Raw genomic sequence first — 57,060 nt, 5'->3', positions numbered from 1 at the left:
GGCGTTCTTCCGCCATTGCGCGGTGGAGTGCAAGGCCTGTAACTCCGAAGGCTTGTAGCTCCGAAGGCTTGTAACTCGTTGGAATCAGTGGGCCAGCGTGTTTGTGATCGGACACGCGCACCGCTAGATTGGCCTGTCATGACCGAGACCGCCGCTTCCGACTTCCGCCCTTCGCAACGACACATCCGCCTGGACACCATCCTGCGGCTGCGCTGGCTCGCCGTGCTGGGCCAGCTCGCTGCAATCTTCGTCGTGGCGCAGGGGCTGGAGTTCGATGTCGCCATTGTGCCCTGCGTCAGCATCATCGCCCTGTCGGCTGCGCTCAATCTGGCTCTGCAAACCGTGGCCAACCCGATGCAGCGGCTGAAGCCGCTTCACGCGGCCGGGCTATTGGCATTGAACATCGTGGAACTGGCAGGATTGCTGTTCTTCACCGGCGGATTGCAGAACCCGTTCTCGTTCCTGTTTCTCGCACCGGTCCTGATTTCTGCCACCGCGCTGCCAGCCCGGCTCACTTTCGCTCTCGGCCTGCTGGCCGTGGCGTGTGCCTCGATCCTGTTCTTCTTTCATTTCCCGCTGCCATGGGACTCCGAGGATCCCGTGGTGCTGCCGCCGATCTATCTGTTCGGCGTCTGGCTTTCGATCGTGCTCGCGATCGGCGTCACCAGCCTCTACTCGTTTCAGGTCACCGAGGAGGCGCGCAAGCTCGCCGACGCCCTCGCCGCGACCGAGCTGGTGCTGACGCACGAGCAGCATCTGACCCAGCTCGACGGATTGGCCGCGGCCGCCGCGCACGAGCTCGGCACGCCGCTTGCGACCATCTTCCTGATCTCGCGCGAACTGGAAAAGACCGTGACGGACCCGGTTTTTGCCGCCGATCTGAAGACACTGCGCGAGCAGACGCAACGCTGCCGCGACATTCTGAGCAAAATCACCCAGCTCTCCTCCACCGGCGCACCGTTCGACCGCATGAAGCTGTCGGAACTGATCGAAGAGGTGGTGGCACCGCACCGCGATTTCGGCATCGACATCAAGGTGCGGATCGCAGTGGCGGCTGCAGCCGAGCCGGTCGGATCGCGCAATCCGGCGGTGCTCTATGGCGTCGGCAACATCATCGAGAACGCGGTCGATTTCGCCAACTCCACCGTGGAGGTGAACGCGTGGTGGAACAATGAGACCATCGAGATCGTGATCTCCGACGACGGCCCCGGCATTCCGCCCGATCTCATGAACCGGATCGGCGAGCCTTATTTGTCGCGGCGGCGCACCCAGGATGCCGGCGGCGGGCTGGGGCTCGGCGTGTTCATCGCCCGCACGCTGCTTGAGCGCACCGGTGCCAAGGTCTCGTTTACCAATCGGATCTTCCCGGACCACGGTGCAGTGGTGCAGATCGCGTGGCCGCGGGAACGTTTTGAGACTATCGAGAGCTTCGAGGAAACAATAGGATAGGGCGCGACCTTGCGTCGCACGTAAGGGCCGATCGACTATTGGCGGCCTCGTATTGTGGGCCTTGGCACCGCCCGATTGCGAGGCCATATGTAGGTGCGCAGGAGAGAGGACAAAACCTTGAACGCCATCGCCGAACTGAACGAACAGGCCGACCGCTCGCTTCTCATCGTGGAGGACGACAAGCCGTTCCTGGAGCGCCTGTCGCGCGCCATGGAGACACGCGGCTTTGCGGTGACGTCATGCGACACGGTCTCCGATGGTCTCGCGCAGATCGGCAAGTCCGCACCGGCCTTCGCCGTCGTCGATCTTCGCCTCGGTGACGGCAACGGTCTCGACGTCGTCTCCGCGCTGAAGAAGAAGCGCCCCGAAGCCCGCGCCATCGTGCTGACCGGCTATGGCAACATCGCCACCGCCGTCACCGCGGTGAAGATGGGCGCGATCGATTATCTCTCGAAGCCCGCGGATGCCGACGACGTCGCCGCTGCATTGCTCTCGACCAGCACGGACAAATCCGAGTTGCCGGCGAACCCGATGTCGGCCGACCGCGTGCGCTGGGAGCACATCCAGCGCATCTACGAAATGTGCAACCGCAACGTCTCGGAGACGGCGCGGAGGCTCAACATGCACCGGCGGACGCTGCAGCGGATTCTGGCCAAGCGCGCCCCGCGCTGACGTCTCGTAGGGTGGGCAAAGGCGCAAAGCGCCGTGCCCACCATCTCTACTTCAATCTTGATTGGCTTGAATGGTGGGCACGCTTTGCCCACCCTACGGCAGTCGTGCCCCGGACGCTGCGCAGCACGAAGTGGTGCGCTGCAGAGCCGGGGCCCATACCTCAGCTTGAACCACATATGGGTCCCGGATCTGCGCCGCAACGCCAAGCGGCGTTGCAGCTTGTCCGGGACACGAGACCATTCTACTCCCAGAAATCCGCATGCCCCTGCGGATCGACCAGGCGGTTGATCCGCAAGCCGGCCGCCATGCCAAACCGCACCGTCATCTGCTTGCGCGTGGCGGCTGCGATCTTGTGCTCGGGCGCTTCGCAATGCATGTGCGCGCCATAGGCGTCGGCGATGATCAGGCCGGTGCCTTCGGGGAAAATCTCGCACGGCAGGTCCTGCGTGAAGGCGAAGAACAGCCGGTCGCAATGGGCGCGGTATTCGTGCCATTTCTGATCGGCACGCAGATCTTCCACCGACGATTTGATCTCGACGATCCAGATCTCGCCGCGCTCGTTCAGCGCCACGAGATCAGCGCGCCGGCCCGACGGCAGCGGTAACTCGCTGATGCAAGTGAACCCAAGCGAGCGTAACAGCCGCGCCGTGCCGCGCGCGATCGCGAGCGCCGTCTCGGATTGACGGCGGTCCGGCGGCGGCACGAGGGCGATGTTGCGGGCGTTGTCCATGGGGGGAGTGTAGCCGATTCCATTCTCGGTGGGGGGGGGGGGGGGGGGGGGGGGGGGGGGGGGGGGGGCGCCCCCCCCCCCCCCCCACACCGAGGCGCGGAACCTCCCGTCCCCCTCGCACTTATCACGCAACCGCCGACGGTCGCGGGCGGACCGAAGAGGGCTGGCCCGATATGATCGACGATCTCTGGTACAAGAACGCCATCATCTATTGCCTGTCCGTCGGCACCTACATGGATGCCGACGGCGACGGTGTCGGCGATTTCAAGGGGCTGTTACGGCGGCTCGATTATCTGCACGGGCTCGGCATCACCACGATCTGGCTGATGCCGTTCCAGACTTCGCCGGGCCGCGATGACGGTTACGACATCGCCGACTATTACAGCGTCGATTCCCGCTACGGCACGCTCGGCGATTTCGTCGAGTTTGCCCATGGCTGCAAGCAGCGCGGCATCCGAATCATCATCGATCTCGTCGTCAACCACACCTCCGACCAGCATCACTGGTTCAAGGAGGCGCGGCGCGACAAGAGTTCGCCCTATCGCGACTGGTATGTCTGGTCCGACAAGAGGCCGGCCAACGCCAACAAGGGCATGGTGTTTCCCGGCGTTCAGAAATCGACCTGGACGCGCGACAAGGACGCCGGCGCCTGGTTCTTCCACCGCTTCTACGATTTCCAGCCCGATCTCAACACCTCGAATCCGCACGTGCAGGCGGAGATCCTGAAGATCATGGGATTCTGGATCCAGCTCGGCGTCTCCGGCTTTCGCATGGACGCCGTGCCTTTCGTGATCGCCACCAAGGGCGCGAAGGTGACCAAGCCGGTCGAGCAATATGACATGCTGCGCGCTTACCGCGAATTCCTGCAATGGCGGGAAGGCGACGCCATCATCCTGGCCGAAGCCAATGTGCTGCCGGAAACGGACATGGAGTATTTCGGCAAGGATGCCGACCGCATGCACATGATGTTCAATTTTCACGTCAACCAGCATCTGTTCTATGCGCTCGCTTCCGGCGACTCGCGACCGCTGGCCGAGGCGCTGAAAGCGACGAAGTCGCGACCGGCTTCGGCGCAATGGGGCCTGTTCCTGCGCAATCACGACGAGCTGGACCTGGGACGGCTGACCAAGGCGCAGCGCGACACCGTGTTCAAATCGTTCGGCCCCGACAAGGACATGCAGCTTTACGATCGCGGCATTCGGCGACGGCTTGCGCCGATGCTGGGCGGCGACCGCAGGCGGCTGGAGCTTGCCTACAGCCTGATGTGTACGCTGCCGGGAACTCCCGTGATCCGCTATGGCGACGAGATCGCGATGGGCGACAATCTGGCGCTGCCCGAGCGCAAATGCGCGCGCACGCCGATGCAATGGTCGACCGAGCCGCAGGGCGGCTTCACCAAGAGCGACAAGCCGGCGAACCCCGTCATCGACAAGGGTCCTTACGGCTACGAGCACGTCAACGTCGCCAAACAGCGGCGCGATCCGAATTCGATGCTGAACTGGACCGAGCGCATCGTCCGCATGCGCAAGGAGGTGCCGGAGATCGGCTGGGGCGACTTTGCGATCATCGCGACGCGCGATCCCGCCGTCTTCATCATGCGCTATGACTGGCGCAACAATTCGGTGCTGTTCGTGCATAACCTCGACGAGAAGCCGCGTGAGACGGCGTTTTCGGCAGGGCTGCCTGATGATGCCGGCGAGCACCTGATCAATCTGCTCGCGGAGGACCACAGCCACGCCGACAAGCGCGGCCAGCATCGCGTCGTGCTCGAGCCCTATGGCTATCGCTGGTACCGGGTCGGCGGGCTGGATTATCTGCTGAAGCGGAGTGATATCGACGGGACTACGACACGGGGGAAGAACCGTGGACGTTAGCCGCCACCACCACGCCCTCATTCCCTCGCAGATCCAGCACGCCTTCCAGCTGCTCCCCCTCGCGATCCAGAAATGTCGAGAGCAATATCTCGCTGCCGAATCGGATCGCGCTGGTGGTGACCGCGATCGGTTCAGGCCCGAGATTCAGCACGACGATGACCGCCCTGCCCTCGGCCCCACGGCGATAGATCAGGAGATCGCCTTGCGCGGCGATCGGATGATAATCGCCTGACACCAGCGGCGGACATGCCTTCCGCAACGCGATCAGGCGCTTGTACAGGCTGAGGATCGAGCGCGTGTCGGCGTCGAGATTGACGACGTTCTCGTGGATATGATCCTCCGGCAGCGGCAGCCACGGCTTGACGTCCGAGAAGCCGCCGAAGCCTGAAGAGTCCCACTGCATCGGCGTGCGGCAGCCGTCGCGGCCCACCCCGATGCCGGGGACGTTCTTCTCGAAGGGATCGCGGACATCCGCAGGCGCGATCGCGAGCTGATGCATGCCGATCTCGTCACCGTAATAGAGCGTCGGCGTGCCGCGCAAGGTCAGGAGTAGCATGGCCGCGACGCGGGCCTGCTCCGGCCCGACCCGGCTGGCGACGCGCGGGCGATCGTGATTGCCGAGCACCCAGTTCGGCCACGCGCCCGTCGGCAGCGCCTTCTCGTAGTCGTCGATGATCTTCTCGATCGAGCGCGCGCTCCAGAAGGTCGAGAGCAGCGCGAAATTGAACGGCATCTGCGCGCCGGTGAGGTCGTTGCCGTAATAGGCCATGAGGCGATGCAGCGGCAGATAGACCTCGCCGATCAGCACGCGGGCCGGATAGGCATCGATGACGCGCCGCATCTCGGCGATGACGTCGAACACCTCCGGCTGGTCGGTGGAATATTGGGTGAGGATACTCTCGTTCGGCGGCCGGCCCTCGACATAATGCGGGTTCGGCGGATTGTCGCGAAACTCGGAATCCTTGATCAGGTGCCAGATCACGTCGACGCGAAAGCCGTCGACGCCCTTCTCCAGCCAGAACCGCATCACGTCGTAGATCGCGGCGCGGACCTCCGGATTGCGCCAGTTGAGGTCCGGCTGCTGGGCGAGGAAGGCATGGTAGTAATATTCACCGGTCGCGGCATCGATTTGCCATGCGCTGCCGCCGAACTCGGACAGCCAGTTGTTCGGCACGCTGCCATCGGGGGCCGGATCACGCCAGATGTACCAGTCTCGCTTCGGGTTGTCGCGCGAGGAGCGGCTTTCGATGAACCAGGGATGCTGGTCGGAGGTGTGGTTCGGCACGAGATCGAGGATCAGCTTCAGGTCATTGTCATGCGCGGCCGCGAGCAGCGCATCGAAATCCGCCATCGTGCCGAACAGCGGATCGATGCCGGTATAGTCGGAGATGTCATAGCCGAAATCGGCCATTGGCGAGGGGAAGATCGGCGACAGCCAGATCGCGTCGACGCCGAGCGATTTCACATAAGGCAGCCGCCGAAAAATGCCGGCGAGATCCCCGACGCCGTCGCTGTCACCGTCCTGAAACGAGCGCGGATAGATCTGATAGAAGATGCCGTCGCGCCACCAGTTCTCGCCGCCCTGCGCCATGTCGGAAAACCCACCCGGAAATCTGTGCCTCGCGCGAGAGAACGCGGAAGCAACGCCCCGGTTCAAACAGCCACGCAAATTGGGACGGCCGTGTGATGGCGGGCGTACCTGTTCCCCGGCGCCGCTCGCGACTATTTTTGCTTGGCGGCGCAGCAAAAATCGGCATTGTGAGCCCCATGACCGAGCAAAATGACACCCAACAATCCAAGGCCGGCGCGATCATCGTCCCGGTGACACTGTTCGAGCAGAACTGCACCATCATCTGGGACGAGCCCGGCAAGAAGGCCGTGGTGATCGACCCCGGCGGCGACGTGCCGAAGATCCTTGAGGCGATCAAGCAGACCGGCGTCACCGTCGAGAAAATCTGGCTGACCCATGGCCATATCGACCATGTCGGCGGCGCGGCCGAGTTGCGCGATGCGCTGAAGGTGCCGATCGAGGGCCCGCATGCCGCGGACAAATTCCTCCTCGACAACGTCGTCGAGAGCGGCGCGCGCTTCGGCATGACGGGGGTGCGCAATTTCGAGCCGGACCGCTGGCTCGACGAGGGCGACAGCGTATCGATCGGCGGATTGACGTTCGACATTTTCCATTGCCCGGGCCATTCACCCGGCAGCGTGGTGTTCTTCAACGGGGATCTGCGCTTTGCCCATGTCGGCGACGTCCTGTTCGCCGGCTCGGTCGGGCGCACCGACCTGCCCGGCGGCAGTCACGCCACGCTGATCAACTCGATCATGACAAAACTGCTGCCGCTCGGCGACGACGTCGGCTTCATCTGCGGTCACGGCGCCGGCTCGAGCATCGGCCAGGAGCGAATGACCAATCCGTTCATCACCGGCGAGATGTAGGTTTTATTGCTTGCGCATGATCTGATCGGAAAACCGCTTCACACCTGACGTGACGGCAACGCCGATCGAGATGATCGATCACACGGGGTAGATTTGGTCGAGATCGACGCGGGAGCGTCGCCACAAACCCAGCTGTCGTCCCGGACAAGCGTAAGCCCAGATCCGGGACCCATAACCACAGGAAGCCGTGGTTACGGGGACTCGGAGTTGCGACTTCGCGCCCAACTTTGTCCTGTGGTTATGGGTCCCGGATCGGCGCGCGCTTCAGGCGCGCTTGTCCGGGACGACAGTTGGGGTCGGGACTACTTCATCAGGCCGGCAGCGGTCAGCGCGCGCGTGATGATCTGGCCGAGATCGAAGCCGCGGGATTCCTCGCGCTTCGGCTCGGCCTGTTCGTCGGCGACCGCGGCGCGGATCGAGCGGGCGAGATGCGGGGCGGGCGAGCGCGCGGGCGCTGGCTTTGCCTCCGCCGTCTTCCTGGCCGCATCCGGAATCCATCCGGTCAGACCAAAGAACTTCGCGATGTGATAGGACGATGAAATGCCGGCCTCGATCAGGAACGCGCCTTCGAGGCCGTAGCGCTGGTCGTTATCGGCGAGCCCCAGCGGGGTGCCGTGGGCCATGCCGGTGATGGCATAGGATTCGACCAGCGTCTCGCCGTCCTTATTCCACCAGGCCTGGCGCGGGTAGCCGTCGACATTGGTCTCGGCCATCGGCGTCATCGGCAGATCGTGCAAATCGAGCCACTGCTTGATGATCTCGTTGGCATTGCCGGGATTGACGGTGCGGTCGGCGCTGCCGTGCCACACCGAAATCTTCGGCCAGGGCCCGCGATGATTGGAAGCCCGCCGCACGAAATCGCCGAGCTCACGCTCGGGCCGCGCCGGGGAATGAAACATGCCGTCCAGCGCCTCGCGCAGATTCGACGCGATGCCGTAGGGAAGGCCTGCGATGATCGCGCCGGCAGAGAACACCTCCGGATAAGTCGCGAGCATCACCGAGGCCATGCCGCCGCCGGCGGACAGGCCGGTGATGAAGACGCGCCTGGGATCGATGCGGTGGGCCTGAACCATATGCGCGATCATCTCGCGGATCGATCGCGCCTCGCCGCTGTCCCGCGCGGTATCTTCGGGATTGAACCAGTTGAAGCAGGTGTTGCCGTTGTTGCTGCGCTGTTGCTCGGGCATCATCAGCGCAAAGCCATAGTGACGTGCGAGCGTCGACCAGCCGGCGCCGAGGTCGTAGCTCGCTGCCGTCTGGCCGCAGCCGTGCAGGACGACGACGAGCGCGCGCGGCTTCTGCAATTGCGCCGGCACGAACGCGAACATGCGAAGACTGCCGGGATTGTCGCCGAAGCCGGTGACTTCCTCCAACGGACTGGAGGCATCGGCGCTCGCGCCAAAGTCGGGCAAGCGCAGACCATCCATCCTTGGCAGATGTCTCAAGAGGTCGACATTACGGGCTAACGACACGGCAAATTCCTGGTGGGCGTCTTTCAACGTTTACCCAGACCAGATAGTTGCTGCAGTGCAAAATGAAAAGACCGTGTGCTGTCGACATCAGGGAAACCACGCGGAATCCCCGCAAAAATCCGCAGGAATCCGCACGTATTAACCGCAGTGCCTCAACTTCGTGCAGATGCGCGGCGCATCCACGTCAGGAATGCGGCGCAGATCATGATTAACGCCGCGAACAGCGCGAGTGAGGCGAGAAAACCTGCGCGCGGTGATTGCAACGCGTCGACCGCGAAGAACACTGCGCCGATTGCGGCCACTCCGGCCGCATTTCCGATCTGCGCAATGGTGCCGTACATGCCCGACGCCGCGCCGGCCGCGACGGGTTTGACTGTCGAGAGCACCGCGCCCGAGAGCGGCGCCATCACCAGCCCCTGGCCGTAGCCGAAGACGATCATGATGAGCGCGAGCGCGACCGGCGTCGGCGCGTCGATCAAGACTGCGAGAAGCGCGAGCGCGGCGAGGCCCGCGATCTGCAGCGCGCAGCCTTCGATCAGCACTTTGGTGCCGCGATGCCTTGCGCGCGCGCCGCTGTGGCGCGAGGCCGCCACGAAAGCGAGCGCGAGCGGAAGGAAGGCAAGGCCGGCGGCGAGCGGCGGAATCTTCAGGCCGCCCTGCATGAACAGCGTCATCACCAGATAGAACGAGAGATTGGCGACGAAGAAAAAGAGGGCCGCACCGAGCCCGCGCAGGAAAGCGGCGTCCGCCAGCAGCGTCAGATCAATCAGCGGCATGCCCGCGCGCGCAACAACGTGCTCGAGCTTGAGGAATCCTGCGAGGATCGCACCGCCGCCCAGCATCACCGCCCACAGCCACGGCGCCCAGCCGACATCGTGGCCGAACAGCAGCGGGCCGATCAGGCACAGCAGCCCTGCGAACAGCACCAGGCTGCCCTTGATGTCGAGGCTGGTGCCGGCCCGACGCGGCGCCGACGGCATGATGCGCCATGCGGCCGCGGCGATGACGAGGCCGCAGGGCACGTTGACGAAAAACACCGAGCGCCAGCCGGTATGCGCAGGGTCGATCGTCACCAGCAGGCCACCGAGCAAAAAGCCCGCGGCGCCGGCAAGCCCGAGCACGATGCCGTAGATGCCGAAGGCGCGGCTGCGCTGTTCGTCGGTGAAGAGCAGATGCAGCGTGGCCAACACCTGCGGCACCATCAGCGCGGCGGTCGCGCCCTGCGCCAGCCGGGCGACGATCAGTTCCGTGCCTGAAAGCGCCAGCCCGCACCACAGCGAGGTCGCGGTGAATCCGAGCACGCCGGCCAGGAAGACGTTCTTCGTGCCATGGATGTCGCCGAGGCGGCCGCCGGTGACGACCAGGGTGGCATAGGCGATCAGATAGATCGCGATGACGGATTCGATCTGTGCCGGCGTCGCATGCAGGTCGACCGCAATGGTGGGAATCGCGACGTTCACGATGAAGGCGTCGACGCCGAACATGAACTGCGCGGCGACGACGATCGCCAGCACCCACCAGCGGCGGGTCGAATCGACAGGCTTCGTGACGGCTTGATGCATTTTCGCGCGAGCGTTCGGAGATTTATCTGCGCCCGATGCTCGCAGATCGGCGTCATCCCCGCGATTACCTCAGAGGTAGGACTTCGAGGTGCTCGAACACAGCCGCGGTAGCGACTCAACGCATGCCTGCATTCCGCTGCACGGGACATCGCGCGATTGCGTTCGCGGCATCGCCCACGTAGCCTCACGCCTACCTAACAAACAGAAAATGACAGCCGGAGAGAACGCCATGGCGCGCCTGAAATTCGGAGCCTTTCTTGCCCCGCATCACCCGATCGGCGAGCATCCGATGCTTCAGTTCCGGCGCGATCTCGACCTGGTCGAGCAGCTCGACGCGCTCGGCTATGACGAGTTCTGGTGCGGCGAGCATCACTCCTCCGGCTGGGAGATGATCGCCTCGCCCGAGATGTTTCTGGCCGCCGCCGGCGAACGCACCAAGCGGATCAAGCTCGGCACCGGCGTGGTGTCGCTGCCCTATCACCATCCCTTCAACGTGGCCCAGCGCATGGTGCAGCTCGACCACATGACCGGCGGCCGCGCCATCTTCGGCTCCGGCCCCGGCGCGCTGGCGTCGGACGCGCACACGCTCGGCATCGACCCGATGACGCAGCGCGACCGCCAGGACGAGGCGATCGCCGTGATCCGCCGGCTGTTCAACGGCGAGCGCGTCACCGCCAAGAGCGACTGGTTCACCATGAACGACGCCGCGCTGCAGATCCTGCCGCTGCAGGAGGAGATGCCGTTCGTGGTGGCCTCGCAGATATCGCCGTCGGGCATGACGCTCGCCGGCAAATACGGCATCGGCATCATTTCGCTGGGCTCGATGACGACGCAGGGCCTGATGTCGCTGCAGCAGCAGTGGCAATTCGCCGAGGACGCCGCCAGGAAGCACGGCACCACGGTCAACCGCGCCGACTGGCGCGTGCTCCTCACCTTCCACATCGCCGAAAGCCGCGAGCAGGCGCGCAAGGAAGCGGGAGCCGGGCTGATGCGCTGGCACAACGAATATAACGTCGGCACGCTGCAGCGGCCGGGCCTCACCGCGTTCGCCTCGCCCGACGAGGCCGTGGACAAGACCGCCTTCGTCGAAGGCGCGGCGTCCACCATCGGCACCCCCGACGATCTCGTCAAAACCATCAAGAACGTGATGGAAGTGTCCGGCGGCGTCGGCGCCATCATCGGCTTCGTGCACGACTGGGCCAATCCGGACGCCACGCGCCGGAGCTGGGACATGGTGGCGCGCTATGTCGTGCCGGAGATCAACGGCTACATCGACGGCCTGCGCAGGTCGCAAAAATTCGTGATCGAGAACCGCGCAATTTTCGAGCGCGCCAGTCAGGCCGTGATGGCCAAGATCATGCAGAACGAGAAAGCCGCCGAGGCGCTGAAGGTGACCGGTCCCGGTCGCGTCGCCATTCCCGCCGTCAACGCGCCGGATCTGCAGAAGGAAGCGGCCAAGCGGTAGCTTTCGGCGTTACGCGCGTAACGACGTTCACGAGCAGGACATCCCGGCCTGTGCTATGCTGACCTGGACAGCTCGGCGCGGGCCGTATGATTGCCGCGGTCGCGCGATTCCCGTCGGTCAGCCAACCGGAGCATTCGTCATGTCGATGCAGAATGTGGCCTCGCCTGCACTTGGGTACACCGCACCCAGGCGCAACGAGCTGACGCATATCCCCGGCGACGAAGGCTGGCCGATCGTCGGCATGACCCTCAAGGTGCTCGCCGACCCCAAGGGACATATCGAGCGGAACGGCGCCAAATACGGGCTCGTCTATCGCACCCACATTTTCGGCGAAACCAACATCGTGCTGCTCGGCCCGGAAGCGAATGAGCTGGTGCTGTTCGACCAGCAAAAGCTGTTTTCGTCGACCCATGGCTGGAGCAAGGTGCTCGGCCTGTTGTTTCCGCGCGGATTGATGCTGCTGGATTTCGACGAGCACCGGCTGCATCGCAAGGCGCTCTCGGTCGCCTTCAAATCGGGACCGATGAAGTCCTATCTCAGCGATCTCGACCGCGGCATTTCGGCACGGGTGGCGCAGTGGAAGGCAAATCCGGGCGAGATCCAGCTTTATCCGGCGATGAAGCAGCTCACGCTGGATCTGGCCGCGACGTCCTTTCTCGGCGCCGGCATCGGGCCCGAGGTCGACGAGATCAACCGCGCCTTCGTCGATATGGTCGCCGCTGCGGTCGCCCCGATCCGCCGTCCCCTGCCCGGCACGCAGATGGCGGCCGGCGTGAGGGGGCGCAAACGTATCATCGCCTATTTCCGCGAGCAGATCCCGCTGCGCCGCGGCAATCAAGGCGGCGACGATCTGTTCTCGCAGCTCTGCCGCGCCACCCATGAGGACGGCGCGCTCCTGTCCGACCAGGACGTCATCGACCACATGAGCTTCCTGATGATGGCGGCGCACGACACGCTGACATCCTCGCTAACGTCCTTTATCGGCGAGCTCGCTGCCAATCCGGACTGGCAGAGCAGGCTGCGCGCGGAAGTTCTCGCGCTCGGGCTCTCTCCGGGGGCGCCGAGCAGCTTCGATGATCTCGAAAAGATGCCGTTGACGGAGATGGCCTTCAAGGAAGCGCTGCGGATCAAGCCGCCGGTGCCCTCGATGCCGCGCCGCGCGATGCGCGATTTCACCTTCAAGGGCTACACCATCCCCGCCGGCACCGCGGTCGGCGTCAATCCGCTCTTTACGCACCATATGAAGGACATCTGGCCGGAGCCGGATCGCTTCGATCCCTTGCGCTTCACCGAGGAAGCCCAGCGCAACCGTCACCGCTTCGCCTGGGTGCCGTTCGGCGGCGGCGCACATATGTGCCTCGGCCTGCACTTCGCCTACATGCAGGCGAAATGCTTTGCCCGGCACTTCCTGCAGAACATCGAGGTGTCGCTGGAGCCCGGCTACAAGCCGGACTGGCAGATGTGGCCGATCCCCAAGCCAAAGGATGGGTTAAGGGTACGGGTGAAGGCGGTTTAGCCACGGCCGTCGTTGCGAGCGAAGCGAAGCGATCCAGAATCTTTCCGCAGAGGGATTCTGGATTGCTTCGTCGCATCAGCGCAAAATTGCTACGCAATTTTGTCGCGAGCTCCTCGCAATGACGGAAACCCGGTCTCGTCGGGTGGGCAAAGCGTAAGCGTGCCCGCCATACCTCCCCACATTTGAACATCGATGGTGGGCACGGCGCGCGAAGAGAGCGCCTTTGCCCACCCTGCGAAGCGCCTGCATCTGCACTTCGACGGTCACATCCGTCTGGCACAAACGCAGGAAGCGCCGAGCTGCTTCGCCAGCGCCTCGCCTTCCGGTATACGGCGGCCCACGATCACAATTTTGGCACCTTCGGCAACGAAGACTTCCGCGGTACGCAATCCGATCCCGCTCGTCGCACCCGTGATCACCGCAACCTTGCCGTCGAGCCTGCCCATGGAATGTCCCTGTTTTCGAATGATTTGAAGCCAAATGGCGGACACCGATCGATGACGTCACGACGACAATCGGCGCCGCAACAATCACTATTCCTGCCGGCTCCCGACAAGCCAAGCTTTGCTTGCGCATGCGAGATGCGTAACATCATGTCCCGTCTCTCGATTTTCGGACTTCTATCGCAACCGGGCTGCGCATGGGGAAGCTGATCGCCGAATTCCGCAAGGGCTGGCAAGGCGTGGCACCGCCGTCGCTCGGCCTGAGCATTGCGTTCGCGGTGGCCTGCCTGCTGGTTGCGACCTTGGCACGCTGGGGCCTCGCGCATGTCCGACCCGACGTCTACTTCACCCCGTACTTTCCGGCCGTGTTCTTTGCCGCCGCCTTCGGAGGCATTCGGATCGGCGTGGTGACGGCGCTGGTCGGCGGCGTGCTCGGCGTCGTCGTGAATTTCGGCGATGCGTTTGCCGATCGCGCGCGGTTCGCCCTGCTGACACTCTATTGGGGCGTCTCCGCGCTGACCATCTGGGGCGTCGAGCACTATCGCACGATGCTGGCGGAGCAGCGCCGGATCTCCAGGCGCCTGATCGAGGAGGAGGACTATCGCAAGATCCTGGTCGACGAGCTCCAGCACCGGCTGAAGAACAAGCTGTCGACGGTGCACGCCGTGCTGCACCAGGTGCTGCACGACCAGCCGCAGGTCTGGGCCCGGATCGACCCGCGGCTGCGGTCGCTAGCCGCGACCGACGACCTGATCTCGCGGATCGACAAGGCCGGCTGCGACATCCGCGACCTCCTGATTTCCGAGCTCGGCCCTTACGGCCACGTCCGCTTCACGCTCAACGGCGACCGGCTGTTCCTGGCGCCGAAGCTTGCGGTGACGCTGTCACTGATGTTTCACGAACTCGCCACCAACGCCGGAAAATACGGCGCGTTCTCCTCACCACGCGGATTGCTGCAGGTGTCATGGACCGTCAGTGACGATCGCCTGACCGTCACGTGGGACGAAACCGGGGGTCCAAGCATCGACAAAATCTCGGAGCCCGGCTTCGGCACCAACCTCTTGAAGTCGGCGCTCTCCGCCTTCGACGGCAAGACCGAGGTCTCGTATTTGAAGACCGGGCTGCATTGCATCATGCAATGTCGCATTCCCAAGAACGAGTGATGAGGATCACCTCTCCCTACGGCAGAGGTGTCGACGACGGCTTGCATCTGTCCAAACGAAAGAGAACAGCGCACGACCCTCGCGCTTTCGCAAGCGCCATTGACTTTCTGTTAATGACGATCGGCGGCGCACCTCGCAACGCCACAGGTTTCTCCCAAAACACCCCAGTATTTCTGCGGACCCCTTAACCAAACCTAAGAGGGAACTGCGCATGATCGCGTCCATTGCAAACGCGCGCTGAAACAACAAGATTCATGACTTCTATGAACGACAATGCATATAACGGCGCGAGTGAAGCCGAGCTCGGATTTCTCAAGGAAATCGTTAGAATGCTGCCTGCCGGCCTGACCGTGCAGGACGCGCAAGGCAAACTTCTCCTGGTTAACGATGTCGCGGCCGCCCAGCTCGGCATGGACGGCAGTCGTCCGTCGCCTGATCTCGCACAGCGCCGCGCGGCCTGCGAGCGCGCACTGAGGGCCGGGCAGCCGGTCACCTCCGAAGAAGCGCTCCAGGACGGCGCCGCGCGCCAGGTGCTGCTGACCACCCATCGGCCGGTCCAGCTCGCCGGCCGCGAGCTCTTGATCTCGTCCTCCGCCGACATCACCGAGCAGAAGAATTTCGAGGACCAGCTGTTTCGCTCGGCCTATTTCGACGAGCTGACCGGCCTGCCCTCGCGCCGCGTGATCGAGCATCGTGCCAACAGCCTGCTCGCGCAGGATCGCGCCGGTGAGCGCTTCGCCCTGGCCTTCCTCGACGTCGACAATTTCAAGCACATCAACGACTATTACGGTCACGCCGTTGGCGACGCGCTGCTGGTCGAGCTGTCGAAGCGGCTCGGCCGCGACTTGCGCGAATCCGACGTGCTGTCGCGCATCTCGGGCGACGAATTCCTGCTGTTGCTCTCGCCGATCCAGAGCCAGGACGAAGTCGCCGAATTCCTGAACGCGACATTGGAGCGGCTGACCGCGCCGTTCTTCATCGACAATTCGGAAGTGTTCGTCTCCACCTCCGTCGGCGTCAGCCTCCATCCCGATCATGGCCGCAGCTTCGAAACCCTGCGCCAGAACGCGGACATCGCGATGTACCGCATCAAGAACAACGGCAAGGGATCCGCCGCCTTCTTCGATGCCGGCATGGAGCGCGAGGCCCTGGCGCGGATGAAGATCGAGCAGTCGCTGCGGCTCGCCATTCTCGAAAAGCGCTTCTGCTGCGCGTTCCAGTCCAAGGTCGACATCCGCACGCAAGCGGTGATGGGTATCGAGGCCCTGGTGCGCCTGCGCGACGACGAGGGCGTGATCCAGGCGCCGGGCTCATTCATTAATCTGGCGACCGAGCTCGGGCTGATCGACGAGCTGACTCATCTCGTGCTGGCCGAGATCGTCAAGTCGATCGACCTGATCAACGACATGTTTGGCGCGGAAGCGACCATCAGCATCAACGTCGCCGCCAAGCAGGCCGGTAATCCCGAGTTCATGCGCACCTTCGCGCAGGCGCTGGACGACACCGGTTTTCCCCAACGCTTCATGATCGAGGTGACCGAAGACGCCTTCGTCGCCAAGAGTCATTTCCAGTCCGAAATCCTGCCGATGTTCCGCAAGCTTGGGGTCGGCATCTCCATCGACGATTTCGGCACCGGCTATTCATCGCTGTCGGCGCTGGCCGACATCACCGCCGACGAGATCAAGATCGACCGCTCCTTCATCACCGACATCCATAAGCGCCCGCGCAGCCAGGGCATTCTGCGCGCGATCGAGTCCTTAAGCGAAGCGCTCGGCATGACGGTGATCGCCGAAGGCCTCGAATCCTACGAGGAGCTCGCCTATCTCCAGGCCGCGACCAAGATCCGCTATGCGCAGGGCTATTATTTCGCCCGCCCGATCTTCCTGGAGGAGCTGAAGCTCGCCACGCCCGTCTCGAGCGAATCCCGCGCCAGCATCTCCGCCCGCCCGATGCAGCAGAACCGCCAGGGCTATTCGCGGGCGGGCGGGTACCGGCGGTAAGCCTCGCGCCTTGTGCCACACGAGCCCACCGCAGGCTCCGCCGGAAGGTGGAATTGCAATGTTTGCACATGTGTGCAAATCGCTGTGATCAAGGCAGTTCATTCAGGGAGGACCACCGTGCGTCGATCGCTCATTCTTACAGCAGCCATCATGGGCTTGGCCGCGGCCACCTCCGCACGCGCGGACGACCTCAAAGTCGCGCTGATCTACGGCAAGACCGGCCCACTGGAAGCCTATGCCAAGCAGACCGAGACCGGCCTGCAAATGGGCTTCGAATACGCCACCAAGGGCACCATGATGATCGACGGCCGCAAGATCGTCATCATCACCAAGGACGACCAGGGCAAGCCCGACCTTTCCAAGGCCGCGCTCGCGGAAGCCTATCAGGACGACAAGGCAGACATCGCGATCGGCACGACCTCGTCGGCGGCCGCGCTCGCCATTCTCCCCGTCGCCGAAGAGAACAAGAAGATCTTGATCGTCGAGCCGGCGGTCGCGGACCAGATTACCGGCGAGAAGTGGAATCGCTATATCTTCCGCACGGGGCGCAATTCGTCGCAGGACGCGATCTCGAACGCGGTCGCGATCGGCAAGCAGGGCGTCACCGTTGCCACGCTGGCGCAGGACAACGCCTTCGGCCGCGACGGCGTCGCCGCCTTCAGGGCAGCGCTGGCCAAGACCGGCGCGACACTCGCGACCGAGGAATATGCACCGGCCAACACGACCGACTTCACCGCCATCGCGCAGCGTCTGTTCGACGCGCTGAAGGACAAGCCGGGCCGCAAGATCATCTGGATCATCTGGGCAGGCGCCGGCAATCCGCCCTCCAAACTCCAGGACATGGACCCGAAGCGCTACGGCATCGAGCTCTCCACCGGCGGCAACATCCTGCCGGCGCTTGCGGCCTACAAGGGCATGCCGGGCATGGAAGGCGCGACCTATTACTACTACGACATCCCGAAGAACCCGGTGAACGACTGGCTCGTCGCCGAGCACCAGAAGCGTTTCAACGCGCCGCCGGACTTCTTCACCGCGGGCGGCTTTGCAGCCGCGATGTCCGTCGTCGCCGCCGTCACCAAGGCGAAGTCGACCGACACCGAGAAGCTGATCACCGCGATGGAAGGCCTGGAGTTCGACACGCCGAAAGGCAAGATGGTGTTCCGCAAGGAAGACCATCAGGCGCTACAGAGCATGTATCACTTCAAGGTCAAGGTCGATCCGAACGTCGCCTGGGCCGTGCTCGAGCCGGTGCGCGAGCTGAAGATCGAGGACATGGACGTTCCCGTTAAGAACAAGCGCTGAGTTGTCCTTCACCTCTCCCGCTTGCGGGAGAGGCCGGGAGAGGGCTCTCTCCTCTTGGGGGTTCTCTTGGGGGTTCTCGTCTGCGGAAACACCCTCTCCCCAACCCTCCCCCGCAAGCGGGGGAGGGGGCGCAGCGTGATCGCGGATATATTTTCATTTCATCATTCGCCGGGCTCCCATGACGCTCACCCTCGAGACCCGCGACCTCACCATCCGCTTCGGCGGCCATGTCGCAGTCAACGACGTCACCTGCACGTTCCGCCCGGGCGAGCTCACCGCCATCGTGGGGCCGAACGGCGCCGGCAAGACCACTTATTTCAACCTGATCTCGGGCCAGCTGCGTGCGTCCAGCGGCAGCATCTTGTTCGACGGCTCCGACATCACAGAGCATTCCGCGCCGCTGCGGACCCGTGCGGGTCTCGGACGCGCATTCCAGCTCACCAATCTATTCCCGAACTTGTCAGTGGAAGAAAACGTCCGCCTCGCGGTGCAGGCGGCCAGCGGCACCCATTACGACATGCTGCGGCCCTGGATGGTCCGCCGCGATTTGATCGCGCGCGCCGATGCCATCCTCGACCAGGTCGCGCTCGGCAATCGCCGCGGCGTCACCGCAACCGCGCTGTCGCATGGCGACCAGCGCAAGCTCGAGGTCGCGCTGATGATTGCGCTGGAGCCGAAGGTGTTCATGTTCGACGAGCCGACCGCCGGCATGAGCATCGACGAGGTGCCGGTCGTGCTAAACCTAATCGCGCAGCTCAAGCGGGACAAGAGCAAGATCATCCTGCTGGTCGAGCACAAGATGGACGTGGTGCGCTCGCTCGCCGACCGCATCATCGTGCTGCATAACGGCCAGCTCGTCGCCGACGGCCCGCCAGCCGAGGTGATCGCCTCGCCGATAGTGCAGGAGGCCTATCTCGGCATCGCACCCAGGAAAGCTACCGAGGGTGCGGCATGACCGATCTCTTGAAGCTCTCCGGGGTTCACACCCATATCGGCCGCTATCACATTCTCCAGGGCATCGACCTCGCCGTGCCGCAGGGAGAGGTCACGATGTTGCTCGGCCGCAACGGCGCCGGCAAGACCACCACGCTGCGCACCATCATGGGTCTGTGGCAGGCCTCCAGCGGCCAGATCAGCCTCGCCGGCGAGCGTATCGAAAGCCGCGCCACGCCTGACATCGCCCGGCTCGGCGTCGGCTATGTGCCCGAGAGCATGGCGGTGTTCTCCGACCTCACCGTGAAAGAAAATCTCGTCCTCGCCGCCCGCGACGGGCCGATGGACGACACCCAGCTCGAGTGGATCTTTGGCTTCTTCCCGGCGCTGCGAAGGTTCTGGTTGTCGCGCGCCGGCAGCCTCTCGGGCGGGCAGAAGCAGATGCTGTCGATCGCACGTGCGATCGTCGAGCCGCGCAAGCTCCTGCTGATCGATGAGCCGACCAAGGGGCTGGCGCCCGCCATCGTCATGGCGCTGATCGAGTGCCTGAAGGAGATCAAGCGCAAGGGCGCGACCATTCTCCTCGTCGAGCAGAACTTCTTTGCCGCCCGCGAACTCGGCGACAACGTGCTGGTGATGGACAACGGCACCATTGTCCACCGCGGCGAGATGGCTGCGTTGGCCTCTGACGTGCCGCTGCAGGAGCGGCTGCTCGGCCTGAGCCTGGAGACACATCAGTGACCGAACTCGCTGCAACCGATCCGCTGCCGAAGCCGAAGCGCGATATCGCGCCGATCCTGCTGCCCGTCGCGCTCGCGCTGGTCACGATCCCCCTGATCGGCTCGCCCTCAACCTGGCTGACGCTGACCGCGGCGAGCCTTGCCATGGGCATGATGATCTTCATCATGGCCTCGGGGCTGACACTGGTGTTCGGCCTGATGGACGTGCTGAATTTCGGCCACGGCGCCTTCATCGCGGTCGGCGCCTACATTGCAACGCTGGTGTTCGCGCCGTTCGCGGCCTCCGTGCAGGCCGATTCGCTGTGGGTCAATCTCGCGGTGCTGGCGCCCGCAGCGCTGCTGTCGATGGCGGTATCAGGTGCGCTCGGCCTGGTCGTCGAGCGCGTGCTGATCCTTCCTGTGTACGGCCAGCATCTGAAGCAGATCCTGATGACGACAGGCGGTCTCATTGTTGCGGAGCAGACGCTCTATGCGCTGTGGGGGCCGCAGATCATTCCGATGCCGCTGCCGACCTCGCTGCGCGGCTCCTTCATCCTCGGTGACGTCGCGATTGCCAAATACCGCGTGCTGGCGACGCTGATCGGGCTTGCCGTCTTCGTCGCGATCCAGCTCGTGCTCAATCGTACCAAGCTCGGCCTGCTGATCCGCGCCGGCGTCGAGAACCGCGAGATGGTCGAGGCGCTCGGTTACCGCATCCGCCGGCTATTCCTCGGCGTGTTCATGACGGGATCGGCGCTGGCCGGCCTCGGCGGCGTGATGTGGGCGCTCTATCGCGAGCAGGTCCACGCCTCCATGAGCGATGAGCTCACCGTCCTGATTTTCGTCGTCGTCATCATCGGCGGACTCGGCTCGATCGGCGGCTGCTTCATCGGCGCGATCCTGGTGGCGATGGTCGCCAATTACGGCGGCTTCCTGGTGCCAAAACTTGCCCTCGTCTCCAACATCCTGCTGATGGTTGCCATTCTGATGTGGCGGCCGCGCGGCCTCTATGCGGTGACCAGCCGATGATGATCCTGTCGGGCGATCCGCCGCGGAGCCGCGCGCTCACGCTTGTTCTCGTCGCCATCATCCTGGCGCTGGCGGCAACGCCGTTCCTGTTCCCCGGTGCGAAAGCGCTGAACGTCGCAGCCAAGATCTGCGTGTTCGCCGCGCTGGTGGCGTCCTACGACCTCCTGCTCGGCTATACCGGCTCGGTGTCGTTCGCCCACACGATGTTCTATGGCATCGGCAGCTACGCGATCGCCATCGCGCTATATGGCATGGGTCCGAACTGGGCCGCGGTCGCCACCGGTATCGTTGTCGGCCTGCCGCTGGCCGCGCTGCTCGCCCTCGCCATCGGCCTGTTCTCTCTGCGGGTCGCCGCGATCTTCTTTGCCATGATCACGCTCGCCGTCGCCTCCGCCTTCCAGGTGCTGGCCTCGCAGCTGTCCTGGCTCACCGGCGGCGAGGACGGACGCAGCTTCCAGCTGCCGGAGCTGCTCCGCCCCGGCACGGTGCTGGTCTCCAAAAGCCTGTTCGGCTTCGAGATCAACGGCCGCATCCTGACCTTCTACCTGGTGTTCGCAGTCTCGGCCCTGATGATCCTCGCGCTGCTGCGCGTGGTGAACTCGCCGTTCGGGCGCGTGCTCCAGGCGATCCGCGAGAACCGTTTCCGCGCCGAGGCGCTCGGCTTCCGCACGGTGTTCCATCTCACTTATGCCAACTGCCTTGCGGCGCTCGTCGCCGCCAGCGCCGGCATCCTGAACGGGCTGTGGCTGCGCTATGCGGGGCCGGACACCTCGCTGAGCTTCTCCATTATGCTCGACATTCTCTTGATGGTGGTGATCGGCGGCATGGGCACGATCTACGGCGCGATCATCGGCGCCACCATCTTCATCCTCGCGCAGAACTACCTGCAATCGCTGATGGGTGTCGCCTCCAAGGCGGCAAGCGAAGCCGGCCTGCCGCTGCTGCCGGGACTGCTGCATCCGGATCGCTGGCTGCTCTGGCTCGGTCTGCTGTTCATTGCCAGCGTCTATTTCTTCCCGACCGGCGTGGTCGGGCGACTGCGCAATGGCGGCGGCGACAAGAGCGCGGACGCCTCGCATTAAGCTTCGATTAACGATACAGCGCAGCGCGCCGTGGGGGCCACCTACAACCGTGGCGCGACGTCACGCGATTCCCGTGTCGGTGGATATCCGTATTAATCCGCAACCGGTTTAAGCCATGGGTAACCGGCTTTCCTAAGCATTGCGCCATCTGTCCGTAGTATTTCTCTTCCCCCAGGGGAGTGGGATGCGCCGGGTTTTTCGACAGATGGCAGCTGCGATGTTTCTGGCCGCGAAGAGCGGCTGGGACGCTGCCATGCGGCGCGGACCCGTGCTGTGGCTGACTCTCTCGGGCGCGTTGTTGGTCGCCGGCATCTTCGCGGTGACCGCGATGGCCGTCGGCGAGTTTCGGGAGAAGACGCTTACCAACCGCGAGCGCGAGCTGGAAAACACCGTGCAGCTGATCGCGCGGCATTTCGACCAGCAGTTTGAAGATTCCGACGTCGTCGCGGCCGACGTGATCGGGCAGATGCGCCTGCCGGAGATCACATCGCCGCAAATGTTCCGCGAGCGCATGTCGGGGCCTGAGGCCCACCGGATGCTCAGGGGCAAGATCGGCGCGGTCTCCTATCTCGGCGACATCGCGATCTATGATGCCGACGGCGAGCTAATCAGCTGGTCGCGAGCCCAGCCGCTCCCCAAGATCAACGTGTCTTCGCGCGCCTACTTCCAGACCTTCAAATCGAATCCGATGTCGGAGCCGGTGCTGCTGGAATCCGTGCGCAGCTTCCTGATCGGCAAATGGACCACGATCGTGGCGCGCCGGCTCGCTCTGCCGGACGGCACTTTCGTCGGCGCGCTGGTCCGGCGGATCGATCCCGACAGCTATCAACGTTATTTCGCCTCGGTCGCGCTGGCCGACGGCGCCGCCATCGCGCTGTTCGACCGCGAAGGCGTGATGCTGGCGCGCTACCCGCATGTCGAATCGATGATCGGGACCAGCTACAAGAGCGCGCCGCTGATGCAGAAGGTGCTGACCCGCAGCGGTCAGCACACGCTTCGCGTCAAGAGCCCGGTCGACGGCGAGGAGAAGCTCGGTTCGGCTGCGTCGCTGACGCATTTCCCGCTGGTCATCGTGGCCACCAATACCATGTCGTCCGCGCTTGCCGACTGGCGGCAGCAGACCGGCTTCATGGTCACCACCGCGACGCTTTCGGCGGCCGTGATCGCGCTGATCCTCTTCATGATCGTCCGCCAGATCAACCGGCAGAACCGTGAGGCCCAGCAGCGGCTGGAGGCGGAGCGACTGCGGCTCGACACCGCCCTCAACAATATGTCCCAGGGGCTGATCCTCTACGACGCCGCCGGATACATCGTCACCTGCAATCGCCGCTATGCCGACATGTTCGGCCTCTCCCACGAGATCATCAAGCCGGGCTGTCACATCACCGAAGCGATGTCCCATCGCAAGGAGCGCAACGCGTTCAGCGGCGACGTCGATGCGTTTTGCGCCGAGGTCATCAGGGACGTCGCCGAAGGCAAGGTCGCCACGAAAACGCATCAATTGCCCAACGGCCGCGCCTTTCAGGTCATCAATACACCGCTGGCGCAGGGCGGATGGGTCGCCACGATCGAGGAGATCACCGAGCGGCTCAACCTGGAGCAGGAGCGCGACCGCAACTACACGTTCCTCCGCGAGATTATCGATCACATCCCGTCGCAGATCACGGTGAAGGACGCCCGGACACGGCAATATCTGCTGATCAACCGCACCGCCGCAGAGCAATTCGGCCAGTCGCGCGAAGCCATCGTCGGCAAGACCCCCTTCGACATCTACCCGGATGAGACCGCCAGGGTCGTCACCGAGGACGACAGCAAGGCGCTGCAGACGACCGAGGGATTGTCCAAGGACGAACATGCCTGGACAAGCCAGACCATGGGTCTGCGCTACATCACCTCGACCCGGATCGGCATCCGCGACTCCTCCGGCGAGCCGCGCTACCTCATCAACGTCGTCGAGGATGTCACCGAGCGGCGGCGCGCCCATGACAAGATCGCGCATATGGCGCATTACGACGCGCTGACCGACCTGCCGAACCGCACGCTGTTCCGCGAGCAGATCGAGCGTGAGCTGGAGAAGGCCGCCGGCGGCGAACAGTTCGCGCTGCTCTATATCGACGTCGACGAGTTCAAGGGCATCAACGATTCACTCGGCCACCATGTCGGCGACGAGCTGTTGAAGGCGATCGCCGGGCGCATCCGCGCCTGCCTCAAGCCGGGCGATCTGATCGCGCGGCTCGGCGGCGACGAGTTTGCCGTGATCCAGACCGGGATCGAATCGTCCGCCGACGTGCTGTCGTTCGTGACGCGGATCCATGAAGCAATCCGCCGCCCCTATCACTGCTTCGGCCACCAGCTCTCCACCGACGCCAGCATCGGCATCGCGCTGGCGCCGCAGGACGGCGCCGATCTCGACCAGCTCATCAAGAATGCCGACCTCGCAATGTACGGCGCCAAGGCGGAAGGGCGGCGCACCTACCGCTTCTTCGTGCCGGAGATGGATGCGAGCGCCAAGGCCCGCCTTACCCTGGAGCAGGATCTGCGCCAGGCGTTGATCGACGGCGGCTTCGAGATCCACTACCAGCCGCTGGTCAATCTGGACTCGGGCGAGGTTTCCGGCTGCGAGGCGCTGCTGCGCTGGCGCCATCCCGAGCGCGGCATGGTCTCGCCGGCCGAATTCATTCCGATCGCCGAGGATACCGGCCTGATCAACGAGATCGGCGACTGGGTGCTGCGCACGGCCTGCAACGAGGCCGCGACCTGGCCCGCCCATGTGCGCGTCGCGGTCAACGTCTCGCCGGTGCAGCTCAAATGCGACACGCTGGCGCTGCGGATCGCGGGGGCACTCGCCGCCTCCGGGCTCGAGCCGCGGCGGCTCGAGCTCGAGATCACCGAGGCCGTGCTGATCCGCGACGACGAGGCAGCGCTCTCGATCCTGCACCAGCTTCGCTCGATCGGCGTGCGCATCGCGCTCGACGATTTCGGTACCGGCTATTCCTCGCTGAGCTATCTGAAGCGCTTCCCGTTCGACAAGATCAAGATCGACCGCTGCTTCGTGGCCGACATCGCCGACGCCGTCGGGTCACCCGTGATCGTGCAGGCAGTGGTGAACATCGCCTCCGCCAGCAACATGACCACGGTCGCCGAAGGCGTCGAGACCGAGGCCCAGCGCGAGATGCTGCGCGCGCTCGGCTGCACGGAGATGCAGGGCTATCTGTTCAGCAGGCCGAAGCCGGCGGCCGAAGTGCGCGAACTGTTCGGCCCGGGCGACGCCATGCCCGTGGCGGCGGTGGCCTGAGATGGCGAAGTCACCCAAGACCGTCGACGTGGCGGATTCCTACGCGGTCCGGCTGATGCAGCACCTCGTGGTGCCGACCTTCGTGATCGATCCGAAGCGCCGTGTCGTGATCTGGAACAGGGCGTGCGAGCGGCTGACCGGCGTTGCCGCCTCCGAGGTGATCGGCACCACGAAGCACTGGCAGGCCTTCTACGAGACCAAGCGCCCCTGCCTCGCCGATCTGGTCGCGCTCGACCGGCCCGAACAGCTGCCGGAGTTCTATTCGGAATATGCCGCGCGCGGCCACAACGGGCTCGGCTTCAGCGCCGAAAACTGGTGCGTGATGCCGAAGCTCGGCAGCCAGCTCTACCTCGCAATCGATGCCGGCCCCATCCATGACGAGGCCGGCAACCTGATTGCCGTGGTGGAGACGCTGCGCGACCTCACCGACCAGAAGCGCGCGGAGATGGCGCTGAAGGAGCTCGCCACCAAGGATGGCCTGACCGGGCTGTCGAACCGCCGCTCGTTCGATCAGGTGCTGATGACCGAATGGGAACGCGCGCAGCGGACGCAGAAGCCGTTGGCGCTGCTGTTCGTCGACGTCGATCATTTCAAGCTGTTCAACGACGAGCACGGCCACCAGTCCGGCGACGAATGCCTGCGCGAAGTCGCGCGCGTCGTCAGCCGCCACGCGGTGCGCCCGCTCGACCTCGCCAGCCGCTATGGCGGCGAGGAATTCGCATTGATCCTGCCCGACATGAGTTGCGACGATGCCTGCACCATCGCCGAGGAGATCCGCGGCGCCGTCATGGCGTTGCGGATCGCCCATGGCGCCGATGGGGCCGGCAACCACGTCACCCTCAGTGTCGGCGTCGCCAGTCACATCCCCGGCGAGGCCGACGGCGCCCCCGACCGGCTGCTGGGGGCGGCCGACCAGGCGCTCTATGCCGCCAAGCGGCTCGGCCGCAACCGTGTCGTCTGCTCCGAGCGGATCCTGGCCGAATTCGCAGGCCTCGGCCGGGATAGCGTCCCGGTTCCTGCCCCCGCCCCGCGCAAATCGGCCTGAAGCGCGACGATTGCGAAAACAAGCCCATGCACAGTAGACGGCGGCTGTTAAATCAATGGCTTAGCATGAGCGAAAATCCATCCGACGGTAGCCCGGCTGGAACACAGCGAAATCGGGGATTTTCCCCCCGCGCCGATAGACTACCTGGAATACGCGTCGCTCGATCAGAGCCCCGAACTTCGGAAAATCCGTTGACGCGTCGGGCAAAACACCGGCATGATGGCATCATCGCGATCCAAGGGACCGGTTGCCCACCCCTCGCCAATCGGCTACATGAGGCCTCGCTGCACCCGTAGCTCAGCTGGATAGAGCGTTGCCCTCCGAAGGCAAAGGTCACACGTTCGAATCGTGTCGGGTGCGCCATTTCCGCACCATTGCGATGCTGCCAATCATCGGCGCGATTGCTGCGCGTCCTGTGGCTTACGGAATCCTTGCCACAACGTCAGGCCGGTTTTGCTCGAGCCAAGCCACGGCGTCGGGTCCATCGACGACGCACTCGAAGGTTTCCCAGGTTGGATCCTCCAGGGATTCCGGCTGCAGTCGCTTCGCCGCATACTCAACGAGGTCGTGCAAGCGTTCATATCCTCGTCGGCGCTCGAGGGAATCCGCAATCGCTGTGCTGACCCATCCTCGTTGGGCCAAATCGATAATGCTCGGAGCGTCAGCCTCGCTGAACCAGGGTGTGGCATCGAACTCGATGCAGCGGACATTATCGGCGGTATGGCAAGTAGCATGGATCATTGGATTCCTCCGTTCGCCGGCTGACAATTGGGCATGATCTTTCCGGAAAACCGCTGCGCACTTTTCCGGATCATGCTCGATGTTTCACATCGCTGCCTCGCATGCCCTCAGGCTTTGACCAAATCCCCGAGCAAGTTCGCCGCCACCGTCAGCTTGGCGAGCGTCAGGCCGCTGGCAGCAATCTCCTCGACCGAGCGGCGGATGCGCGTCGCTCCGGGGTGAGCCGCGAGCCAGATCTCGACAGCCTGCTGGCCGGACTGGCCGGTTGCCAGCATGTCCGCGGCCAGTCTTCTTTCGGCGCTGGCGATCTGCTCAACGGCGCGATCGATGGCGATACGTTCGAAATAATCGTTGGCAGGCACGTTGCGCGCGGCCGCGATGATGCGGTCGAGACGGAAATCGGCTTCCGCAGCGTAAAAGGTCGCGGCGGCATCGCCGATCGGGCGGCTGGTGCGCTCAGCAACCGTCACGATATCGGGTGCCGAGACCAGCGCGTCGAGATCGGCGAGCTCGCCGGCAAGGCCGGACGGAACACCGGCGTCCGTCAGCTCCTGCCGCCGCTTGGTACGCACGGCCTGCAAGTCCGGCGGCAGGGTGGTGTCGAGTGAGGCGGAGATCTCGCGGAGGGCAGGGGCGAACCGGGCAATCATCGCGTTCAGGCCATCCTTGAAATCGCCGTTGCGCACGTACCAGACCATGCGGGAGAGCAGGAGCTCCTGGATCGCCGCGTAGAGGCTGAGCTGCAGCTGCCCGTCGATACGTGTGTCAAGCGCGTCGATCGCGTCATTGAGCCGCCTGAGCTCGTAGATCGCGTCCACCGCGACCTGCGCCATGACGATGGTCGAGATATCGGCGTCGGTCTCGTCGGTCAGGCGCACGATGCAGGCCGGGCCCCCGCGGTTGATCACGGCATTGACGAGACTGGTTGCGATGATCTCGCGTCGGAGGCGATGGAGCTCGACCGCGGTCGGGAACTTGTCGGGAAGCTCGCGCGGAAAGTAAAGGGACAGTCTGCGGGCGAGATAAGGATCGTCCGGCACGCTGGTGAGAAGCAGGTCGTCGTAGAGCGTCAGCTTGGCGTAGGCGAGCAATACGGCGAGCTCTGGCCTTGTCAGGGCTTGGCCGCGCCGTGCTCGCTCGGCGAGCGCTGCGTCATCAGGAAGGAACTCCACCGTGCGACTGAGCAGGCCGCGCTGCTCGAGCGACTGCATCAGGCGGGCGAGGAAGCCCGTCTCGGCGACGCCCTTGCGCTCGGCGAGCGAGAGCGCCAGCGTCTGCAGATAGTTGTTGCGCAGCACCAGCGCGCCGACCTCGTCGGTCATCGCAGCAAGCAGGCTGTTGCGGTCAGCGGGGCCGAGGCGTCCCTCGCGCTCGAGGCGCGCGAGCGCGATCTTGATATTGACCTCGACGTCGGACGTGTTCACGCCGGCCGAATTGTCGATGGCGTCGGTGTTGAGCTTGACGCCTTTTTGCGCCGCTTCGATGCGGCCGCGCTGGGTGACGCCGAGATTGGCGCCTTCGCCGATCACCCGGGCACGCACGTCGCCGCCAGTGATGCGGATCGGATCGTTGGCGCGGTCGCCGGCCTGATCGTCGCTTTCCGCCGCCGCGCGGATATAGGTGCCGATGCCGCCAAACCACAAGAGGTCCACGCGCGCCTTCAGGATCGCCGTCATCACCTCGAAAGGCGTGGCTTGCGGCTTGTCGAGATCGAGCAGGGTGCGCACTTCCGGCGCGAGCGGGATCGCCTTGAGCTGGCGCGAGAACACGCCGCCGCCTTGCGAGATCAGCGACTTGTCGTAGTCCTGCCAGCTCGACCGTGGCAGGTCGAACAGGCGCTTCCGCTCGGCGAGGCTGATCGTGGGATCCGGCGAGGGATCGATGAAGATGTCGCGGTGATCGAAGGCGGCCACAAGCTTTGTCGCCGGCGAGAGCAGCATGCCGTTGCCGAACACGTCGCCGGACATGTCGCCGACGCCGACCACGGTGAACGGCATGGTCTGGATGTCGGTGCCGAGCTCGCGGAAGTGGCGCTTGACCGCCTCCCAGGCGCCGCGCGCCGTGATCCCCATCTTCTTGTGGTCGTAGCCCTGGCTGCCGCCGGAGGCGAAGGCGTCGCCGAGCCAATGGTGCTTCTCGGCGGAGATCGTGTTGGCGATGTCGGAGAAGGTGGCGGTGCCCTTGTCGGCGGCGACGACGAGATAGGGGTCGTCGCCGTCATGCCGCACGGTCGAATCGGGTGGCACGACGATGTCGCCGTCGAGATTGTCGGTGAGTTCGAGCAGCGAGCGAACAAAGATGCGATAGGCTTCGGTGCCTTCCGCCATAAAGTGGTCGCGATTGGACGGCGACGGTAGGCGCTTGGGCACGAAGCCGCCTTTGGCGCCGACTGGTACGATCACGGCATTCTTGACCTGCTGCGCCTTCACGAGGCCCAGGATCTCGGTACGGAAATCCTGCGGCCGATCGGACCAGCGCAGGCCACCGCGCGCAACCTTGCCGAAGCGCAGGTGAATGCCTTCGAGACGAGGTGAATAGACGAAGATCTCGTAGAGAGGTCGTGGAGTTGGCAGGTCGTCGATTCGGCGCGCATCGAACTTGAAGGAGATCACCGGACGCGGATGTCCATCCTCGCCGATCTGCCACAGATTGGTGCGGATGGTCGCCTGCACCAGATTTGTGAAACGGCGCAGGATGCGGTCTTCGTCGAGCGAGGCAACGGATTTAAGCTGCTCCTCGATCTCGGCAAGCAGGGCCGTCTCGCCTGCCGAGCGCTCGGAATCAGTAACGGCGAGACGCGGATCGAGGCGGGTCTGGAACAGCGCGACGAGGCTGGCCGTGATCGCGGCGTTCTTGCGCAAGGTCTCCCACATATAATCCTGGGTGAAGGGAGCGCGGATCTGGTGCAAGTAGCGCGACAGCGCCCGGATGGTCGAGACTTCCCGCCAGCCCAGGGCCGTGCGCAGGATCAAGGCATTATACCCGTCGGATTCGGCGCGATCCGTGACCACCGCCATGATCGAGGCTTCCAGACGATGGCTGAATTCCGGACTGGTGTCGATCGGCCGGCCGTCGCTGGTCTCGATCGTCATATCGTGCAGCCAGACCGGCTCGGGTCTGTTACCGGGCACGATCTGATAAGTGCGTTCGTTGACCACGCGCAGGCCATGATTTTCGATCACCGGCACGCGATAGGACAGCGATAGCGGTGCGGCGTCGGAGAACACCTTCAGGGCAAAGCGCCTGGGATCGTCCTCGCCCTTGTCGCGGTGAACCGAAATCGTCACCGGGCGGGCCGGGGTCAGCCTTTCGATGGTCGCGATATCGGCGATCGCCTGCTCCGCAGTGAAAGCCTCGGTATAGCCGCCGCTAAAGGACTTGGCATAGCGGTTGGCGAGCATGCGCGCCCGCATGCCGTCGGTCGACGCGGCGAGCGCGGCCTTCAGCTTGTCGGCCCAGGTCGCGGCAATAGCGCTGATCCCGGCTTCGAGCGTGGCGCGCTCGACGACTGGCGTTTTGCCTTCATAGCGCCCGATGATGAAGTGGACGCGCGCAAGCGCGCCTTCAGGGAATGATACGTAGGAAGCTGACAGGGTCCCCTTGTAGACCTGCGACAGGAAGGTTCCGACGCGCGTGCGGACGTCGCTATCGTATTTGTCGCGCGGAATGAAGGTGAGGATGGATACGAAGCGATCGAACTTGTCTACCCGCGCCAGCGCCCGGACGCGCGGGCGCTCGTAGAGGAGCAGGACCTCGATGACGAAATTGTAGAGCGTGTCGACGTCGATCTGGAATAGCTCGTCACGCGGATAATCTTCGAGGATATGCATGAGCGCCTTGCCCGAATGGCCGTTCGGGTCGAAGCCGGCGCGCTGCAGCACCCGCGAAACCTTGTGGCGCACATAAGGGATCTGCCGCACCGAGCGGGTATAGGCGCCTGAGGTAAACAGGCCGACGACGCGCAATTCGCCCTCGAGCCGGCCGTCGGGCGCATAGAGCTTGATGCCCACATAATCCATCCGGATGCGGCGATGGACGCGGCTAGAGACATTGGCCTTGAAGACGGTCAGCAGGGTCGGTTCGCGCATGAACTGGCGAATTTCCGATGTCATCACCACCATTTCGTTGCCGCGGCGCAGGACCTTCACGTCCGGATCGCGCAAGATGCCGAGGCCTTCGCCGGTCGTAATGTCGTCCGACCCATCGCTGTCCGGCGAGAAGCGATATTCGCGCACGCCGAGGAAGGTGAAATTGTCCGCGCAGAGCCATTGCAGGAACTGGTTGGCTTCGGCGACCTCGTCGATCGGCAGCGGCGGAGGATTGGAAGAGAAAGTCTTGATCGCTTCCTCGACGCGGTCACGCATGACCCGCCAGTCGGCGACGCAGGCGCGGACGTCGTTCAACGTTCTGGTGAGGCCATCGACCAGCTTCTGGCGATCGGCATCCGCGTCCAGGCGGGTGATGTGGAGGTGAATCAGGCTTTCGCGCGCGCCCTTTACTCCCTCGGGCAGTGCTTCGCCGTAGAAGCGGAGCAGCTTGCCCTCGTCATCGCGCTCCACGGCGATGATCGGGTGAGCGACGAGGGTGACTTCGATGCCCTGCTCGGCGAGCTCCGCCATCGTGGAATCGAACAGGAAGGGCATGTTGTCGTTGAGAATCTCCAGCACGGAAATCTCGCGCCCATTCGGCAACGTCGGATTGGCAACGCGGATATCGGCGCTGCCGGCCGTGCGTCGCTGCACGTGCTCCCAGGCGTGCTCCGCCAGAAGGGCAAGCGAGGCGGCATCGTAATGGGCGAGATCCTCGATATTGCTGTAGCCGAACAAGGGCTCGGCAAAGGCCCGGGGGCTCTTGCCCGGCGGCACGCTGCCCGCTGCATCGCGGATCAGGGTTGCCCGGGCCCTGTCGTCACGCCACGCCATCATATCCTCCATTTGCCGCGCCGTCCGACCGCAGTCGCGGTCATCAGCCTGATTCTGGAGTGCACTCTTCGAGCGCCGCGATCGAGTGCGTACGTGAAATCTTCGGTCTCGAAGCTTCAACAGTTCGACGACAATACTACGATCCCGGAGCGAAAGGCGCACGCTGTCGTGAGGCGTGCTGAAAATTCCCTACCGCAGCGCGTGAGGCCGACGTCGGCGCCGATGGCCGCCGCATCCCCGGGCGTGAAAAAATCACAAGCAATTTCAACTGTATATGGGTTCGCGGTTTTGTTCTGAATGGTGCGCCACTTCATCCCACCGCAACGTCGACGTTCTGACCGGCATTGCGCCCGGCCGGCGTCGTGACCACCGGCGTCACCGGATCGTCACCCGGCGGGCCGATCAGGCAGGCGAACCGGCCCCGCCAGGTCGGCGATCGCCAGAGATCGCGCGCGAGCGCCGCCCATTCGTGAAACGCGATGACGACCGGATTGTTGGAGCGCAGCGGCTTCACCAGGCCGTAATTGCACGGCAGGTCGTCGCGTTCGGCGACGAAGGTGCCGAACATCCGGTCGAACACGATGAAGATGCCGCCGTAGTTGCGATCGAGATACTCCGCGTTGCAAGCATGGTGCACGCGATGATGCGAAGGCGTGTTGAGCACATATTCCAGCCAGCCGAGTTTCGGGATCCACTCCGCGTGCAGCCAGAACTGGTAGAGCAGATTGATGCCGGCTGCGATGAACACCGGTCCCGGTGCGAAGCCGAGCCAGATCATCGGCACGTAGAAGATTGCGGCACCGGTCAGCCTCCCGGTCCAGCCGAAGCGGTAGGACGCCGCGAGATTGAACTCGTTCGAGGAATGGTGGATCGCGTGCGTCGCCCAGAACCAGCGAACCCGGTGGCTGGCGCGATGGAACCAGTAGTAGCTGAAATCCTGGGCGATCACGAGCACGACCACCGACAGCACGCTGTTGAGCGGGATGGTGAACAGCCGGTGGCTCCAGGCCAGATCGACCAGCGGCTGCGCGATGCTGAGCGGCAGCAGCGTGTAGACGAGATATTGCCGGCCGAGCGCATCGACCAGCGAGGCGCAATAGGCACGCCAATTGTAGTCACGGCGCATCACCAGGGCCAGGACGAGCCCCTCCAGCGTCGCGATCACGATCACGGCGGGAAGGGAAAACTGCAGAACGGAAATCAATGGCTTCATCGCAACCTCGCATCCGCAGACGCATCGCCTGCAGGGCATGAGTTGCACGGGGGAAGCGCCGCGGCGCGCCGATTCCTGAACGAAGACTGGCCGATTCCTGCAAAGAGCCCGTCAAATCAGGAAACGGCTAGATTTCGGCCCCTGCCACACCGCCGGCACGAGCCCGCCGATACTCGGACGGCGTCAGGCCGGTATGCGACTTGAAGGCGCGATTGAAGGGCCCGATCGAGCCGAAGCCGGCGTCGAGCGCAATGGTCAGGATCGGCACTGCGGCTTGCGTGGGATCGCTCAGCGCGGCCTCGACCTCAGCCAGACGATAGCCGTTGACGAAGGCGCTGAAATTGCGATGGCCGAGCTGCCGGTTGATCAGATGGCGCAGCCGGTATTCCGGGATCTCGAGCTTCCGTGACAATGTTGCGATGCTCAGGTCCGGCTCGCGAAAGACCTTGTCGCGGTCGAGCAGGCGGCGCAGCGCCGCGAGTTCGGCTGCATCGGGTTCGGTTGCCGGCACTGCTGCCGGTGGATCACGCGAAATCACGGTCGGCTGGCTCGCCAGCGCAGGCGCGGGCACCAGCGGTGGTTCAGTCGAGGCCAGCGTGCCCAGCACGGCGAACAGGAATATCACCGCCGTCAAGCCGGCCGCGTTGGCGAGACTGAGCGATGACACGGACAGGCCGCCGGGCCAGAGCCAGTCCGATGCAATAATGAACAGGGCATAGAGCACGGTGACGACGGCATACCAGACGCGCAGCCGTCGCCGCTTCTCCACCAGATCGGCCGCGCGCCCAGACAGCACATGCCAGATGCCCAGCAGCAGAAGCGACACGGACAGAGCGGTGCGCGCTACATCGACGGACATCGGATGCCTGGACATGTCGATCCATGCGAGGCCCATCAATGCGAGCGCGCCGAGCGAATGGTACCAGCGCAGGCGAAATTCATCGACGAAGATGGCGCTCACTGCAATCCAGAATGCGGCCGGTATGCCGCCGCTGACGAGATGCACCGGAATGCGCAGAAGCAGAGCCAGCGCACCGAAGCCGGATGCCGATTCGACGACATAGGCCGCGATGCTCAAATTCAGCAGTGCGGAATAGCGGCTGACGGGATTGCGCGGTGCATCGCGCGCGGCAATCGCCACGCGAAAAAGAAGAATGACGACCGCTCCTCCTCGCAATGCGGCTTCCAGGGTCGACATGCGATTCAGCGGTCCGAATGAGAGCGTCTTTGGGAAAAGGACGGGAAGAGTATCGTATCAAACTCATCTATCTTGTTTCCAAATATTTCCAATCGTTCAACGGAAACATTGAGCAACCGGCGGATTGCGGCTCCAACGGCTCCGCGCCAGCTCCCGTGTCTACCACCGCCCGACCGGGCAAATCCAACCGCCAAGGTGAACCTGCGAACCCAGGACTGGATGCGACTTGGGCAATATCGACCCGAGCTCACCAAAAGCACGGATAGCAACCATGACCTCGATTTCGGCGCTCTCCACACATCACCACCAACACATATCGCCCCTGCAGCGACTGCAAGACGAGCTGCAATCGGAAGTCAGTTCCGGCACGATCAGTGCATCCGATCAGTCGGCGCTGTCCTCCGCGCTCGACGATATCGACTCCTCCCTGCAATCGGACGGGACAAGCGATCAACCCGGCAGCGGCAGCGGACCTGACGGCATCAAGTCGAGGATCGATAGTCTGATTCAGCAGGAGGTGTCGTCCGGCAAGCTCACCGACCAGCAGGCCACCGAGCTGCAAGGTATCTTCAAGTCTGCGTTCGCGCACGGACCAGGTGGAGCGGGCGGACCGCCACCGTTCAACGCGCCGCCTCCTGTCGGCGGCACCGACAGCTCGTCCAGCGGCACGAACACTTCGTCGAGTGGCAATTCGACGGCGGATCTGCTCGAGAAATTCCTGGATTCGCTGAAAGCCTCGCTCGCGGATTCGACCTACAGCGGGTCGGGATCGAACGGCACGTCCAATCCCTCCGACCCCTCGCTGTCCAATGTCCTTCTCAACGACCGGATCTGATATCGGCGACGCAACACGCGTCTGATCCGGCCATCCTTCGGCATCCCAAAGGGTGGCTCAGCTGCGATCCGGACGGGGGCCATACGCGGCCCTCGTCCTCGCGGTCTCAGTGCCTGACATGCTCGAACACCACGATCACGCCGGTCGGCTCGGGCTCGTGCGCCATCAGGCGCGTCAAATCCGCATCGCTCCAGTCGGCGAGGCTGACGACTTCACCGGTCTCGCGCTCCGCGCCGAGCGATGGCGTCGGCTCGAGGACTTTCAATCCCATCTCGTCGACGAAGAAGGTATGTTCCCCGAACATGCTGTTCAGCTGGGGCATGGCGGGATGCTCGTCGGGCAGCACCTGGGCGCCGAGCTGGTTGACGGTCTGCTTCACCTGGTCGGATGTGAGCTTCATGAGCTGCTCCGTTTCTGTCATGTCGGGTTTCATGGCTTGAACCAAGGTTTGGCCGGAGCGCGTGTTCCCTGCGCCTGTGTCGCCTGGCTCAAACTCCGAACGGGTGCTGCTCACAAATGTTCCAGCGAAATGAATTTCGTGATCGCATGTTGCATCTGCCGCGCCGACGGCGCGAGATCGCCACACGATGTCCACGATCTGATCGATGAGCGCTAGTGCTCGCTCCGGTTTTCGCCGACCGAGAGCGCGCAGATGCGTGACAGATGTATGTAGGGCAGCCCCGTCTCCTCCGCCCAGGCGTTGAACTGCGCCTGCACCTTGGCGAGATCGCCCTTCGACTTGACCTCTTCGGCGATGTCGAGGCCGGCATCGCGCAGGCAGGCGACGACATCCTTCGAGGTGACGAATCCGTCCCAGCCGACGAAGCGCAGCAGCATCTGGCCGGTGTTGCCGCCGAGCCTCGAGCCGCGCTTGGTCAGGAGATCGAGCAGGCCGATCTCGTTGGACGGCGGCCATTTCGCCAGAAACTTGCCGAAGCTGCCATGCTCCTTCGCGATCTCCTGCACGAAGGCGGCGTTGTCGCGCACCGACATGATCTTGGCGCCATTGCGCACGATCCGCGCATCGCGCAGCAGGGCTTCCCAGTAATCTTCGGGCTGGAAGCTGAGCTTGGCCGGCTGGAAGCGCAGGAAGGCATCTTCAAAGCCGCCCCACTTCGCATCGATCACGCTCCAGGCGAAGCCCGCGCAAAACACCCGCCTGGTCATCTCCGCGAGGATGCGATCGTCGCCAAGTTTTGCGAGCCCCTTCAGGTCGGGCTTGTCAGGCATCAGACTGTCGAGCGCCTTGGGCCCGCCTTTGCGCTTCTCGGCACGGGCACGAATGGTCTTGAAGGAGGTCATGCGATCACTCGCGTTGAAGGCGCGCCACGACACCAGAATTCGACGATCCGGTCCAGTCCTGCGACGCACCGGCACTTGCGCGCTCCCGCGCGTCACAGCATGCTTCCTTCCTGCCAGATTGGCAGAACCAGGCGGCCGTGCTGGTCCGCTTCTTGCTTTATAACAGTTTGGAATTCGCAGACATTTTCACACTCTCTCCGACGGATTCTCAATGCGCTGCCTGGTCGTGGCCGACCTGCACTACTCGTTGCCGCAGCTCGATTGGCTCGTCAGCGCGGCGCCGCAATTCGACCTTGTGATCTTCGCTGGCGACGCGCTGGACATCGGATCGACGGTGGATTTCCGCGCCCAGATCGTGGTGGTGAAGAAGTACCTTGCGCTGATCGCGGCGCAGACCAGGGTGATTCTCTGCTCCGGCAATCACGACCTCGACGAACGCAACGCCGAGGGCGAGAAGATCTCGCGCTGGATCTCGGAGGTGCGCGAGCTGGGTATCGCTTGCGACGGCGACAATCTCGCCATCGGCGACACGCTGTTCACAGTGTGCCCGTGGTGGGACGGACCGCTGGTCAAGCAGCGCATCGTCGACCAGCTGCGCGCCGCCTCGCTCAACCGTCCGCGGCGGTGGATATGGGCGCATCACGCGCCGCCGGCCAATTCGCCGACCAGTTGGGGCGGCAAGCGGTTCTTCGGCGACGTCGAGCTGGTGCAGTGGGCCATGCAGTATCAGCCGTCGATGGTGATCTCGGGCCATGTGCATCAATCCCCCTTCATCACGGACGGCTCGTGGTTCGACCGGCTGGGCCAGACGTGGGTGTTCAATGCCGGCCTGCAACCGGGACGACCGCCGACGCATATCGTGCTGGACCTGGATGAGAACAGGGCGTTCTGGCTGGCGGCGGGCGAGGCGCAGTGGATTGATCTCGGCGCGCCGTTAAAGCGACCGGCCGCCACGATCGAGAATCCACCTGACTGGCTTACATCCTTGGGTCGGATTGCCGATCCGAGCCTGGCGAGACCTCGAGCGGCGGCAGGTTGATCATGCTCTGCAGCACCTCGCCGACCATGGCGAGATGCGTGCCGTGACCGGCATATTGCCGCTTGAGATCGGCGAGATAGGTGTTGGCGGCATTGAGCCGCTGCGCCAGCATGCGCGCGATCAACAGCGTGACCTCCGGCTCCCGCTTGAGGAGCGAGGCAGCGTCCTCGAACTCGTAGACGACGGTGTCGGCGCAAGCCCGCACAGTCGCCGTGTGCGGCAGCCCCAGCAACACGGACATCTCGCCCAGCACCGCACCGGGCTCGGCAATGGTGGCGACCACCATCTCGCCCTTGAGCACCTCGAGCTTGCCGCTCATCAGCACATAGAGATGGCCGGAGGCGCCGCCTTCGGTCACCAGATGCGTGCCGGCCGCAATCTGCCGCTCAGTTCCACCGGTGCAATAATCCAGAACCGCGCGCATCGCCGCAAACTCCCGTCCTTAGAGACAGTAGAGCACGATCTGCAGGGAGATGCAGCGGTTTTTGAGCGTGCCGCGCGTCACGCCCGCGAGAGTGAAGGCACCTCCTCCGGCATAATGGCCTGGAGGCCGCCGAAGCGACGCTCGCGGCCATGGAAGGAGGCGAGCGCCGCGGCAAGATCGCCTGCATCGAATTCCGGCCACATCCGCTCGGTGAAATGCAGCTCGGCATAGGCGCCTTCCCAGAGCAGGAAGTCCGATAGTCGCTTTTCACCCGACGTGCGGATGATGAGATCGACGTCGCGCAAGCCGGCCTCGCCGGTCACCAGTTGCGAGAAGGCTTCGCGGGTGAGGCTGGTCAGCGCGGCCGCCTTCGCCGCAGCGTTCAGGATGGCGTCGCGCGCGGAATAGTCGACGGCGATGCGCAGATGCAGCGTGGTGGCGTGGGCAGTGGCGGCCTCCGCGCGCGCGATGGCGGTGGCGATGCCGTCCGGCAATCGGTCGCGACGGCCGATCACGTTGAGCCGCACGCCGTTCTTCACCAGGCTCTGCACCTCATTGGCGAGATAGAAGCGCAGCAGCGTCATCAGCGCGGCGACCTCGGCCTTCGGCCGGCGCCAATTGTCGGTCGAGAACGCATACAGCGTCAGCGTGCCGATGCCCTGCTTCGGCGCGGCCTCGACGATGCGGCGGATCGTCTCGACGCCGGCCTCGTGACCGCGCATGCGCGACAGGCCGCGCCGCGTCGCCCATCGTCCGTTGCCATCCATGATGATGCCGACATGAAGCTTCTCGTTAGGGGGCGTGACGTCACTTTGCATCGCAAAGCCTCCAGTCAAAAAAGGGGAGCGATCAGGTCGGAAGAATGCCGAGGCGGCCAAGCGGCGGTGCCTCGCGGCCGGCGGCCCTGGCAGCATCGCGCACCAGCCGCTCGAGCACGGCGAGATAGTCGAGGAAGCGGCGGCGGCCGGTCCTGGTCAGACGGCAGGTGGTGTGCGGGCGATTGCCCTCATAGCCCTTGGTCACCTCGACCAGACCGGCCTCCTGGAGCACGGCGAGGTGCCGGCTGAGATTGCCGTCGGTGAGGCCGCAGAGCTGCTTGAGATCGGCGAAGGCAAGCCCCTTCGGGTACGCCATCAGCGAGGTCAGAAGCCCGAGCCTCGCCTTCTCGTGGATCACACGGTCGAGCCCTTCATAGGAGAACGGCGCGCTGTCAGTCTTCGACATCATTCTCTCCGGACGCGACATACAGAATGGCCGCCATCACCGACTGGCCGATCACGAAAGGCAGTCCCATGGTCCATGGCGACAGCATGTGGGTCCGGCTCGCCAGCACCACCACCGCAAAGCCCGAGATGAAGTACCAGGCCCCGGCGAACGCCACGCTGCGCGGCAGCGAGCGGATGGAGGCGAAAATGCCGAGCGAGACCAGGATCTGCCACAGTCCCGGCAGGAGCCACAGCGTCTCGGCTGCGAACTTCCACATCACCACCGCGAGCAGGACGCCGGCGACGGCCGCGGGCAAGAACTGCTCGACCGCCTGATGAATCATGGCGTCGGCGAGGCCCGAATGATGACGGTGCGAGCGCGCGCGCATCTCGATCCAGATCATCGCCCCCGACAGCATAGCCGCAACGAACCAGCCGAGAAAGAAGCCGAGCGGCTCGCCGGTGGGATCGCCGAGCAGCCAGAATTGCAGGATCGCGGTGGCAAGCGCGATCGCGCCAGTCGCAGCCATCGTCGCCGGACCATAACCGCGGAACGCCGTCCCAGCCGCAATCTGGCTGCGAATCGCCACGATGTCCGCCAGCGCCTTGTCGAGATCGCGCATCGGCAACGCCAAAACTCCGCTCCACCCCTTGCGGCCGGAATCGCCCCGGTCACTTTGTATCGCAAAGTATACCGCGCTACAAAGCAAAGGCAAGCCGGAATGTCGCAAGCAGGAGGCATGGACCGGCCGGACAACTGCCGGTTGCGCAACGCCTGCCCGCGCGGATAAGATGGACCCAAACGCCGTCCCGGGGGAAGTTATGTTGCTTAGGTCGTTTGTCGTTACCTCTCTTTTGCAGCTGAGCCTTGCCGGAGCAGCAAATGCGGCCGGACCGTTCGGCTCGGTCAATGTCGGCAACTGGATCGGCGGTGCCTTCAGCAACGATCAAACGGGCGCCTTCTCCCATTGTGCGGCGACAACGCCTTATGCGAGCGGCGTCATCCTCGTCGTGAGCCAAAATGCCGCCGGCACATGGTCGCTCGCCTTTGCGAGTCCCGGCTACCGCTTCAACAAGGGCGAGAACGCCGCGATCGACGTGACATTTGATGGGCAGGAGCAAGCCAGGCTGTTCGCCACGGCGTATCAGCCCAACATGCTCACGGCCATCATGCCGCTCAATGTTGTGCGTACGTTTCAGAAGGCGAGCCTGATGGTGGCGACAGCCGGCCGCTCCGTTCTGAATTTCGATCTGACCTCGACCGGACCGGTGATCGCCGCATTGGCTAATTGCGTGACCAAGGTGAAAGCCGACGGGCTCGACAAGGCCGGCGATTTCACCAAGGGTGCCGCGAAGCCGGCAGCCGCGGCGGACAAGCAAGGCGCACCGCCTGCCAGCAAGCCCGGCAAAGGAGCCAAGAGTAGCTCCGGCTTTGGCACCGGCTTCGTGGTCAGCGCCAGCGGGCATATCGTCACCAACAACCACGTGATCGACGGTTGCAGCGAACTCAAGGGGAATCTCACTGGCGAACCCGCGATGGTGTTGCGAGTCGTGTCGAGCGATGCGAACAACGATCTGGCTTTGTTGCAGCCGTCATCGGCCGTGGCATTCAAGGACTTCGCCCGGATCCGCGATCGCTCGTTCCACTCCGGCGATTCCGTCGTCGCGATCGGCTTTCCCTATCATGGCTTGCTCACGTCGGACTTCACCGTGACGACCGGGATCGTGAGCTCGCTCAGCGGCATGCTCAACGACACGCGCTTCCTGCAAATCAGCGCACCGGTGCAGCCCGGCAATAGCGGCGGCCCGCTGTTCGACAATAGCGGTCAGATCGTGGGCGTGGTCACGGGAAAGCTCCCCGGATTGCGCATCGCAGCGGCCACCGGCAACATTCCCGAGAACATCAACTTCGCCATCAAGACCGGCGCGTTGCGCGACTTCCTCGACAACTCGGTTGTACCGTACCAGACGGCCGAGCCGAAGGGCGAGCTCAAGACCACCGACATCGCCGGCAACGCCCGCGCCTACACGATGCTGATCTCGTGTAAAGGGACCGAGCAGGCCGACGCGAAGAAGTAAGAAGCGGATCAAAGGCAAGTTGCCACCTTACCCACCGCTGTCGTTCCCCGCGAAGGCGGGGAATCCAGTACGCCGCGACCTACCGATTCAAGCACTCCTGTTTCGGACTACTGGATCGCCCGGTCAAGCCGGGCGATGACGCCGTTGATGCGTGCACAACGTGCCCATCAAATCACCCGTGGCAGCACGCGCCCTTCGCCTGCGGCTCGTACTGGTCGTGCAGGCGGACCCAGTCCATCGGATAGGGCAGACCCTCCTCGTGACGGCCGAGCGGGGTGAGGTCGAGATATTGATAGGCCGCGTTCATCATGTCGAGGCCGCGGGCGAAGCAGGAATAGGTGTGAAAGATCGAGCCGGCCTCGTTGCGATAGAACACGCTGATGCCGGGCAGCTCGGGCCCATAGAACGGCGTGGTGCCGAAATTGTATTTCGGGGCGCCATGGTCGATCTGCTCGCGCGTGAACGAGACCTCGTAATCATAGTTAAAGTCGTTGTGGCCTGAGGACACCCACTCAAAGCTCCAGCCCATGCGCTTCTTGAACGCCTCGAGCTTTTCGACTGACGCCAGCGAGATCGCGACCATGGTGGTGTCGCGCGCCGCCAGATGCGGCACCATGCGCTCGAAACCATCGGCCCAGAAAGAGCAGCTCTTGCAGGCGGCGTCCCAGTCGGGCGCGAACATCACGTGCTGCACCACGAGCTGCGGACGACCCTTGAAGAGATCGCCGAGCGTGACCTTGCCGCTCGGACCATCGAATACATAGCTCTTGTCGACCTTTACCCAGGGCAATGCGCGGCGCTCCTCGGCAAGGCGTTCGCGGGCCCGGCTCAACTCCTTCTCGTGCGCCAGATGGGCTTTGCGGGCGGCGACCCATTGCTCGCGCGAGACGATCTGATGTTGCTGCATGATGTCCTCCTTGCGGTCAGGCGACGAAGGTGTCGAGCTTGTCGAAGAACGAGTTCCAGCCACGCTGGTGATTGTCGCGCGCGGTTTCGTCGAAGAACTGGGCGTGATGAAAAATCATCAGCGTCCCGGCACTGTCCGGCTTCAGCGTGATCGTCACCAGCGATTCGCGTTCCGGCGTCGAATGCCAGGCCCAGGTGAAGACCAGCCGCTCGTTCGGCACAACCTCGCGATAGAGGCCGCCCGCCTCGAAATATTCGCCGTCCTCGCGGGTGAAGGAGATGCGGTAGCGGCCACCGGAGCGAACATCGAGCTCGGCATTCAGCGTCGCCGGCTTCATGTTCGGCGGCCCGAACCATTGCACTAACTGCTCGGCTTGCGTCCAGGCGGCGAAGACCTTTTCCGGCCGCGCGCGGAGCCGGCGCGTGAGCGTGAGGCTTGGACCTTCGGTTGCGCGTTCGGCGGCGTTGGCGGCTGCACTGACCATGGTTTGTCCTCCACAAATGCGGCAAGGCGGTCGAAGCTCTCGGACCAGAATTGCGCGTAGCGATTGAGCCAGTTCATCGCCTGCTCCATCGGCTGCGCGGTAAGCCGGCAGGAGACCGTGCGTCCGGCCTTCTCGCGTACAATCAGGCCCGCATCCGTAAGCACGTCGAGATGCTTCATGATCGCCGGGAGCGAGATCGAGAACGGCGCCGCCAGCTCGCTCACCGACAGGCTTTCCTTTTCGCCGAGACGCGCGAGCAGCGCGCGCCGTGTCGGATCGGACAGCGCCGCAAAGGTACGATCGAGCCTCTCGTCCTTATACTTAACCATAAGGTTTAGTATAGACGCAACAGCCACCCCGTCAAGCGGGAACCACGCAGGAAAAAAGCCCCGCCTTGCGGCGGGGCTTCATGTACTATCATTCACAAGACCGCTACTCGACCTTGAGGCCGGCGAACTCGACGACCTTCTTCCACTTCGCGGTCTCGGCCTCGATCTCCTGGCCGAACGCCTCCGGCGTCAGCACCAGCGGATCGCCGCCGAGCTCGACCAGCCGCTTGGTCATGTCGGGCTCCTTCATGAGCGTGTTGATCTCGTTGTTGAGCTTGGCGATCATGTCCTTCGGCATGTTCTTCGGCGCACCCATGCCGAACAACGCGCTCGCCTCGTAGTCCTTCACGGTCTCGCCGATCGCGGGCACGTCCGGCAGCTGCGGCGAGCGCTGCGCCGTGGTGACGCCGAGCGCGCGAAGCGAGCCGGAGCGGATGTGCTGGATGATCGAGGGCATGTTGTCGAAGATCACCTGCACCTGGCCGCCGAGCATGTCGGTGATCGCAGGCGCAGCGCCGCGATAGGGCACGTGCTGCATCTTGCAGCCGGTCATCGCCATGAACATTTCGCCGGACAGATGCACGGAGGTGCCGTTGCCGGAGGAGGCCATGTTCACCTTGCCGGGGTTGGCCTTCACATACTCGATGAACTCGGCGACGGTCGTGGCCGGCACGTCCTTGTTGACGGTCATCACGTTCGGCACGCGCTGGAACGCGGTGATCGGCGCGACGTCGCGGACGAAGTTGAACTTGAGATTGGCGTAGAGCGTGGCGTTGATGTAGTTCGCCGGATTGACCAGCAAGACGGTATAGCCGTCGGGCTCGGCGTTCACGACCGATTCGGTGCCGATATTGTTGCCGGCGCCCGGCTTGTTCTCGATCACGAATTGCTGGCCGAGCCGCTCCGAGAGCCGCTGGCCGATCAAGCGCGCCAGGATGTCGGTGGCGCCGCCCGGCGGATAGCCGACCACGAACTTCACCGGCCGGGACGGATAATCCGCGGCGAAGGCCTTCGATAGCGGGCTGGCTGCAAGCGGGGTGGCGGCGAGCAGGCCGAGCGCGGAACGGCGAGTGATCATCTCAAGGGTTCTCCCAGTGTTGTTCTTGATCGTGGCGTCAGCGGCGTTGTAACAAAGCCCGCCACGCGCGGAAAGTGCGCAACGTTCATGGCGACGAAAGGATAAGGCATGCCGATCAAGGTCGAAGCCCTCGATCATCTCGTGATCAACGTCGCCGACGTCGCAATTACCACCGAGTGGTATCGCAAGATTCTCGGCATGGAAGTCAAGGTGTTCGACCCCGGCGGCGGCAAAGCGCCGCGGACCTCGCTTCAATTTGGTCAACAGAAGATCAACGTCCGGCCGCGCGACGCCGACAAGGTGGAGTGGTTCACCGCCAACCACCAGACCGCCGGCAGCGAGGATCTGTGCTTCCTCACCTCGGCGACGCCCGACGAGGTGGTAGCGCATTTGCAGGCGCATGGCGTCGCGATCGAGCAAGGCCCGGGCCCGAGGCAAGGCGCCCGCGGCACGCTGCGCTCGGTCTATTGCCGGGATCCGGATGGCAGCCTGATCGAGATTTCATCCTACGAGGACTAGCACGGCGCCGGATCAGAACGACCCCAGCGCCACGGGGCGGAACGCCTGCAACAGTTGCTGATCCAGCTTGCCGCCCATGCCTTCCATCATCGTGAAGGCACGCGAGTGCGTGAAGGGCATGCGGTAGGCCCGCTTCTCCACCAGGGCTGCATAGATGTCGACGATGGTCGTCAGACGCACGATGTCGCTGATCTGGTTCGACGACAGAGCGTTTGGATAGCCGCTGCCATCGAGGAATTCGTGGTGATGCAGCACGACATCCAGCATCTCCGGCGGGAAGCCGCCCTGGGCTGCGAGCGCGTCATAGCCGCGGCGCGGATGCTGGCGGACCTCGGCCATCTCCTCGTCGGTGAGCTTGCCGGGCTTGTCGAGCAGATTGGAGGCAACGAAGGCCTTGCCGACATCGTGCAGCAGGGCGGCACGGGTCAGCCGGCGCTGGTCGTCCTCGCGCATGCCGAGATGCTGCGCGAAGGAAACCGCAAAGCCGGTGACGAACAGGCAGTGGCGATAGCTGCCGACATGGTGGCAGCCGACGGTGGTGAGCCATTCGCGCAGCGAGGAATGCTTGATCGCCTTCAGGATCTTGCTCTCGGCCGCGATGATGTCGTCGAACGTCAGGGGAATACCAAGCGGCAGCTTCTCGAACATCTTCTTCAGCACCGCATGCGCCGCTTCGACGCCGCGGTTGAGCGTCTTGCCGCGATCGGTCGCGTCATAGGTCGCGGTGTCGGGAAACGCGGCGCGGATGCGCTGCAAAATGTCCTCGGGCTGAAGCGGACGCGAGATGGTGTCGGTGGCGCCCAGCGCCCAGGCCTGCATGGTGCCGTGATGAAGCGCGTCAGCCAGCACGAACAGCCGCGGCATCGCGCGGTAGGCATCGCCGCGCAGCTTGTTGCGCACCCGCTGCACGCTCTCGGGCGCGCGCAGGTTGATATCGACCACGAGGCCGGAGAGATCGCGCGACGGCTGTTCAGGGATGTCCTGCGTCGTCACCGTCGAGACATCGCCGACCGCCTTCAGGATGCTGGCGAGCTCGGTGCTCGCATCGCTCCGGTCGGAGGCGAGCAGAAGCCGGCGTTTGGCGGCGGATTTGGCTGGCGCGTTCATGGCTTCCCCAAAGGCACGGGAGTGTATTTGGCGTCAGCCTAAGCCGGATCAGGTTCTCCGGCCCTTAAGAGGCGTGCTCAACGGAACCTGCCGCAATTGCACGCAATTTTACAGGTTTCGGGTTCCGCGGCGGCCCAGCAAAAACCGCGAAAAACAACCCCATGCACAGTAGACACTTGACGCCATTCTCATCGAAAAATGACGAGAATAGCTGGACTATGACGAGAATAGACCCTATATTCTCATCATTGGGTGCTGAGAATATGGTCTATATCCACGATAGAGCCGACTGGCCGGCGTTTCAGTGGAGCGCAGACCGGCTGGCGGCGCGGCTGGCCCAGGTACGTCACAAGCAGGGCCGCCTGCTTGGCCGGATGGACAGTCTCGGCTTCGCCTTGAAGGCAGAAGCCTCGCTCCAGACACTCACTGAAGATGTCGTCAAATCAAGCGAGATCGAAGGTGAGATTCTCGATCGCAATCAGGTCCGGTCGTCGATCGCCCGCCGGCTCGGCATCGATATTGGCGCGCTCACGCCTGTCGAGCGAAACGTCGAGGGCGTCGTCGATATGACGCTCGACGCCACCCAGAAATTCGATCAGCCCATCACCGCCGAACGGTTATTCGGCTGGCACGCCGCCCTGTTCCCGACGGGTCGAAGCGGGATGTTGAAAATTGTCGTTGGCGGGTGGCGTGCCGAACAGTCAGGCGCCATGCAGGTCGTCTCCGGGCCAGTCGGCCACGAGCACGTTCATTTCGAAGCACCCGCTGCCAACTGGCTCGAGAATGAAATGAGCGCATTCCTCGATTGGTTCAACGCCGACCGGGACTCAGATCCAGTCATCAAGGCCGCGGCTGCGCATCTCTGGTTTGTGACCGTTCACCCGTTCGAGGACTGCAACGGCCGCATTGCGCGCGTGATAACCGATCTCGTCCTCGCGCGTTCGGAACAGAGTACGCAGCGCTTCTACAGCATGTCGTCTCAAATCCGCAAAGAGCGCAACGCCTACTACGACATCCTCGAAAGAACCCAGCGAGGAACGCTCGACATCACCAATTGGCTACAATGGTTCCTCGACTGTCTCGATCGCGCTTTCGACGGCGCCGAGACCATCATCGGAAACGTGCTGCACAAGGCAAGATTCTGGGAGCGCCATCGCGCGCGTTCCCTCAATGATCGCCAGCGGCTGATGTTGAACCGCCTGCTCGATGGGTTTGAGGGCAAGCTCACCTCTTCGAAATGGGCTCGAATCGTCAAAGTCTCGCAAGCGACCGCTGCCCGCGACATCGAAGACCTGATCGAGAAGGGCATCCTTCAGAAGGACGCCGCCGGTGGCCGCAGCACGAGCTATTCGCTGGTGCCGTAGAGCGCAGTGCTTCCACATTGTCATGGCCGGGCTTGTCCCGGCCATCCACGTTCTTGGCCCGGGCATGACGATCTCCAGAAAATCCCAAACGAAAATCCGCCGGAGGCTTCCCCCCGGCGGATCATCAGACGTCACGATCAAGCGCAGCCTTACGCCTTCATCGCTCCCTTCACGGCCTCGGCCGTGATCGGCAGCGCTCGGACACGGGCGCCGGAGGCGTTGAAGATGGCGTTGCCGATGGCAGGCGCCACCACAGTCACCGCGGGCTCGCCGACGCCGGTGGCTTTCTCGCCGTTGGCGATCACGGCGACCGCGACCTCCGGCATCTGGCTCATGCGCAAGGGCGTGTAGCCATCGAAATTGGTCTGCTCGATGCCACCGTCCTTCAGCGTCGCCTTCTCGTACAGCGCCAGCGACAGGCCCCACAGCGCCGCGCCCTCGACCTGGGCACGGATGTTGTCGGGATGCACCTGCGTGCCGACATCGGTCGCGACCGTGAGCTTCTTCACGGTCACTTCGCCCGACGGCGCCACTGCGACATGCGCGACGCAAGCGGTCCAGCTTGCGGTCGCACGTTCCTGCGACGACACGCAGGCGACGCCCATGCCTTCTCCCTTGGGGAGTTTCTTGGTGCCGTAGCCGGCAAGGCCCATCGCGGCCAGCAGCGTGTTGCGCAGCCGCTGCGCGCCGCCGTCGTTGTTGCCGGCGCCATCGAGCAGCGAGATGCGGTATTGCGCCGGATCCTTGCCGGCCGCGGCCGCGATCTCGTCGATCATGCTTTCGACCGCCCAGAAGGTCCAGCCCGGCGCCACCGAACGGAGCTGACCCGACGGAGTGGCGCTGTGCGCCATCTCGTTCTTGATCGCCCGCACGTGATGGTTGGGCACCGTGTAGAAGAAGTCCGACCCGTTCACCGTGAACGCATCGAGCGGCCCCTTCTTGTCGACCGAGGGCGACAGGAAGTCGGGGATGCCCCAGCGCTGCGTCGGCCAGGCCGAGACCACGTCGTGGCTGAGTGCGACGAGCTTGCCGTCGCCGTCGACGCCGGCCTTCACTTTCTGGTAGGTGAGCGGACGCGAGAAATCCATCGTCATGTCGTTCTCGCGCGTGTAGATCACCTTCACCGGCTTGCCCACGGCCTTGGCCGCCTGCACTGCCGGCACCATCATGTCGGCGTCGAGCCTGCGGCCGAAACCGCCGCCGAGCCACATCTGGTGCATCACCACGAACTTCGGATCGATCCCGGCAGCACCGGCCGCAATCGCGCCGGAGCGCGTCGCGAACTGGTTGCCGGAATAGATGTGCAGGATGTCGCCCTTGAACTCCGCGGTGGCGTTCATCGGCTCCATCGGCGCGTGGATATTGATGCTGGTGGTGTATTCCGCCTCCAGCACCTTGGCCGCTGTTCCGAGAGCAGCCGCGGGATCGCCGTCCTTGACGAAGAACTGGCCGGAATCATCGAGCTTCTGAAGCCGCTTGGCTTCATCGAGCAGCGACTCACTCGATACCTTCGCATTCGGGCCGCCGTCATAGCTGACCTTCAGCGCCGCCGCCGCCTTCTTGGCGTTGGCGTAGGTGTTGGCGACCGCAACCACCCAGCCGGTCGTGGTCTGGGTCTTGTCGTCGAGGGTGACGGCCTTGATGAAGCCCGGCACCTTCTTCGCAGCGGAGTCGTCGACCGCCTTCACGGTAGCGCCGTAGCGCACCGGCGGCGTCACCACTGCGCCATAGACCATGCCGGGAATCATCACGTCGATGCCGTACTTGGCCGTGCCGTTGGTCTTGGAGGGAATGTCGATCTGCGGCACCGACACGCCGATCATGGTGTACTGTTCCGGCGCCTTCAGCTTGATCGCCTTCAGCTCGTCGGGCGTGAAGGTCTTGGTCGCCTTGCCGCTCTTCACGACATCGGCGAACGACATCTGCTTCTTCGACTTCGCATGCACGATCATGGAGTCGCGCACTGCGAGCTCGCCTGACGGTACGCCCATCGCGGCGGCCGCACCTTCGGTCAACGCCATGCGTCCGGCAGCACCCGCCCGGCTCATCGCGTCGAAATTCATCATGGTCGACCAGCTGCCGCCGGTGATCTGTGCACCGAGGACCGGGTCGTTGAATTTTGGATCGTTGGAGGCGAGGTTGACCCGCATGTCGCTCCACTTCGCGCCCAGCTCCTCGCAGACGATCTGCGCCATGGTGGAGGCGATGTGCTGGCCCATGTCTGCCTTGCCGCAGGTTACGGTGACCAGGCCATCGGGCGCGATCGCGTACCAGACGCTCGGCTCGAAATTGGCGGGAGCCGCAGCGAGTGCTTCGCCGACGCCGGGCACGCCGGCATAGCCGAGCACGAGGCCGGTGGCGGCGGTGCCGACCAGGAAGGTGCGACGGCTAAGATCTGATGTCTCGGGGGTGATTTTTTTCACGTGATGGTTCATGTGGGCCTCCGCTCGTTGCCGGCGGCGGATGCAGTGCGCATCTCGGTGGCGGCGCGCATGATTGCTTTCTGAATCCGCGAATAGGTCATGCAACGGCAGAGGTTGCCATCCATGTGGGCCACGACCTCTTCCTTGGTCGGATTGGCATTCTTCGCCAGCAGCGAGGCTGCCTGCATGATCTGCCCGGACTGGCAGTAGCCGCATTGCGGCACCTGCTCGGCAATCCACGCCTTCTGCAGGGGATGATCGCCCTTGGCGGAAAGACCTTCGATGGTGGTGATCTTCTTGCCGGCGACGTCGCCGACCATGGTCTGGCACGAGCGCACGGCTTCGCCGTTGACATGCACGGTGCAGGCACCGCACAGGCCGGCACCGCAGCCGAATTTCGTTCCGGTCATCTGCAATTGTTCGCGGATGGCCCAAAGGAGCGGCGTGTCGTTTGCCGCATCCACGGACATGCTCCGCCCGTTGATGGTGAGCGTTGGCATAGGCGTCTTCCCCTGCCGGTGCAATGAAGCCGCTTACGGCGGCAACTTGTGTAGCGGACACCCACCGGGTCGGCGGCCGCCTTGCCCGCAAGAATGATCGCGTTCTCTCGCGGAGGCAAATGCAATTTGGAATCAGTCGAAACTATCGCGGCATCCGCTTGTTGTGCGATGCGACAACAGCGCTGACGCTAGCGACTGGACACAATTGAAGGTGCGCCAAGCATGGATGCCATCGCGACGAGGCAGTTTCCTCCGAGTAACCTCGCGGGCTAGAGTATGAAGTATGATGAAGTGAGATCGCCGATGCGGACATTCCTTCTCCCCTTGTGGGAGAAGGTGGCGCGCAGCCCCGGATGAGGGGTATCTATCCGCGAACTCACTGCGAGCTTCACTCGCGGAGAGATACCCCTCACCCGTCTCGCCGCTTTGCGGCGAGCCACCCTCTCCCACAAGGGGCCCACAAGGGGAGAGGGTGCATCCGTGTCGCGGATAAATAAAAAAACAAAGGCGGAAACAATGCCAAGGATCGATCGGGACGGCGTCGGGATCTATTATGAAGTGCACGGCGACGGGCCGCCGCTGCTGCTCACCCACGGCTATTCCTCGACCTCGGCGATGTGGCACGGCCAGGTCGATGCGCTTGCGAAGCACCATAAGCTCGTGCTGTGGGACATGCGCGGCCACGGCCAGTCCGATTATCCCGATGACCCCAACGCCTATAGCGAAGCTCTCACCGTCGGCGACATGGCGGCGATCCTCGATGCGGTCGGCGCCAGGCGCGCCATCATCGGCGGGCTGTCGCTCGGCGGCTACATGTCGCTCGCGTTTTACCGCGCTCATCCAATGCGCACGCAAGCGCTGTTGATCGTCGATACCGGCCCGGGCTTCAAGAAGGACGACGCGCGCGAGGCCTGGAATGCGCGTGCGCTCGCCACCGCCGACAAGCTCGGCCGCGAAGGTCTCGACGTGCTGAAAGCGGCCACCCGCGAGCGCGCCACCGCCAGCCATCGCAACGCCAAGGGACTGGCGCTCGCCGCGCGCGGCATGCTGACCCAGCGCGACGCCAAGGTGATGGAGCTGCTGCCTGATATCAAGGTGCCATCGCTGATCGTGGTCGGTGCCGACGACGCGCCATTCCTGGCGGCGTCCGATTACATGGCGGCAAAAATCCCCGGCGCACAAAAAATCGTGATCCCCGCGGCCGGGCACGCCGTCAACATCGATCAGCCCAAGGCTTTTGTTGACGCCGTGGCGCCTTTCCTGAAGAACTTGCCGGGATAGGCGATCATCGAGGGATCACGGCAATGAAGCGGGCAATCCTGGCTGCGGGCGCAGCGCTTCTTTCAATGGCAGCGTCGGTGCAGGCCGAGCCGTTCGGCACGGTCCCGCTGCGCCATCCCTTCGTCGACACCTTGTCGAACAACACACCGCTGGCGTTCGGGATGGATGCGGGCCAGACCGCGCACGTGCTCGGGCAGCCCTTGCAATACGTCAAGGGGCGCCCCGGCAACGAGATCTATCTTGCGCTGCGCGACATCGGCGGCAGTGGATTGGTGCCGTACCACCGCCACCGGCTGTTCCTGCAGTTCCGTCATGGACGGCTGGCAGGATGGAAGGAGGATTACGGCGAGAACTGGATGTGGGAATAGGCGCGGCTGCGCCACTGCCTCCCCTCATCCTGAGGAGCTTGCGAAGCAAGCGTCTCGAAGGATGAAAGGCCCCCGCTGCTACAGCTCGGCCTCTATCCTTCGAGACGCGCGCGAAGAGCGCGCTCCTCAGGATGAGGGGAGAGAGCACTGATTTCGGATCGACAAGCAAGAAGGACAACCCGCGTGGGACAAGACATCAAGCTGACGGCGTCGGACAATTTCAAGCTGGGCGCCTATCGCGCCGATCCCGCAGGCGCGCCGAAGGGCGCGGTGGTGGTGATCCAGGAGATTTTTGGCGTCAATCATCACATCCGCTCGGTCTGCGATCGCCTCGCAGGCGAAGGCTATGTCGCGATCGCGCCGTCGATCTTCGACCGGACGTCGCCGGGCTTCCAGTCGGGCTATACGCCCGATGAAATCGCGGAGGCGCGAAAATTCGTTGCCAATCCCGATTGGGACGCGATGCTGCGCGACACGCAAGCCGCGATCGATGCGGTGAAGAGCGTCGGCCCGGTCGGCATCATCGGCTTCTGCCTCGGCGGCAGCATCGCCTTTGTCGCAGCGACTCGGCTCACCGGCGTGAAGGCCGCGATCGGCTATTACGGCGGTGCCGTCGTGCGCTTTGCGGATGAGAAACCGAAGGTGCCGACGCAGCTGCATTTCGGCGAGAAGGACCACAGCATTCCCTTGACCGACGTCGAGACGGTCAAGGCGAAACGGCCTGAGGTCGAGGTCTTCATCTATCCGAATGCCCAACACGGCTTCCATTGCGACGAGCGGCCGAGCTACGACAAGGCCAGCTCCGAGATCGCCTGGCCGCGGAGCATGGAATTCTTCGCCAAGCATTTGAAATAGCCGCTGTCATTCCGGGATGCGCCGACAGGCGCAGGCCCGGAATCCATCGGACGGCGGAGTTGGTGGCGCGATGGATTCTCTGATGCGCAATTGCGCATCATAGCTCGCGACTTCGTCGCGCCCCGGAATGACGAGGAGGAAGCAGGAATCGGGTGGCTGCATCACGACGCACAGCGATAGAGCTGGCTGATCACGCCAGTTCACGCCGGGAGAGCGTCATGCAGCAGGCCAACACGAATCTCGTCATCCGCAACCCGTTCGGCACCATGGATGTGCCGGAGCCCAGCGATTCCGAAGTCATGCACTATGCCATAGCCGCTACGCTGGCCGGCGATGCCGCCGATGGCAATGCGGCGCATTGGGCATCCATTCCGACGCTCTCCGACCCGCTCGAAGGCGCCTGGGCGAGCCGCTGGAACGGCGGCGCCGACCCGACCATCGCCGGCGATACGCCGGATCAATGGAAGCAGGGCCGCGCGGAGGCCCGCGTCGTAGGCGAGCGGATTTACCTGCGGTTCGATTGGGACAACGGCCGGCGGCACGGGCTGATCGATGCTGCGCGAGAGAGCGGCAATGGCCTGATCGGGAAGTACATCAACCTGACCAATCCCGCGATCATGCGGCCATGGGTCGGGCTCGTGGTCGATGCCTCGCGGATTGATGGGTGCTTTCCGAACGGACGGCTTGATTTTCGGAGGTGAAGCTCCGTCATTCCGGGGCGCGCGTAGCGCGAGCCCGGAATCCATCGCGCGTCGGAGTTGATGGCGGAAATGGATTCCGGGCTCGCGACTTCGTCGCGCCCCGGAATGACAGCGAGCTAGAACCAGCGCTCGGCGACGAACACGGTATCGCCCGGGCTGACGGGCGTGCCGAGCGGCACGACGGCGCGCATGGCGCCGCCGCCCTCGGTGTGGGTGACGGTCACCACGTCACGCTTGGCGCGCGGCGAGAAACCGCCGGCGATCGCCACTGCGCTTTCGACCGTCATGTTGGGCACGTAAGGATATTGGCCGGGCGCTGCGACTTCGCCGAGGATGAAGAACGGGCGGTAGGACTCGATCTCCACGGCGACCGACGGCTCGCGGATGTAGCCGTTGCGCAGACGCGCGGCGATTTCACCGGCGAGCCCTGCGGTGGTGCGGCCACGCGCCGGCACCGCGCCGATCAGCGGCATGGTGATGGAGCCGCCGGCGTCGATGGCGTAGCTGTTGGTGAGACCTTCCTGGCCATAGATCACGACGCGCAGCTTGTCGCCGGCATCGAGGTGATAGGAGGCGTCGTAGCGCATGGGTGCTGCCCCCATCGGCGCCGCATAGGCGACCGGCACGGGGGCAGGACCTGACGCAAAGGAATTGCTGAGCGCGGCAATGGCGCCGCCGCCGTTGTCGGCGACGACCGGCTGCCGTGCGCTATAGGGCTGGCCGTAGGCCATGGCGTCGAGATCGGGACGGGACTGCACGTATGCGACAGGACCGGCGGTCTGCATGCAGCCGCCCAGGGCCAGCGCGGCGGACGCTGCCAGGATCGACCATCGAAACGCGCGTGCAACCGGCACCGGAGCCATCCCTCGGAACGAGACAGCTCCAGTGATGCACCGGTTATGGTTAATAAAAGGTTGAGGGGGTCTTTGGCCGAAGATGCGAACCGTACACTCCGTCATGCCCGGGCTTGTCCCGGGCATCCACGTTCTTGGTGCTGCACGAAAGATCGTGGATGGCCGGGACAAGCCCGGCCATGACGAGAGTTTGGGTTTCGATCAGGCGCTCACACCAACACCGATGGGGCATGACACGCCGGTGCCGCCGAGGCCGCAATAGCCGGCGGGATTCTTCGCCAGATATTGCTGATGATAGTCCTCGGCGAAATAGAATTCGCCGGCCGGCGCGATCTCGGTGGTGATCGGCCCGAGACCCTTTGCAGCGAGCGCCTTCTGATAGAGCGCCTTGGACTCCAAGGCCGCTTGCTGCTGCGCGTCGGAGGTCGTGTAGATCGCGCTTCTGTACTGCGTACCGAAATCGTTGCCTTGGCGCATGCCCTGCGTCGGGTTGTGGTTCTCCCAGAACGTCTTCAGGAGAGTCTCGTAGGAGATCTTCTTCGGATCGAACACGACCAGCACCACTTCGGTGTGGCCGGTGCGCCCCGAGCAGGTCTCTTCATAGGTCGGGTTCGGCGTGTGACCGCCGGCATAGCCGACGGCAGTCGCATGGATGCCGTCGCCGAGCTCCCAGAATTTGCGCTCGGCGCCCCAGAAGCAGCCGAGCCCGAACACGGCCTGCTCGAGACCTGCGGGATAGGGCGGCGCGAGCTTCGCACCGTTGACGAAATGAGTGGTCGCGGTCGGAATCGGTTGCGCGCGGCCGGGCAGCGCGTCAGCTGCGCTCGGCAGTGCGGTGGTCTTGCGCATGAACAGCATGATCGGATCTCCGGGAAACAAGCTGTCGCACGCCTGAGCCAGGTGCTCAGGCGGCGTGCTCGCGATCGAGTGGGGATATAGGTCTTTACGCGCAAAGGCGCAGCCTTGTTACGGCACCGCATGCGCGAAAGCTCAGTCCCTGGAATAGCCGATCAAGGGTTTCCGCGGCCGGAACAGGATCATCAGCAGAATGCCGAGAATGCCGAGGACGGCGAACACCGGCTGGTCCAGCACCAGGCGGATCACCGAGGTCCAGAGCCAGGGCGCCTTGGCCTCGACCCAGGTCCGGACGGCGGACTGGCTGGCCTGGTTGATATCGTTCCAGAACTGGCCGAATCGGGTGAAGCGCAGGGTCTGGTCGGCCACCCAGCGGGCGCCGTCATAGACCATGAAGAAGAACCCGCCGGCCAGCAGCAACAAGCCAATCAGTCGGAAAAAGCCGCGGATCATGCTCACCCTCTATGGTCACCCGATCGGACGACCCCAAGAACGTTGAAGAAACGCTGACGAAACGCCGTCAGCCAATAGCCGGGAGGCGGCAGAAATTCAACCTCATCAGGGCGTTACGGTCCCCTTTGGCGTGCCAGGAGCCTGCCTTTCCAGCCCCCTAAAGCGTTGACGGTGCCAAAGACCCCCTCTATAAGGGCGCCAACTGGCGGTGGGCGCAATCCTGCCGCCGCTGTTCTTTGAGCAGTTGCAGGCTCTTTTGAGCCTCAGAGATGGCCGCAAGGCCTATCGCTCATGCTCCGGGAACGGCCCAGCAACCGAACACCTTAAATCCGAGCGTCGATTCCGCGGTCAAGCTGCCGGCGCTACCCGACCAAGACGCGACCGGTACCCGCAAAGGACATTGAGACCATGGCCAACACTACCTCCGCCAAGAAAGCGACGCGCAAGATCGCCCGCCGCACTGCCGTCAACAAGTCGCGCCGCACCCAGATGCGCGGTGCCGTGCGTAACGTCGAGGAAGCCATCGCGACCGGCGATCGCGCCGCCGCCGTCAAGGCGCTGGCCAACGCCGAGCCCGCGCTGATGCGCGCCGCCCAGCGCAACATCATTCACAAGAACAATGCCAGCCGTAAAGTCTCGCGCCTCACCGCGCAGATCGCCAAGCTCGCGAAGTAAACTCACGAAGTAAAGTTCGTCGAACAATCCGATCGTCTCGTTCGATCGGTTGAAGCGAGCATCGCATTCGTCAATCAGCCCGGCTTCGCGCCGGGCTTTTTGTTGCCTGTCACAATTCATCCTTGCAGTCTTTGGGCGACCAATCTTCCGTTGGAAGAGTCTTGTCGTCTTCGCTATGCTATATCCGTAATTCTACCTGTCGTTGTTTTTGCCACAGCGGAAACTTTCAGTGCAGTGCGAAAAACCCCTGCGGGGCGGGCCTAAGTTGGATTCTCGCGCGCGCGAGTTCGGCACACCGTAGTTTCCCCGGAATGCGTTTCGCGCTGGGGTTACCCTGTGAAACGCGACTCAAAAAACGATGTCTCGCTAATCACTTATCCACATAGCAGCGCCAAGCATTTGGAAAATTCGGGTGCGCGGCACGTGCGTGACGCTTTTGTAAAAAATTTTTGGCGGTGGGGGAGTCTTTGTCACACGACGTCCGGCATTTTCGAATCTGTGCACGAATCCAGAAACTTGCTCCGGAGCCTGTGAACAACTCCCGCGCGGCGTTAACGCAGATCAAGTTTTTAATCGCCTCAAGTGTGAATCAATTCCGTTGCGAGTCTTTCCGCATAGTGTATTTCTTAAGTCGTTCGCGGCGCCCACGATCTTGAGACCAGCGCGGTTTTGGAAACGGGGCGAGCGTGCAAATCGGCGGCGGTGTGCACGTAGGCGACGCTTCAACAAGCGATTGTCGGATCAAAACCCACAGCAATGTGGGAACGGTAGCTCTTTGTCAAAATGTCTCCAAGCGGGATTTTTCTCAATCTCGCCCGCGCCAGGCGCAAATGAGGGACCTTACGAAGCTACCCCGACACGCACGATGGCGTAGCCGAACGGACGAACAGTGCAGACGGGCAGGACATCGGCGACTTCAGTCGCAGTTGTCTTCTAGGACACGCAGGACCTTGTCGTGAGCAATCACGGCAGGACGGGGAGGTATCATGTCTTACGGACTCAACGCGGTATTGAAGCAAGTTTCCTTTTCCAAGTATGCCATTCTGGATCTGTCGGACATCCAGCCTCCCGCGTGTGACGCAGCGCCGAGTACGCGCTGACCTCGCGAACACCCCATCTCTGACATCGCTGATCTGACCGCGGCGTTCGCGCCGAACGG

At 63.8% G+C, this 57,060-nt stretch carries 49 protein-coding genes, 1 tRNA gene and 1 pseudogene; 26 read left to right on the top strand and 25 right to left on the bottom strand.

Going from position 1 to position 57,060, the window contains the following annotated elements; translation table 11 throughout:
* Positions 1–138 precede the first annotated feature (138 nt).
* Complete coding sequence (locus tag ABID58_RS02395; RefSeq protein WP_148754300.1) at positions 139–1,449, top strand: ActS/PrrB/RegB family redox-sensitive histidine kinase; 1,311 nt, start codon at positions 139–141, stop codon at positions 1,447–1,449.
* A 117-nt stretch (positions 1,450–1,566) separates the two neighbouring features.
* A complete protein-coding gene (locus tag ABID58_RS02390) occupies positions 1,567–2,121 on the top strand; it encodes an ActR/PrrA/RegA family redox response regulator transcription factor (protein WP_354031384.1) in 555 nt (184 codons plus the stop codon).
* Positions 2,122–2,362: 241 nt separating this feature from the next.
* Here the strand turns inward: ABID58_RS02390 and ABID58_RS02385 are convergent, their stop codons facing one another.
* Complete coding sequence (locus ABID58_RS02385) at positions 2,363–2,851, bottom strand: MmcB family DNA repair protein (RefSeq protein ID WP_148754298.1); 489 nt, start codon at positions 2,849–2,851, stop codon at positions 2,363–2,365.
* A 173-nt stretch (positions 2,852–3,024) separates the two neighbouring features.
* Between ABID58_RS02385 and ABID58_RS02380 the strand changes: the two genes are divergently transcribed.
* Entirely contained in the window at positions 3,025–4,725 is a 1,701-nt protein-coding gene (locus ABID58_RS02380; protein ID WP_354031383.1) for an alpha-amylase family protein, read from the top strand.
* Here ABID58_RS02380 and ABID58_RS02375 read toward each other — a convergent pair.
* Entirely contained in the window at positions 4,694–6,316 is a 1,623-nt protein-coding gene (locus tag ABID58_RS02375; protein WP_354031382.1) for an alpha-amylase family glycosyl hydrolase, read from the bottom strand. The genes ABID58_RS02380 and ABID58_RS02375 overlap by 32 nt on opposite strands.
* A 176-nt stretch (positions 6,317–6,492) precedes the next feature.
* Here ABID58_RS02375 and ABID58_RS02370 point away from each other — a divergent pair, with 176 nt between their 5' ends.
* Positions 6,493–7,164 (top strand): MBL fold metallo-hydrolase, encoded by a 672-nt coding sequence (locus tag ABID58_RS02370; RefSeq protein WP_354031381.1) that lies wholly within the window; start codon positions 6,493–6,495, stop codon positions 7,162–7,164.
* A 302-nt stretch (positions 7,165–7,466) separates the two neighbouring features.
* Here the strand turns inward: ABID58_RS02370 and ABID58_RS02365 are convergent, their stop codons facing one another.
* Complete coding sequence (locus ABID58_RS02365; protein ID WP_354031380.1) at positions 7,467–8,636, bottom strand: extracellular catalytic domain type 1 short-chain-length polyhydroxyalkanoate depolymerase; 1,170 nt, start codon at positions 8,634–8,636, stop codon at positions 7,467–7,469.
* A 152-nt stretch (positions 8,637–8,788) separates the two neighbouring features.
* Positions 8,789–10,198 (bottom strand): MFS transporter, encoded by a 1,410-nt coding sequence (locus ABID58_RS02360; protein WP_354031379.1) that lies wholly within the window; start codon positions 10,196–10,198, stop codon positions 8,789–8,791.
* A gap of 229 nt (positions 10,199–10,427) precedes the next feature.
* On the opposite strand from ABID58_RS02360, the gene ABID58_RS02355 reads away from it, so the two are divergent.
* Positions 10,428–11,663: an LLM class flavin-dependent oxidoreductase gene (locus ABID58_RS02355; protein WP_354031378.1), complete on the top strand. Its 1,236-nt coding sequence runs from the start codon at positions 10,428–10,430 to the stop codon at positions 11,661–11,663.
* 139 nt (positions 11,664–11,802) lie between these two features.
* Positions 11,803–13,179 (top strand): cytochrome P450, encoded by a 1,377-nt coding sequence (locus ABID58_RS02350; RefSeq protein ID WP_354031377.1) that lies wholly within the window; start codon positions 11,803–11,805, stop codon positions 13,177–13,179.
* A gap of 237 nt (positions 13,180–13,416) precedes the next feature.
* Here ABID58_RS02350 and ABID58_RS02345 read toward each other — a convergent pair.
* Positions 13,417–13,625, bottom strand: a pseudogene (locus tag ABID58_RS02345) (SDR family NAD(P)-dependent oxidoreductase); the annotation flags it as partial.
* A 194-nt stretch (positions 13,626–13,819) separates the two neighbouring features.
* Here ABID58_RS02345 and ABID58_RS02340 point away from each other — a divergent pair.
* The 10 genes from ABID58_RS02340 to ABID58_RS02295 all read left to right on the top strand — a co-directional run bounded on the left by ABID58_RS02340 (position 13,820) and on the right by ABID58_RS02295 (position 26,553).
* A complete protein-coding gene (locus tag ABID58_RS02340) occupies positions 13,820–14,785 on the top strand; it encodes a sensor histidine kinase (protein WP_148754290.1) in 966 nt (321 codons plus the stop codon).
* Between the two features lie 263 nt (positions 14,786–15,048).
* A complete protein-coding gene (locus ABID58_RS02335) occupies positions 15,049–16,785 on the top strand; it encodes a putative bifunctional diguanylate cyclase/phosphodiesterase (protein ID WP_354031376.1) in 1,737 nt (578 codons plus the stop codon).
* Positions 16,786–16,902: 117 nt separating this feature from the next.
* Positions 16,903–18,087, top strand: coding sequence for a substrate-binding domain-containing protein (locus ABID58_RS02330; protein ID WP_354031375.1), 1,185 nt, complete (start codon positions 16,903–16,905; stop codon positions 18,085–18,087).
* A 178-nt stretch (positions 18,088–18,265) separates the two neighbouring features.
* Positions 18,266–19,042 (top strand): ABC transporter ATP-binding protein, encoded by a 777-nt coding sequence (locus tag ABID58_RS02325; RefSeq protein ID WP_354031374.1) that lies wholly within the window; start codon positions 18,266–18,268, stop codon positions 19,040–19,042.
* Entirely contained in the window at positions 19,039–19,761 is a 723-nt protein-coding gene (locus ABID58_RS02320; RefSeq protein ID WP_354031373.1) for a branched-chain amino acid ABC transporter ATP-binding protein, read from the top strand. Before ABID58_RS02325 ends, ABID58_RS02320 begins: the two co-directional genes overlap by 4 nt.
* Positions 19,758–20,768 (top strand): branched-chain amino acid ABC transporter permease, encoded by a 1,011-nt coding sequence (locus ABID58_RS02315; RefSeq protein ID WP_354031372.1) that lies wholly within the window; start codon positions 19,758–19,760, stop codon positions 20,766–20,768. The genes ABID58_RS02320 and ABID58_RS02315 overlap by 4 nt, the downstream gene beginning before the upstream one ends.
* The gene (locus ABID58_RS02310) at positions 20,765–21,850 is read left to right on the top strand and encodes a branched-chain amino acid ABC transporter permease (protein WP_354031371.1); all 1,086 of its coding nucleotides are present in this window, start codon (positions 20,765–20,767) and stop codon (positions 21,848–21,850) included. Before ABID58_RS02315 ends, ABID58_RS02310 begins: the two co-directional genes overlap by 4 nt.
* A 205-nt stretch (positions 21,851–22,055) precedes the next feature.
* Complete coding sequence (locus tag ABID58_RS02305; protein ID WP_502916371.1) at positions 22,056–25,145, top strand: bifunctional diguanylate cyclase/phosphodiesterase; 3,090 nt, start codon at positions 22,056–22,058, stop codon at positions 25,143–25,145.
* A 1-nt stretch (position 25,146) separates the two neighbouring features.
* Complete coding sequence (locus tag ABID58_RS02300) at positions 25,147–26,190, top strand: sensor domain-containing diguanylate cyclase (RefSeq protein ID WP_354031369.1); 1,044 nt, start codon at positions 25,147–25,149, stop codon at positions 26,188–26,190.
* Between the two features lie 286 nt (positions 26,191–26,476).
* A tRNA-Arg gene (locus tag ABID58_RS02295) sits at positions 26,477–26,553 on the top strand.
* Positions 26,554–26,610: 57 nt separating this feature from the next.
* Here the strand turns inward: ABID58_RS02295 and ABID58_RS02290 are convergent.
* The 4 genes from ABID58_RS02290 to ABID58_RS02275 all read right to left on the bottom strand — a co-directional run bounded on the left by ABID58_RS02290 (position 26,611) and on the right by ABID58_RS02275 (position 34,264).
* Complete coding sequence (locus ABID58_RS02290) at positions 26,611–26,931, bottom strand: hypothetical protein (protein WP_148754281.1); 321 nt, start codon at positions 26,929–26,931, stop codon at positions 26,611–26,613.
* 107 nt (positions 26,932–27,038) lie between these two features.
* Positions 27,039–31,865, bottom strand: coding sequence for an NAD-glutamate dehydrogenase (locus ABID58_RS02285; RefSeq protein WP_148754280.1), 4,827 nt, complete (start codon positions 31,863–31,865; stop codon positions 27,039–27,041).
* Positions 31,866–32,163: 298 nt separating this feature from the next.
* The gene (locus ABID58_RS02280; protein ID WP_354031368.1) at positions 32,164–33,066 is read right to left on the bottom strand and encodes a sterol desaturase family protein; all 903 of its coding nucleotides are present in this window, start codon (positions 33,064–33,066) and stop codon (positions 32,164–32,166) included.
* Positions 33,067–33,193: 127 nt separating this feature from the next.
* Positions 33,194–34,264, bottom strand: a complete 1,071-nt coding sequence (locus ABID58_RS02275) for an AraC family transcriptional regulator (protein WP_354031367.1) — start codon at positions 34,262–34,264, stop codon at positions 33,194–33,196.
* A gap of 271 nt (positions 34,265–34,535) precedes the next feature.
* On the opposite strand from ABID58_RS02275, the gene ABID58_RS02270 reads away from it, so the two are divergent.
* Complete coding sequence (locus ABID58_RS02270) at positions 34,536–35,099, top strand: hypothetical protein (RefSeq protein ID WP_354031366.1); 564 nt, start codon at positions 34,536–34,538, stop codon at positions 35,097–35,099.
* Positions 35,100–35,205: 106 nt separating this feature from the next.
* Here the strand turns inward: ABID58_RS02270 and ABID58_RS02265 are convergent, their stop codons facing one another.
* The gene (locus ABID58_RS02265) at positions 35,206–35,499 is read right to left on the bottom strand and encodes a hypothetical protein (RefSeq protein ID WP_148754277.1); all 294 of its coding nucleotides are present in this window, start codon (positions 35,497–35,499) and stop codon (positions 35,206–35,208) included.
* 212 nt (positions 35,500–35,711) lie between these two features.
* Positions 35,712–36,401, bottom strand: coding sequence for a DNA-3-methyladenine glycosylase I (locus tag ABID58_RS02260; protein WP_148754276.1), 690 nt, complete (start codon positions 36,399–36,401; stop codon positions 35,712–35,714).
* 211 nt (positions 36,402–36,612) lie between these two features.
* Here ABID58_RS02260 and ABID58_RS02255 point away from each other — a divergent pair, with 211 nt between their 5' ends.
* Positions 36,613–37,440: a metallophosphoesterase family protein gene (locus tag ABID58_RS02255; protein ID WP_354031365.1), complete on the top strand. Its 828-nt coding sequence runs from the start codon at positions 36,613–36,615 to the stop codon at positions 37,438–37,440.
* Here the strand turns inward: ABID58_RS02255 and ABID58_RS02250 are convergent.
* From ABID58_RS02250 to ABID58_RS02235, 4 genes are all read right to left on the bottom strand, one after another.
* Entirely contained in the window at positions 37,379–37,864 is a 486-nt protein-coding gene (locus tag ABID58_RS02250) for a Crp/Fnr family transcriptional regulator (RefSeq protein ID WP_148754274.1), read from the bottom strand. The genes ABID58_RS02255 and ABID58_RS02250 overlap by 62 nt on opposite strands.
* 77 nt (positions 37,865–37,941) lie before the next feature.
* A complete protein-coding gene (locus ABID58_RS02245) occupies positions 37,942–38,682 on the bottom strand; it encodes a di-trans,poly-cis-decaprenylcistransferase (protein ID WP_354031364.1) in 741 nt (246 codons plus the stop codon).
* A gap of 31 nt (positions 38,683–38,713) precedes the next feature.
* A complete protein-coding gene (locus ABID58_RS02240) occupies positions 38,714–39,088 on the bottom strand; it encodes a transcriptional regulator (protein WP_187435214.1) in 375 nt (124 codons plus the stop codon).
* Positions 39,075–39,692, bottom strand: coding sequence for a hypothetical protein (locus ABID58_RS02235; RefSeq protein WP_354031363.1), 618 nt, complete (start codon positions 39,690–39,692; stop codon positions 39,075–39,077). The genes ABID58_RS02240 and ABID58_RS02235 overlap by 14 nt, the downstream gene beginning before the upstream one ends.
* 199 nt (positions 39,693–39,891) lie before the next feature.
* Here ABID58_RS02235 and ABID58_RS02230 point away from each other — a divergent pair, with 199 nt between their 5' ends.
* Complete coding sequence (locus ABID58_RS02230; protein WP_354031362.1) at positions 39,892–41,148, top strand: S1C family serine protease; 1,257 nt, start codon at positions 39,892–39,894, stop codon at positions 41,146–41,148.
* A gap of 172 nt (positions 41,149–41,320) precedes the next feature.
* Here ABID58_RS02230 and ABID58_RS02225 read toward each other — a convergent pair whose 3' ends face one another.
* The 4 genes from ABID58_RS02225 to ABID58_RS02210 form a co-directional block, all read right to left on the bottom strand.
* The gene (locus ABID58_RS02225) at positions 41,321–42,055 is read right to left on the bottom strand and encodes a DUF899 domain-containing protein (protein ID WP_354031361.1); all 735 of its coding nucleotides are present in this window, start codon (positions 42,053–42,055) and stop codon (positions 41,321–41,323) included.
* A 16-nt stretch (positions 42,056–42,071) separates the two neighbouring features.
* Complete coding sequence (locus tag ABID58_RS02220; protein ID WP_354031360.1) at positions 42,072–42,416, bottom strand: SRPBCC family protein; 345 nt, start codon at positions 42,414–42,416, stop codon at positions 42,072–42,074.
* Positions 42,416–42,868, bottom strand: coding sequence for an ArsR/SmtB family transcription factor (locus tag ABID58_RS02215; protein WP_354031359.1), 453 nt, complete (start codon positions 42,866–42,868; stop codon positions 42,416–42,418). Before ABID58_RS02215 ends, ABID58_RS02220 begins: the two co-directional genes overlap by 1 nt.
* A 103-nt stretch (positions 42,869–42,971) precedes the next feature.
* The gene (locus tag ABID58_RS02210; protein ID WP_354031358.1) at positions 42,972–43,946 is read right to left on the bottom strand and encodes a Bug family tripartite tricarboxylate transporter substrate binding protein; all 975 of its coding nucleotides are present in this window, start codon (positions 43,944–43,946) and stop codon (positions 42,972–42,974) included.
* Between the two features lie 108 nt (positions 43,947–44,054).
* Between ABID58_RS02210 and ABID58_RS02205 the strand changes: the two genes are divergently transcribed.
* Positions 44,055–44,465, top strand: a complete 411-nt coding sequence (locus ABID58_RS02205) for a VOC family protein (RefSeq protein ID WP_148754266.1) — start codon at positions 44,055–44,057, stop codon at positions 44,463–44,465.
* A gap of 12 nt (positions 44,466–44,477) precedes the next feature.
* On the opposite strand, the gene ABID58_RS02200 is transcribed toward ABID58_RS02205, so the two are convergent.
* Complete coding sequence (locus tag ABID58_RS02200) at positions 44,478–45,572, bottom strand: HD-GYP domain-containing protein (RefSeq protein ID WP_148754265.1); 1,095 nt, start codon at positions 45,570–45,572, stop codon at positions 44,478–44,480.
* A 263-nt stretch (positions 45,573–45,835) separates the two neighbouring features.
* Here ABID58_RS02200 and ABID58_RS02195 point away from each other — a divergent pair, with 263 nt between their 5' ends.
* Complete coding sequence (locus ABID58_RS02195; protein WP_354031668.1) at positions 45,836–46,936, top strand: Fic family protein; 1,101 nt, start codon at positions 45,836–45,838, stop codon at positions 46,934–46,936.
* Between the two features lie 149 nt (positions 46,937–47,085).
* On the opposite strand, the gene ABID58_RS02190 is transcribed toward ABID58_RS02195, so the two are convergent.
* Both ABID58_RS02190 and ABID58_RS02185 read right to left on the bottom strand, forming a co-directional pair.
* On the bottom strand, positions 47,086–49,371 hold the full coding sequence (locus tag ABID58_RS02190) for a xanthine dehydrogenase family protein molybdopterin-binding subunit (protein ID WP_354031357.1): 2,286 nt from the start codon (positions 49,369–49,371) through the stop codon (positions 47,086–47,088).
* Positions 49,368–49,859 carry a (2Fe-2S)-binding protein gene (locus tag ABID58_RS02185; RefSeq protein WP_092231998.1) on the bottom strand — a complete coding sequence of 164 codons (492 nt, stop codon included), beginning with the start codon at positions 49,857–49,859 and terminating at the stop codon, positions 49,368–49,370. The genes ABID58_RS02190 and ABID58_RS02185 overlap by 4 nt, the downstream gene beginning before the upstream one ends.
* A gap of 516 nt (positions 49,860–50,375) precedes the next feature.
* On the opposite strand from ABID58_RS02185, the gene ABID58_RS02180 reads away from it, so the two are divergent.
* The 4 genes from ABID58_RS02180 (at position 50,376) to ABID58_RS02165 (ending at position 53,064) form a co-directional block, all read left to right on the top strand.
* Complete coding sequence (locus ABID58_RS02180; RefSeq protein ID WP_354031356.1) at positions 50,376–51,140, top strand: alpha/beta fold hydrolase; 765 nt, start codon at positions 50,376–50,378, stop codon at positions 51,138–51,140.
* 23 nt (positions 51,141–51,163) lie between these two features.
* The gene (locus ABID58_RS02175; protein ID WP_148750890.1) at positions 51,164–51,508 is read left to right on the top strand and encodes a hypothetical protein; all 345 of its coding nucleotides are present in this window, start codon (positions 51,164–51,166) and stop codon (positions 51,506–51,508) included.
* 183 nt (positions 51,509–51,691) lie between these two features.
* Positions 51,692–52,363 carry a dienelactone hydrolase family protein gene (locus ABID58_RS02170; RefSeq protein ID WP_354031355.1) on the top strand — a complete coding sequence of 224 codons (672 nt, stop codon included), beginning with the start codon at positions 51,692–51,694 and terminating at the stop codon, positions 52,361–52,363.
* Between the two features lie 218 nt (positions 52,364–52,581).
* Positions 52,582–53,064 (top strand): hypothetical protein, encoded by a 483-nt coding sequence (locus tag ABID58_RS02165; RefSeq protein WP_354031354.1) that lies wholly within the window; start codon positions 52,582–52,584, stop codon positions 53,062–53,064.
* A gap of 116 nt (positions 53,065–53,180) precedes the next feature.
* Here the strand turns inward: ABID58_RS02165 and ABID58_RS02160 are convergent, their stop codons facing one another.
* The 3 genes from ABID58_RS02160 to ABID58_RS02150 form a co-directional block, all read right to left on the bottom strand.
* Positions 53,181–53,918: a polysaccharide biosynthesis/export family protein gene (locus tag ABID58_RS02160; protein WP_354031353.1), complete on the bottom strand. Its 738-nt coding sequence runs from the start codon at positions 53,916–53,918 to the stop codon at positions 53,181–53,183.
* 201 nt (positions 53,919–54,119) lie between these two features.
* Entirely contained in the window at positions 54,120–54,776 is a 657-nt protein-coding gene (msrA, locus tag ABID58_RS02155) for a peptide-methionine (S)-S-oxide reductase MsrA (protein ID WP_354031352.1), read from the bottom strand.
* Between the two features lie 132 nt (positions 54,777–54,908).
* Entirely contained in the window at positions 54,909–55,226 is a 318-nt protein-coding gene (locus tag ABID58_RS02150) for a hypothetical protein (protein WP_148750894.1), read from the bottom strand.
* A 408-nt stretch (positions 55,227–55,634) separates the two neighbouring features.
* Between ABID58_RS02150 and rpsT the strand changes: the two genes are divergently transcribed.
* Entirely contained in the window at positions 55,635–55,901 is a 267-nt protein-coding gene (rpsT, locus tag ABID58_RS02145) for a 30S ribosomal protein S20 (protein WP_018319466.1), read from the top strand.
* The last annotated feature ends 1,159 nt before the right edge of the window (positions 55,902–57,060 follow it).

This window comes from Bradyrhizobium sp. S3.2.6, assembly GCF_040546885.1.
Lineage (GTDB): Bacteria > Pseudomonadota > Alphaproteobacteria > Rhizobiales > Xanthobacteraceae > Bradyrhizobium > Bradyrhizobium cytisi.
This window is presented reverse-complemented; position numbering and strand designations above follow the sequence as displayed.

Excerpts from the sequence above, each read along its gene's own strand:
- ABID58_RS02395 (WP_148754300.1), top strand. The coding sequence starts at position 139 with ATGACCGAGACCGCCGCTTCCGACTTCCGCCCTTCGCAACGACACATC.
- ABID58_RS02385 (WP_148754298.1), bottom strand. The coding sequence starts at position 2,851 with ATGGACAACGCCCGCAACATCGCCCTCGTGCCGCCGCCGGACCGCCGT.
- ABID58_RS02380 (WP_354031383.1), top strand. The coding sequence starts at position 3,025 with ATGATCGACGATCTCTGGTACAAGAACGCCATCATCTATTGCCTGTCC.
- ABID58_RS02375 (WP_354031382.1), bottom strand. The coding sequence starts at position 6,316 with ATGGCGCAGGGCGGCGAGAACTGGTGGCGCGACGGCATCTTCTATCAG.
- ABID58_RS02370 (WP_354031381.1), top strand. The coding sequence starts at position 6,493 with ATGACCGAGCAAAATGACACCCAACAATCCAAGGCCGGCGCGATCATC.
- ABID58_RS02360 (WP_354031379.1), bottom strand. The coding sequence starts at position 10,198 with ATGCATCAAGCCGTCACGAAGCCTGTCGATTCGACCCGCCGCTGGTGG.
- ABID58_RS02355 (WP_354031378.1), top strand. The coding sequence starts at position 10,428 with ATGGCGCGCCTGAAATTCGGAGCCTTTCTTGCCCCGCATCACCCGATC.
- ABID58_RS02350 (WP_354031377.1), top strand. The coding sequence starts at position 11,803 with ATGTCGATGCAGAATGTGGCCTCGCCTGCACTTGGGTACACCGCACCC.
- ABID58_RS02340 (WP_148754290.1), top strand. The coding sequence starts at position 13,820 with ATGGGGAAGCTGATCGCCGAATTCCGCAAGGGCTGGCAAGGCGTGGCA.
- ABID58_RS02335 (WP_354031376.1), top strand. The coding sequence starts at position 15,049 with ATGAACGACAATGCATATAACGGCGCGAGTGAAGCCGAGCTCGGATTT.
- ABID58_RS02325 (WP_354031374.1), top strand. The coding sequence starts at position 18,266 with ATGACGCTCACCCTCGAGACCCGCGACCTCACCATCCGCTTCGGCGGC.
- ABID58_RS02320 (WP_354031373.1), top strand. The coding sequence starts at position 19,039 with ATGACCGATCTCTTGAAGCTCTCCGGGGTTCACACCCATATCGGCCGC.
- ABID58_RS02310 (WP_354031371.1), top strand. The coding sequence starts at position 20,765 with ATGATGATCCTGTCGGGCGATCCGCCGCGGAGCCGCGCGCTCACGCTT.
- ABID58_RS02305 (WP_502916371.1), top strand. The coding sequence starts at position 22,056 with ATGGCAGCTGCGATGTTTCTGGCCGCGAAGAGCGGCTGGGACGCTGCC.
- ABID58_RS02300 (WP_354031369.1), top strand. The coding sequence starts at position 25,147 with ATGGCGAAGTCACCCAAGACCGTCGACGTGGCGGATTCCTACGCGGTC.
- ABID58_RS02290 (WP_148754281.1), bottom strand. The coding sequence starts at position 26,931 with ATGATCCATGCTACTTGCCATACCGCCGATAATGTCCGCTGCATCGAG.
- ABID58_RS02285 (WP_148754280.1), bottom strand. The coding sequence starts at position 31,865 with ATGGAGGATATGATGGCGTGGCGTGACGACAGGGCCCGGGCAACCCTG.
- ABID58_RS02280 (WP_354031368.1), bottom strand. The coding sequence starts at position 33,066 with ATGAAGCCATTGATTTCCGTTCTGCAGTTTTCCCTTCCCGCCGTGATC.
- ABID58_RS02275 (WP_354031367.1), bottom strand. The coding sequence starts at position 34,264 with ATGTCGACCCTGGAAGCCGCATTGCGAGGAGGAGCGGTCGTCATTCTT.
- ABID58_RS02270 (WP_354031366.1), top strand. The coding sequence starts at position 34,536 with ATGACCTCGATTTCGGCGCTCTCCACACATCACCACCAACACATATCG.
- ABID58_RS02265 (WP_148754277.1), bottom strand. The coding sequence starts at position 35,499 with ATGAAGCTCACATCCGACCAGGTGAAGCAGACCGTCAACCAGCTCGGC.
- ABID58_RS02260 (WP_148754276.1), bottom strand. The coding sequence starts at position 36,401 with ATGACCTCCTTCAAGACCATTCGTGCCCGTGCCGAGAAGCGCAAAGGC.
- ABID58_RS02255 (WP_354031365.1), top strand. The coding sequence starts at position 36,613 with ATGCGCTGCCTGGTCGTGGCCGACCTGCACTACTCGTTGCCGCAGCTC.
- ABID58_RS02250 (WP_148754274.1), bottom strand. The coding sequence starts at position 37,864 with ATGCGCGCGGTTCTGGATTATTGCACCGGTGGAACTGAGCGGCAGATT.
- ABID58_RS02245 (WP_354031364.1), bottom strand. The coding sequence starts at position 38,682 with ATGCAAAGTGACGTCACGCCCCCTAACGAGAAGCTTCATGTCGGCATC.
- ABID58_RS02240 (WP_187435214.1), bottom strand. The coding sequence starts at position 39,088 with ATGTCGAAGACTGACAGCGCGCCGTTCTCCTATGAAGGGCTCGACCGT.
- ABID58_RS02235 (WP_354031363.1), bottom strand. The coding sequence starts at position 39,692 with ATGCGCGATCTCGACAAGGCGCTGGCGGACATCGTGGCGATTCGCAGC.
- ABID58_RS02230 (WP_354031362.1), top strand. The coding sequence starts at position 39,892 with ATGTTGCTTAGGTCGTTTGTCGTTACCTCTCTTTTGCAGCTGAGCCTT.
- ABID58_RS02225 (WP_354031361.1), bottom strand. The coding sequence starts at position 42,055 with ATGCAGCAACATCAGATCGTCTCGCGCGAGCAATGGGTCGCCGCCCGC.
- ABID58_RS02215 (WP_354031359.1), bottom strand. The coding sequence starts at position 42,868 with ATGGTTAAGTATAAGGACGAGAGGCTCGATCGTACCTTTGCGGCGCTG.
- ABID58_RS02210 (WP_354031358.1), bottom strand. The coding sequence starts at position 43,946 with ATGATCACTCGCCGTTCCGCGCTCGGCCTGCTCGCCGCCACCCCGCTT.
- ABID58_RS02205 (WP_148754266.1), top strand. The coding sequence starts at position 44,055 with ATGCCGATCAAGGTCGAAGCCCTCGATCATCTCGTGATCAACGTCGCC.
- ABID58_RS02200 (WP_148754265.1), bottom strand. The coding sequence starts at position 45,572 with ATGAACGCGCCAGCCAAATCCGCCGCCAAACGCCGGCTTCTGCTCGCC.
- ABID58_RS02195 (WP_354031668.1), top strand. The coding sequence starts at position 45,836 with ATGGTCTATATCCACGATAGAGCCGACTGGCCGGCGTTTCAGTGGAGC.
- ABID58_RS02190 (WP_354031357.1), bottom strand. The coding sequence starts at position 49,371 with ATGAACCATCACGTGAAAAAAATCACCCCCGAGACATCAGATCTTAGC.
- ABID58_RS02185 (WP_092231998.1), bottom strand. The coding sequence starts at position 49,859 with ATGCCAACGCTCACCATCAACGGGCGGAGCATGTCCGTGGATGCGGCA.
- ABID58_RS02180 (WP_354031356.1), top strand. The coding sequence starts at position 50,376 with ATGCCAAGGATCGATCGGGACGGCGTCGGGATCTATTATGAAGTGCAC.
- ABID58_RS02175 (WP_148750890.1), top strand. The coding sequence starts at position 51,164 with ATGAAGCGGGCAATCCTGGCTGCGGGCGCAGCGCTTCTTTCAATGGCA.
- ABID58_RS02165 (WP_354031354.1), top strand. The coding sequence starts at position 52,582 with ATGCAGCAGGCCAACACGAATCTCGTCATCCGCAACCCGTTCGGCACC.
- msrA (WP_354031352.1), bottom strand. The coding sequence starts at position 54,776 with ATGCTGTTCATGCGCAAGACCACCGCACTGCCGAGCGCAGCTGACGCG.
- ABID58_RS02150 (WP_148750894.1), bottom strand. The coding sequence starts at position 55,226 with ATGATCCGCGGCTTTTTCCGACTGATTGGCTTGTTGCTGCTGGCCGGC.
- rpsT (WP_018319466.1), top strand. The coding sequence starts at position 55,635 with ATGGCCAACACTACCTCCGCCAAGAAAGCGACGCGCAAGATCGCCCGC.